55 protein-coding genes and 1 tRNA gene (1 of these 56 running past the window's edge) are annotated in these 57,671 nt (G+C 46.9%); 24 read left to right on the top strand and 32 right to left on the bottom strand.

Annotated features, from left to right (window positions below):
• The 3 genes from glk to pntB all read left to right on the top strand — a co-directional run.
• Positions 1 to 217 carry the 3' end of a glucokinase gene (gene glk / locus ACYQ1O_RS09865; RefSeq protein WP_459991511.1) on the top strand. 755 nt of this gene lie to the left of the window's left edge, so 217 of the gene's 972 nt are visible here — the last part of the coding sequence; the start codon falls outside the window, past its left edge; its stop codon occupies positions 215 to 217.
• Positions 218 to 571: 354 nt separating this feature from the next.
• A complete protein-coding gene (locus ACYQ1O_RS09860; RefSeq protein ID WP_459991510.1) occupies positions 572 to 2,128 on the top strand; it encodes a Re/Si-specific NAD(P)(+) transhydrogenase subunit alpha in 1,557 nt (518 codons plus the stop codon).
• Between the two features lie 11 nt (positions 2,129 to 2,139).
• The gene (gene pntB, locus ACYQ1O_RS09855; protein ID WP_459991509.1) at positions 2,140 to 3,531 is read left to right on the top strand and encodes a Re/Si-specific NAD(P)(+) transhydrogenase subunit beta; all 1,392 of its coding nucleotides are present in this window, start codon (positions 2,140 to 2,142) and stop codon (positions 3,529 to 3,531) included.
• A 970-nt stretch (positions 3,532 to 4,501) separates the two neighbouring features.
• Here pntB and amoB read toward each other — a convergent pair.
• The 3 genes from amoB to amoC all read right to left on the bottom strand — a co-directional run bounded on the left by amoB (position 4,502) and on the right by amoC (position 7,461).
• Positions 4,502 to 5,746: a bacterial ammonia monooxygenase, subunit AmoB gene (gene amoB, locus ACYQ1O_RS09850; protein ID WP_459991508.1), complete on the bottom strand. Its 1,245-nt coding sequence runs from the start codon at positions 5,744 to 5,746 to the stop codon at positions 4,502 to 4,504.
• Between the two features lie 97 nt (positions 5,747 to 5,843).
• Entirely contained in the window at positions 5,844 to 6,587 is a 744-nt protein-coding gene (amoA, locus tag ACYQ1O_RS09845; RefSeq protein WP_459991507.1) for a bacterial ammonia monooxygenase, subunit AmoA, read from the bottom strand.
• A gap of 121 nt (positions 6,588 to 6,708) precedes the next feature.
• Positions 6,709 to 7,461: a bacterial ammonia monooxygenase, subunit AmoC gene (amoC, locus tag ACYQ1O_RS09840; RefSeq protein ID WP_459991506.1), complete on the bottom strand. Its 753-nt coding sequence runs from the start codon at positions 7,459 to 7,461 to the stop codon at positions 6,709 to 6,711.
• Between the two features lie 279 nt (positions 7,462 to 7,740).
• Between amoC and ACYQ1O_RS09835 the strand changes: the two genes are divergently transcribed.
• Positions 7,741 to 8,175, top strand: a complete 435-nt coding sequence (locus ACYQ1O_RS09835) for a hypothetical protein (RefSeq protein ID WP_459991505.1) — start codon at positions 7,741 to 7,743, stop codon at positions 8,173 to 8,175.
• 61 nt (positions 8,176 to 8,236) lie between these two features.
• Here the strand turns inward: ACYQ1O_RS09835 and ACYQ1O_RS09830 are convergent, their stop codons facing one another.
• On the bottom strand, positions 8,237 to 8,863 hold the full coding sequence (locus tag ACYQ1O_RS09830) for a lysophospholipid acyltransferase family protein (protein ID WP_459991504.1): 627 nt from the start codon (positions 8,861 to 8,863) through the stop codon (positions 8,237 to 8,239).
• 94 nt (positions 8,864 to 8,957) lie between these two features.
• Entirely contained in the window at positions 8,958 to 9,749 is a 792-nt protein-coding gene (locus ACYQ1O_RS09825) for a GNAT family N-acetyltransferase (protein WP_459991503.1), read from the bottom strand.
• 323 nt (positions 9,750 to 10,072) lie between these two features.
• Between ACYQ1O_RS09825 and ACYQ1O_RS09820 the strand changes: the two genes are divergently transcribed.
• Positions 10,073 to 10,468, top strand: coding sequence for a glycine zipper family protein (locus ACYQ1O_RS09820; RefSeq protein ID WP_459991502.1), 396 nt, complete (start codon positions 10,073 to 10,075; stop codon positions 10,466 to 10,468).
• A 13-nt stretch (positions 10,469 to 10,481) separates the two neighbouring features.
• On the opposite strand, the gene ACYQ1O_RS09815 is transcribed toward ACYQ1O_RS09820, so the two are convergent.
• The 5 genes from ACYQ1O_RS09815 to trpD all read right to left on the bottom strand — a co-directional run bounded on the left by ACYQ1O_RS09815 (position 10,482) and on the right by trpD (position 18,175).
• On the bottom strand, positions 10,482 to 11,219 hold the full coding sequence (locus tag ACYQ1O_RS09815) for a tRNA1(Val) (adenine(37)-N6)-methyltransferase (protein ID WP_459991501.1): 738 nt from the start codon (positions 11,217 to 11,219) through the stop codon (positions 10,482 to 10,484).
• A gap of 31 nt (positions 11,220 to 11,250) precedes the next feature.
• Complete coding sequence (locus ACYQ1O_RS09810) at positions 11,251 to 15,357, bottom strand: hypothetical protein (protein ID WP_459991500.1); 4,107 nt, start codon at positions 15,355 to 15,357, stop codon at positions 11,251 to 11,253.
• A 64-nt stretch (positions 15,358 to 15,421) separates the two neighbouring features.
• Positions 15,422 to 16,189 carry a DUF2914 domain-containing protein gene (locus ACYQ1O_RS09805; protein ID WP_459991499.1) on the bottom strand — a complete coding sequence of 256 codons (768 nt, stop codon included), beginning with the start codon at positions 16,187 to 16,189 and terminating at the stop codon, positions 15,422 to 15,424.
• Between the two features lie 71 nt (positions 16,190 to 16,260).
• Complete coding sequence (gene trpC, locus ACYQ1O_RS09800; RefSeq protein ID WP_459991498.1) at positions 16,261 to 17,061, bottom strand: indole-3-glycerol phosphate synthase TrpC; 801 nt, start codon at positions 17,059 to 17,061, stop codon at positions 16,261 to 16,263.
• 97 nt (positions 17,062 to 17,158) lie between these two features.
• Positions 17,159 to 18,175, bottom strand: coding sequence for an anthranilate phosphoribosyltransferase (gene trpD / locus ACYQ1O_RS09795; RefSeq protein WP_459991497.1), 1,017 nt, complete (start codon positions 18,173 to 18,175; stop codon positions 17,159 to 17,161).
• A gap of 394 nt (positions 18,176 to 18,569) precedes the next feature.
• Between trpD and ACYQ1O_RS09790 the strand changes: the two genes are divergently transcribed.
• Positions 18,570 to 20,045, top strand: coding sequence for an adenylate/guanylate cyclase domain-containing protein (locus tag ACYQ1O_RS09790; RefSeq protein WP_459991496.1), 1,476 nt, complete (start codon positions 18,570 to 18,572; stop codon positions 20,043 to 20,045).
• Positions 20,045 to 21,232 carry a hypothetical protein gene (locus ACYQ1O_RS09785; protein WP_459991495.1) on the top strand — a complete coding sequence of 396 codons (1,188 nt, stop codon included), beginning with the start codon at positions 20,045 to 20,047 and terminating at the stop codon, positions 21,230 to 21,232. Before ACYQ1O_RS09790 ends, ACYQ1O_RS09785 begins: the two co-directional genes overlap by 1 nt.
• Before the next feature lie 140 nt (positions 21,233 to 21,372).
• On the opposite strand, the gene ACYQ1O_RS09780 is transcribed toward ACYQ1O_RS09785, so the two are convergent.
• The 3 genes from ACYQ1O_RS09780 to ACYQ1O_RS09770 form a co-directional block, all read right to left on the bottom strand.
• On the bottom strand, positions 21,373 to 22,218 hold the full coding sequence (locus tag ACYQ1O_RS09780) for a sulfurtransferase (RefSeq protein WP_459991494.1): 846 nt from the start codon (positions 22,216 to 22,218) through the stop codon (positions 21,373 to 21,375).
• A 4-nt stretch (positions 22,219 to 22,222) separates the two neighbouring features.
• A complete protein-coding gene (locus ACYQ1O_RS09775; protein WP_459991493.1) occupies positions 22,223 to 23,188 on the bottom strand; it encodes an NAD(P)H-quinone oxidoreductase in 966 nt (321 codons plus the stop codon).
• A 103-nt stretch (positions 23,189 to 23,291) separates the two neighbouring features.
• Positions 23,292 to 23,813 carry a hypothetical protein gene (locus ACYQ1O_RS09770; protein WP_459991850.1) on the bottom strand — a complete coding sequence of 174 codons (522 nt, stop codon included), beginning with the start codon at positions 23,811 to 23,813 and terminating at the stop codon, positions 23,292 to 23,294.
• A 269-nt stretch (positions 23,814 to 24,082) separates the two neighbouring features.
• On the opposite strand from ACYQ1O_RS09770, the gene ACYQ1O_RS09765 reads away from it, so the two are divergent.
• On the top strand, positions 24,083 to 24,685 hold the full coding sequence (locus ACYQ1O_RS09765) for a peroxiredoxin (protein ID WP_459991492.1): 603 nt from the start codon (positions 24,083 to 24,085) through the stop codon (positions 24,683 to 24,685).
• A 73-nt stretch (positions 24,686 to 24,758) separates the two neighbouring features.
• On the opposite strand, the gene ACYQ1O_RS09760 is transcribed toward ACYQ1O_RS09765, so the two are convergent.
• Positions 24,759 to 25,046 carry a hypothetical protein gene (locus ACYQ1O_RS09760; protein ID WP_459991491.1) on the bottom strand — a complete coding sequence of 96 codons (288 nt, stop codon included), beginning with the start codon at positions 25,044 to 25,046 and terminating at the stop codon, positions 24,759 to 24,761.
• A gap of 247 nt (positions 25,047 to 25,293) precedes the next feature.
• Here ACYQ1O_RS09760 and ACYQ1O_RS09755 point away from each other — a divergent pair.
• Positions 25,294 to 25,369: transfer RNA gene (locus ACYQ1O_RS09755), tRNA-Thr, on the top strand.
• Positions 25,370 to 25,575: 206 nt separating this feature from the next.
• Complete coding sequence (locus tag ACYQ1O_RS09750; protein ID WP_459991490.1) at positions 25,576 to 26,046, top strand: hypothetical protein; 471 nt, start codon at positions 25,576 to 25,578, stop codon at positions 26,044 to 26,046.
• 50 nt (positions 26,047 to 26,096) lie between these two features.
• Here ACYQ1O_RS09750 and ACYQ1O_RS09745 read toward each other — a convergent pair whose 3' ends face one another.
• Positions 26,097 to 26,639, bottom strand: a complete 543-nt coding sequence (locus ACYQ1O_RS09745; RefSeq protein ID WP_459991489.1) for a hypothetical protein — start codon at positions 26,637 to 26,639, stop codon at positions 26,097 to 26,099.
• 264 nt (positions 26,640 to 26,903) lie between these two features.
• Between ACYQ1O_RS09745 and ACYQ1O_RS09740 the strand changes: the two genes are divergently transcribed.
• Positions 26,904 to 27,134 (top strand): hypothetical protein, encoded by a 231-nt coding sequence (locus ACYQ1O_RS09740; protein WP_459991488.1) that lies wholly within the window; start codon positions 26,904 to 26,906, stop codon positions 27,132 to 27,134.
• Positions 27,135 to 27,275: 141 nt separating this feature from the next.
• Here ACYQ1O_RS09740 and ACYQ1O_RS09735 read toward each other — a convergent pair whose 3' ends face one another.
• The 11 genes from ACYQ1O_RS09735 to ACYQ1O_RS09685 all read right to left on the bottom strand — a co-directional run bounded on the left by ACYQ1O_RS09735 (position 27,276) and on the right by ACYQ1O_RS09685 (position 38,318).
• Positions 27,276 to 27,548, bottom strand: a complete 273-nt coding sequence (locus tag ACYQ1O_RS09735) for a hypothetical protein (protein WP_459991487.1) — start codon at positions 27,546 to 27,548, stop codon at positions 27,276 to 27,278.
• Positions 27,541 to 28,272 carry a hypothetical protein gene (locus ACYQ1O_RS09730; protein WP_459991486.1) on the bottom strand — a complete coding sequence of 244 codons (732 nt, stop codon included), beginning with the start codon at positions 28,270 to 28,272 and terminating at the stop codon, positions 27,541 to 27,543. The genes ACYQ1O_RS09735 and ACYQ1O_RS09730 overlap by 8 nt, the downstream gene beginning before the upstream one ends.
• Before the next feature lie 181 nt (positions 28,273 to 28,453).
• Positions 28,454 to 29,089, bottom strand: a complete 636-nt coding sequence (locus ACYQ1O_RS09725) for a hypothetical protein (protein ID WP_459991485.1) — start codon at positions 29,087 to 29,089, stop codon at positions 28,454 to 28,456.
• Between the two features lie 38 nt (positions 29,090 to 29,127).
• Complete coding sequence (locus tag ACYQ1O_RS09720) at positions 29,128 to 29,601, bottom strand: hypothetical protein (RefSeq protein WP_459991484.1); 474 nt, start codon at positions 29,599 to 29,601, stop codon at positions 29,128 to 29,130.
• 9 nt (positions 29,602 to 29,610) lie between these two features.
• Positions 29,611 to 29,898 carry a hypothetical protein gene (locus ACYQ1O_RS09715; RefSeq protein ID WP_459991483.1) on the bottom strand — a complete coding sequence of 96 codons (288 nt, stop codon included), beginning with the start codon at positions 29,896 to 29,898 and terminating at the stop codon, positions 29,611 to 29,613.
• A complete protein-coding gene (locus tag ACYQ1O_RS09710; protein ID WP_459991482.1) occupies positions 29,891 to 30,376 on the bottom strand; it encodes a hypothetical protein in 486 nt (161 codons plus the stop codon). Before ACYQ1O_RS09710 ends, ACYQ1O_RS09715 begins: the two co-directional genes overlap by 8 nt.
• 836 nt (positions 30,377 to 31,212) lie before the next feature.
• On the bottom strand, positions 31,213 to 33,555 hold the full coding sequence (locus tag ACYQ1O_RS09705) for a VapE domain-containing protein (protein WP_459991481.1): 2,343 nt from the start codon (positions 33,553 to 33,555) through the stop codon (positions 31,213 to 31,215).
• Positions 33,548 to 33,790 (bottom strand): helix-turn-helix transcriptional regulator, encoded by a 243-nt coding sequence (locus tag ACYQ1O_RS09700; RefSeq protein WP_459991480.1) that lies wholly within the window; start codon positions 33,788 to 33,790, stop codon positions 33,548 to 33,550. Before ACYQ1O_RS09700 ends, ACYQ1O_RS09705 begins: the two co-directional genes overlap by 8 nt.
• Before the next feature lie 323 nt (positions 33,791 to 34,113).
• Complete coding sequence (locus ACYQ1O_RS09695) at positions 34,114 to 35,289, bottom strand: site-specific integrase (protein WP_459991479.1); 1,176 nt, start codon at positions 35,287 to 35,289, stop codon at positions 34,114 to 34,116.
• Between the two features lie 838 nt (positions 35,290 to 36,127).
• Positions 36,128 to 37,915, bottom strand: coding sequence for an aspartate--tRNA ligase (gene aspS / locus ACYQ1O_RS09690; protein ID WP_459991478.1), 1,788 nt, complete (start codon positions 37,913 to 37,915; stop codon positions 36,128 to 36,130).
• A 142-nt stretch (positions 37,916 to 38,057) separates the two neighbouring features.
• Positions 38,058 to 38,318 carry an FmdB family zinc ribbon protein gene (locus tag ACYQ1O_RS09685; protein ID WP_459991477.1) on the bottom strand — a complete coding sequence of 87 codons (261 nt, stop codon included), beginning with the start codon at positions 38,316 to 38,318 and terminating at the stop codon, positions 38,058 to 38,060.
• A gap of 288 nt (positions 38,319 to 38,606) precedes the next feature.
• Between ACYQ1O_RS09685 and pyrC the strand changes: the two genes are divergently transcribed.
• Together pyrC and rnt are read left to right on the top strand one after the other, a co-directional pair.
• On the top strand, positions 38,607 to 39,638 hold the full coding sequence (gene pyrC, locus ACYQ1O_RS09680; RefSeq protein ID WP_459991476.1) for a dihydroorotase: 1,032 nt from the start codon (positions 38,607 to 38,609) through the stop codon (positions 39,636 to 39,638).
• Positions 39,639 to 39,743: 105 nt separating this feature from the next.
• A complete protein-coding gene (gene rnt / locus ACYQ1O_RS09675) occupies positions 39,744 to 40,367 on the top strand; it encodes a ribonuclease T (protein ID WP_459991475.1) in 624 nt (207 codons plus the stop codon).
• 70 nt (positions 40,368 to 40,437) lie between these two features.
• Here the strand turns inward: rnt and grxD are convergent, their stop codons facing one another.
• Entirely contained in the window at positions 40,438 to 40,746 is a 309-nt protein-coding gene (grxD, locus tag ACYQ1O_RS09670) for a Grx4 family monothiol glutaredoxin (RefSeq protein WP_459991474.1), read from the bottom strand.
• 179 nt (positions 40,747 to 40,925) lie between these two features.
• Here grxD and ACYQ1O_RS09665 point away from each other — a divergent pair, with 179 nt between their 5' ends.
• The 8 genes from ACYQ1O_RS09665 (at position 40,926) to cpdA (ending at position 50,402) form a co-directional block, all read left to right on the top strand.
• Entirely contained in the window at positions 40,926 to 42,110 is a 1,185-nt protein-coding gene (locus ACYQ1O_RS09665; RefSeq protein WP_459991473.1) for an aspartate aminotransferase family protein, read from the top strand.
• Positions 42,103 to 43,008: an ornithine carbamoyltransferase gene (argF, locus tag ACYQ1O_RS09660; protein WP_459991472.1), complete on the top strand. Its 906-nt coding sequence runs from the start codon at positions 42,103 to 42,105 to the stop codon at positions 43,006 to 43,008. The genes ACYQ1O_RS09665 and argF overlap by 8 nt, the downstream gene beginning before the upstream one ends.
• Before the next feature lie 43 nt (positions 43,009 to 43,051).
• Positions 43,052 to 43,720, top strand: a complete 669-nt coding sequence (locus ACYQ1O_RS09655; protein WP_459991471.1) for a TIGR04211 family SH3 domain-containing protein — start codon at positions 43,052 to 43,054, stop codon at positions 43,718 to 43,720.
• A gap of 263 nt (positions 43,721 to 43,983) precedes the next feature.
• Positions 43,984 to 45,669 carry a dihydroxy-acid dehydratase gene (ilvD, locus tag ACYQ1O_RS09650; RefSeq protein WP_459991470.1) on the top strand — a complete coding sequence of 562 codons (1,686 nt, stop codon included), beginning with the start codon at positions 43,984 to 43,986 and terminating at the stop codon, positions 45,667 to 45,669.
• Between the two features lie 224 nt (positions 45,670 to 45,893).
• Positions 45,894 to 46,970: a Fic family protein gene (locus ACYQ1O_RS09645; protein ID WP_459991469.1), complete on the top strand. Its 1,077-nt coding sequence runs from the start codon at positions 45,894 to 45,896 to the stop codon at positions 46,968 to 46,970.
• Positions 46,971 to 47,368: 398 nt separating this feature from the next.
• Positions 47,369 to 48,196, top strand: a complete 828-nt coding sequence (locus ACYQ1O_RS09640; RefSeq protein WP_459991468.1) for an AlbA family DNA-binding domain-containing protein — start codon at positions 47,369 to 47,371, stop codon at positions 48,194 to 48,196.
• 75 nt (positions 48,197 to 48,271) lie between these two features.
• Entirely contained in the window at positions 48,272 to 49,615 is a 1,344-nt protein-coding gene (gene argA / locus ACYQ1O_RS09635) for an amino-acid N-acetyltransferase (RefSeq protein ID WP_459991467.1), read from the top strand.
• Positions 49,599 to 50,402 carry a 3',5'-cyclic-AMP phosphodiesterase gene (cpdA, locus tag ACYQ1O_RS09630; protein WP_459991466.1) on the top strand — a complete coding sequence of 268 codons (804 nt, stop codon included), beginning with the start codon at positions 49,599 to 49,601 and terminating at the stop codon, positions 50,400 to 50,402. The genes argA and cpdA overlap by 17 nt, the downstream gene beginning before the upstream one ends.
• On the opposite strand, the gene ACYQ1O_RS09625 is transcribed toward cpdA, so the two are convergent.
• Complete coding sequence (locus tag ACYQ1O_RS09625) at positions 50,347 to 50,934, bottom strand: RNA pyrophosphohydrolase (protein WP_459991465.1); 588 nt, start codon at positions 50,932 to 50,934, stop codon at positions 50,347 to 50,349. The genes cpdA and ACYQ1O_RS09625 overlap by 56 nt on opposite strands.
• Positions 50,935 to 51,087: 153 nt before the next feature.
• Here ACYQ1O_RS09625 and ACYQ1O_RS09620 point away from each other — a divergent pair, with 153 nt between their 5' ends.
• Positions 51,088 to 51,762 (top strand): histidinol-phosphatase, encoded by a 675-nt coding sequence (locus ACYQ1O_RS09620; protein WP_459991464.1) that lies wholly within the window; start codon positions 51,088 to 51,090, stop codon positions 51,760 to 51,762.
• Here the strand turns inward: ACYQ1O_RS09620 and ACYQ1O_RS09615 are convergent.
• On the bottom strand, positions 51,757 to 52,848 hold the full coding sequence (locus ACYQ1O_RS09615) for an AI-2E family transporter (RefSeq protein WP_459991463.1): 1,092 nt from the start codon (positions 52,846 to 52,848) through the stop codon (positions 51,757 to 51,759). The genes ACYQ1O_RS09620 and ACYQ1O_RS09615 overlap by 6 nt on opposite strands.
• A gap of 144 nt (positions 52,849 to 52,992) precedes the next feature.
• On the opposite strand from ACYQ1O_RS09615, the gene ACYQ1O_RS09610 reads away from it, so the two are divergent.
• Together ACYQ1O_RS09610 and cysC are read left to right on the top strand one after the other, a co-directional pair.
• Positions 52,993 to 53,949, top strand: coding sequence for a DHH family phosphoesterase (locus tag ACYQ1O_RS09610; RefSeq protein ID WP_459991462.1), 957 nt, complete (start codon positions 52,993 to 52,995; stop codon positions 53,947 to 53,949).
• Positions 53,950 to 53,989: 40 nt separating this feature from the next.
• On the top strand, positions 53,990 to 54,604 hold the full coding sequence (gene cysC / locus ACYQ1O_RS09605; RefSeq protein ID WP_459991461.1) for an adenylyl-sulfate kinase: 615 nt from the start codon (positions 53,990 to 53,992) through the stop codon (positions 54,602 to 54,604).
• A 119-nt stretch (positions 54,605 to 54,723) separates the two neighbouring features.
• On the opposite strand, the gene gltX is transcribed toward cysC, so the two are convergent.
• From gltX to ACYQ1O_RS09590, 3 genes are all read right to left on the bottom strand, one after another.
• On the bottom strand, positions 54,724 to 56,121 hold the full coding sequence (gene gltX / locus ACYQ1O_RS09600; protein ID WP_459991460.1) for a glutamate--tRNA ligase: 1,398 nt from the start codon (positions 56,119 to 56,121) through the stop codon (positions 54,724 to 54,726).
• A gap of 621 nt (positions 56,122 to 56,742) precedes the next feature.
• Positions 56,743 to 57,306, bottom strand: coding sequence for a hypothetical protein (locus tag ACYQ1O_RS09595; protein WP_459991459.1), 564 nt, complete (start codon positions 57,304 to 57,306; stop codon positions 56,743 to 56,745).
• A 147-nt stretch (positions 57,307 to 57,453) separates the two neighbouring features.
• A partial coding sequence (locus tag ACYQ1O_RS09590) for a hypothetical protein (protein ID WP_459991458.1) occupies positions 57,454 to 57,671 on the bottom strand: 218 nt, incomplete at its 5' end.

Below are 57,671 nucleotides of genomic sequence, written 5' to 3'. Positions count from 1 at the left end.
CGAAGCGGGCAATCTTGCCTTAAAAAGCTTGGCAACTGGCGGTGTGTTTATTGGCGGCGGCATTGCCCCGAAAATTTTGCCTAGGCTGCAAGATGGTGAATTTATAGCTGCCTTTAAAGCCAAAGGCCGCTTCTATGGCTTACTGGAAACCCTTTCCGTTAAAGTGGCCACCAACCCCAAAACACCTTTATTGGGTGCCTGCCATTATTTTTCCTAACCTCAAAACTCTCCGTTCATACTAAAAAGTTTCAGTATGAACGGAATAGCTGATCCGAGCTTTTGCTTGTTTAGTACGTCTGTATTAGCGGTCAATTAATTTATCGCCCGCATGGGCTGTGTTTGTTTGTCTTGTCAACAGATAACCTAACTACTTTAAATATTACCCTTAATCACCAACCCACTCAAACCCACCCTTCGCCACAATTGCCAATCTATTTTCTAAAGGTAAATTGATTTGCATTTTCTATTGAAACTCACTATTTAATATTCTATGCTCACAACAAAGGTCTTAAGTAAAATCAAGACCTTTGACAACACACTCCAAGCTATATAACTAATAAAAGGAGATCGTATGAAAATTGGTATACCCAAAGAAGTTCATGAAGGCGAAAAACGTGTTGCCACCACACCGGAAGCAGCGGCGCAGATTATCAAGCTGGGCTTTTCCGTTAGTGTTGAAAGTGGAGCAGGCCAAGCGGCTGATATTTCTGATGATGCTTACCGTGCAGCTGGGGTTGACGTGATTGAGGACACGGCAAGCTTATGGCAACAATCAGATATTGTCATGAAAGTTCGGGCACCCGAGCTGAATCCGCAGCTTGGCATGGATGAATGTGATTTATTGCGAGAAGGCAGTTGTTTAATCAGTTTTATTTGGCCTGCCCAAAATGCCGAATTGATGGACAAACTGGCGGCAAAAAACGCGACGGTACTGGCGATGGACAGCGTACCCCGAATGTCCCGCGCACAAAAATTGGATGCGCTGAGTTCGATGGCAAATATCGCGGGTTACCGAGCGATTGTTGAAGCGGCACAGCATTTTGGTCGTTTCTTTACCGGTCAAATTACCGCTGCCGGTAAAATTCCACCTGCGAAAGTATTGGTGATTGGTGCGGGTGTTGCGGGCTTGGCGGCAATTGGTACGGCAAAAGGCATGGGGGCTATCGTCCGCGCTTTTGATACGCGACCTGAAGTGAAAGAGCAAATTGAAAGCATGGATGCCGAATTTTTAATGCTGGATTTCAAAGAAGAAGGCAGTGGCACGGGCGGTTATGCGAAAACTATGTCACCAGAATTTATCGCTGCCGAAATGGCTTTGTTTGCCCAACAAGCTAAAGAAGTCGACATTATCGTCACTACTGCCCTTATCCCTGGCAAGCCCGCCCCTAAATTGATTACGGCAGAAATGGTGGAGTCGATGAAGGCAGGCAGTGTGATTGTCGATTTAGCAGCCGAACAAGGCGGTAACTGCGCGTTGACGGAAAAAGACCAAGTTGTCTTTAAACATGGCGTGACGATAATTGGCTATACCAATTTGCCTAGCCGTCTCGCCAATCAATCCAGCCAATTGTATTCCACAAACTTGCGCCATTTATTGACAGAGCTTTGCCCCAATAAAGATGGCGAAATTATTGTCAACTTTGATGACGAAGTTTTGCGTGGCGCAACCGTTGTCAAAGAAGGCAAAATCACTTGGCCTCCACCACCGCCAACCTTATCGGCAGCACCTGCTGCCAAATCCGAATCACCCGTCTTAGCTATCGAGGTTAAAAAATCGCTGTTGCCTCCTGCTATTCAACAAGCACTACCTATTATTATTGCCGGTTCTGTTTTGTTTGGTATTGGTGCGGTGGCTCCCGCCTCTTTTATGGCACATTTTACGGTGTTTGTGCTGGCATGTTTTGTGGGTTATCAGGTTATTTGGAATGTGACACCCTCTTTGCACACGCCCTTGATGAGCGTCACCAATGCCATCAGCGGCATTATTGTGATTGGTGCTTTAGTACAAGTTTCCGCCTCCAATCCCTTGATTGGCGGACTCGCTGGACTAGCTATTCTAATTGCCTCCATTAACATCGCTGGCGGCTTTTTAGTCACTCGCCGTATGTTAGAAATGTTCAGAAAATAAGGAGAAAACTGATGTCCCAAAGTCTAGTTACGATGTCTTACATCATCGCCACCATTCTGTTCATTCTTAGCTTAAGCGGTTTGAGTAACCAAGAAACAGCCAGAAAAGGCAATTATTACGGCATGTTAGGTATGGCTATTGCCATTTTGGCAACAGCCCTTAGCGGGGCCGTTACATCTTATCTCATCTTGGTATTGGCACTTCTGATTGGTGGTAGCATCGGCGCACGCGCCGCTACAAAAGTCGAAATGACACAAATGCCTGAACTGGTCGCCATTATGCACAGCTTAGTTGGTATGGCTGCGGTTTTAGTGGGCTTTTCCAATTTTATGGATGACTCTGTCAGCATTACCGGTGTGGAAAAAACGATCCATGAAGTTGAAATTTATGTCGGTATTTTGATCGGTGCCGTTACATTTTCAGGATCAGTTATTGCTTTTTGCAAACTTAGCGAAAAAATCAGTGGTAAACCGTTACTTTTGCCAGGACGGCATTGGCTAAATCTGGGGTTACTAATTTCATCAATTATATTAGGTGGTATATTTTTATCACAAACCGAAACCGGTGGCGGAATTTGGCCTTTAGCGGCTATGACGGTTTTAGCCTTGATTTTCGGTGTCCACATGGTAATGGCTATTGGTGGCGCAGATATGCCAGTGGTTGTTTCCATGCTAAATAGTTATTCCGGTTGGGCAGCCGCCGCAACTGGCTTTATGCTAAGTAATGATTTGCTCATTGTAACTGGCGCATTGGTCGGTAGTAGCGGTGCAATTCTAAGTTATATCATGTGCCGTGCGATGAACCGGCATTTTCTTAGTGTTATCGCCGGTGGCTTTGGAAGCAGCAGCGGAAGTCCCGCAGCAGTTATTGAAGGTGAAGTACAACCAATCAATGCCGAAGAAACCGCCCAAGTCTTGTTGGCTGCGAAACATATCATGATTATTCCAGGTTATGGCATGGCAGTCGCCCAAGCTCAACATACCGTGAATGAGATAACAAAATTGTTGCGGGATAAGGGTAAGAAAGTTGGCTTTGGTATTCATCCAGTAGCGGGTCGAATGCCAGGACACATGAACGTGTTGCTAGCTGAAGCGAAAGTACCTTATGACATCGTTTATGAAATGGATGAAATCAACGATGATTGGGGTAATGTTGATGTCTCTATTGTCATTGGTGCTAATGACATCGTAAACCCTTCTGCCTTAGATGACCCCAACAGTCCAATTGCTGGAATGCCTGTACTTGAATGTTGGAAAGGTGAAACCACCATTGTTATGAAACGTAGCATGGCGTCTGGTTATGCCGGTATCGGCAACCCATTATTTGTTATGGATAACACACGCATGTTATTTGGTGATGCCAATACAATGTTACAAGCTGTTCTTAAAGCATTAAAAGATTAATTTTTATTATCTAAAACAGCTTTCATTATAAAAATAGATTTGTATAACAAATTATCTCTTGAAAATCTTATGCCGCTACTGTGCTTATTTATGTAGCGGTTTTTTTAATCATTGTTTATATTTTTAAAATACTACTTTTATTTGTAAGAAAACATAAGCCGCTGATGATATTTTCGTATCAATCACATCCATTTAAGGGATTTTATTCTTCGTTTAAAACTCCTCCAATATTGTTCTATAACGCCCCACATTTATTCGCCCTATAAACTTTACGCTGTACCAACGGAAATCGTAAATGGATTTGTTATCCAATTTACTGAACACAACGACCATATCATCCAAAGCACTCTATAGTCACTATTGATAATATGACAGTCTATTTTACCTAAATCTATTTCAGATCCTTAAGTTGTCTGCTACTAATCGCAGGCAGAACACGTTTTAAAAGAAAGCCTGTCATACTTTTTTTGCCATTGAATATCTATGCAGTTCAATTCGGGTAATATTGTGCCACTTCAGACGATGCATATTGATCGCTTCCGTCTTGTAGTCTTGCTTTACAGACACTTCCTTTTCCTCCCCCCCTGAAATAAGGGTGATTGTTTCGCTCCCCCTTTCCCGCTATTCGCCCCCCTCTAATTTCTTAACGACAATTTCCAGATGAGGCGGTTTTTCCAAAATGAGTTCAGGAGCTTGATGATCATTTTGTACAGGCCTGTCCATCCAACCGACGTCTACTTTTAGAATATCGTATTACGGTAGATTTATAGCGTCTCATACAGTCGGTTTATATTTTAGAAACGCTTATTGGTAATATACCTCCCTTTTGTTGAAATATTTTGAACCCTGCCTTTACCCTATTATTTTTCTTATTTTAATATCCTGGAAAATAAAAAAACCCCTGATCCATTTCTGAATCAGGGGTTCTATAATTCCTAGTTAAACTTTAAGGTTTAACCATTCATCATTATTAGATGAAAGTAGGAATCAATGGTGCGTCGATAGTGATCAATTGACGGTTGCCAGCTTCATCATAGAAGAACAACAAACCAGCAAAACGGCTATCTGGATCGTAAATCAAGTCAGCTAAACGATATACTTCCCAAGCAGCATCAGATGCAGTAACTTGGATAGTTCTTGTTTGGCCTGGAGCTAATGGGCTGTTATCGCTAACAGTCAAACCTTCTTCAGCCAACAAGTCGTCTGGATAACCAGTTTCGTCTTGAGCAACAGCAGCATCCATGAAACGAACACCAGCAGTGTTGAATTCACCCAAACGGATTGAAGAATCACCATTGTTGGTGATAGTCAATGTCATTTGCATTGCACGACCTGGAACACGGTAAGTAGCATCTTCAACTTTAACCGCTACAGAAGTAGCAGGCATTTCGATTGATTTGATACCACGCAACAAACCAGCTTGCAATGGAGTAGTAACAGGATATTGCTCGTTAGTAGAACCCATAGATACTGCAACGATAGCAACAACAGCTACTGCAAAGCCCATAGCAACTTTTTTGTCAGCGCCAGTGATTAATGAATCAGCTTTACCAGCTTCAACAGCAATCAAACGTGGAACGAAAACAGGTTTACGTACCCAGTAAGCAACCCACAAGACACCCAAACCATACCAGAAGGCATGCCAGAAGTATGTGTTGCTCAGGTTGTAAGATTCCAAATCAACAGTTTCGCCAGTCAAAGTAGTAACTGGGTTTTTGAAATCTGCCATTGAACCAGTAACAGTTACCCATTTACCTGGACCAATGATTGGACCACCGCCTTTTACGTTCAACATTGTGTGAACGTGCCAGTCACCTGGACGACGTGCTTTCAACAATACTTTAAAATCATAAGTTTCGCCCAATTCCAAAGAAACTGAACGTGGTACCAATTGACCACCGATCCAAGATCCAGCACGAATAAATACTGGACCTGGGATACCGATGTTTAAGAAAGAAATTTCTGGTTTGTCAACAGTTTCTGGCCAACCGCTGAAAACAAAGAATTTTCCAGAGATAGTCATTGTGTCGTTAACAGCAACTTCTTCTTTAGACCAGTTCAAATCGAACCAGTGAATTGTACGCATACGCATAAATGCCGCTTGCGATTTTTCACCATGAGCAGAAGCCGCTGGAGTGTAGAACATTGCTGCTGTAATTGTAATCAGCAGTGCTACAAAGGATAACTTTGCAACGTTGTCTTTTATTATTTTCATATATCCTCCTCTATAATAGAGAATCTATAGTTTTTTGAGTATGTCTAACAAGTTTTTATAAACTCGTCAGCCTTATTTATGTTTATCTTGTTAAATCTTATGCAGCGTCTACAAACTTAGTGCTTGCAAACCATCTGCCGAAGAAATGCCACAAGAAGTAAATCAGGATACTCACGAAACCAGAGAAGAACGCTGATACTGGAGCAACGTCTTTACCGAATGTTCTTAAGGTACCTTTTTCAACCATTCTGATGTACTCAGGTGTACCAGTTCTTACGTAGTGGTAACCTTGTAAGTCAGCAATTGTCATCATCATGCCATTGTATTCAACAGGAACGTGCAATGGAGCAATGATTGGCCAGTTGCCTGGGTAGAAAACCAAACCATAAGCCAAACCACCGATAACGGCAGTCAATACCATGCTGTTTGACAACAACAATACAACATCAAGAATGATAGCGCCTGGCATCAAGTTTGATGGGAACACGAAGTTAACAGGGAAGTAAGTCCAGCCCCAGAAGTTCAAGTATCTGTTGATCCACTCACCCAAAAGCAAGCCTAAGATACAAACAACAGCGCCGAATGGCAAACGGTAACGCCACCACAAGCAAGCTTGAACAGCAGCAGGGAAAGTAATAGAAACGATCGGGGCAACAGTTACCCAAAGACGTCTGTCTTTCCAGTCAGTCCAGAAATCCCAGTCACCGCCAGTCAACATATAGTGAATGTGATAACCACCAAGAACAACAAAGAACAATGTAAACAGAATTAGCCAATCGAACGTGCGAGAAACTTTTACTGCTTCAGCGCGTGAACGTACAGCTGATTGAGATGCGCTCATTAGCTTACCTCCTAAAGGATTTTAGATTATTTTTATTTAATACCATCTACTCTATGCTGTTTCGACATCTTAAACACCAAAACAGCTAGGAGATAGTTATTTACAACTGAAGCTTAACAAATTAAGCCAAGTCTTTTTTCAAAAGTTTCGCGATTGCGCCAACTTCTGTATTTACCACACCCAATAGACCTAAAGCAGCCCATCCGAAGAATACGAAGCCGTAGTGCAAAGGAGCAACAAACAATTCTTCCATGAACCAGAAAGTGTGACCCCACTCGTTCAAACCAACGTTTGGCAAAATCATGAATGGACCAACGGTCGCAACCATATATTGCAAATGCAAACCTTGTTGGTAGGTTGGCAATCTTGTTTTTGCATACAAGAAGCAAGCACCACCAGTGATGATGTAGATTGGGTAGCTCAAGTAGAATTCGATGATGTGACTTGGAGTGAAGTCAGTATCACGAACGATAGTTTGATGCCAAGTACCGTCTTGCTCAGTGAAGTAGCTAGCACCGTAATAGATTGCCCAGCCGTACATTACCAACCAAGTCCAGTGTGTCATGTGTCTTCTCAACTCTTCACGTGGAGTGATTGACATCACTTTACGGTCACGAGTTTTCCACAACCAACCCCACAGGATACCTGCAGTAGAAACTTCTAAAACGAATTCGATGTACAGGAAGTTCATCCAGTATGTTTCGAACTCTGGTGCGAATGAGTCAAGACCTGCTGACCATCCATAAACGCCTTCGTACCAACGAACCCAACCGTAAAATACGATATAAACTAAAGATCCGAGTACCAGATTTTTAATATTTAACAGCGGTGCTTCCGCGGCATCAGCTTTCACTGATTCAGTTGTAGCTGCCATTTCTATCTCCTAAAAATTATTAAATTCTTGGAACAACTCATTCCAAGAGTCGATAGTAACAAATCCATTTTCCAATCTTGACTTATTAAATCACGATTACACCAAATCAATTTGGTGAGCGTTCAGTCTACCAGTTCGGACATCCTTGTCAAGCCTAAAACAAACGCTCTGATGAGAGTTTCATTTATTGCTTGTCTTTCGAAAAAATAACGCTAAGATCAGTTTAATGTTTATGATTATTGCCAATCCGTTTCCATTAAATATAACAATCTAATTTTTATGAAAAAATACAATTTATTGATCTTAATTGCCGGTGTTTCGGTTCTTCTCCTTTCCCAATACAAGATTGTCATGCCTTTTGTTTACAAAGTCGTTTCGTCTGATCTTTTTTTGGTGGACAGCAAGGACAAAGCCAGCCAATTACCTATTAACAACAATTTAACGGCAATGGCCTTTACCCAATGCAACGCCAGCATCAAAAAAAAGCTACCTTCTGATGCAAATGCCGCTTTCCCATCAAAACCCATAAACGCCTGGAGCATGGGAAACTACCAATACATCATCAATGGCGAAACGACCCTAAATAGCGGTTCTTCCGATTCCAAAATCAAAAAGTACGCATGCAGAATATCTTACAAAAACGGTGAAAATGAAGAAGGTATTGAAAACCCAGACAATTGGTCTATTGAAGGCTTATCGGGATTAGACAACTAGGAAAAAAAAAGCCGCTTGCCTTCCAGCAAACGGCTTCAAATTTATAAATTAAAATCAAATACTACGCGGACACTACCTGCTCTAAAATCATTGTCCGCGCTTGCTCGCAAATAACATTGCGCCCCAACTTAACATCCAGTTGTGTTAAAAACCTTAGCTCAACATTGATCTGATCCATTTTTAGCATTCTTAGCAAATGCATAACGAAAGTGTCGTCCCCGACAAAAGGAGCAAGACTCCTTGAGCCGCCCACATATCTTATTGACACTGGCTGAACCATTACTTGACTTTGTATGGCAGGCTGAAACAGTGAAGAGTGAAAACCCAAAACATCATCGCCTTCAGTTGTCGTCCCTTCAGGAAAGGCAATAATGCTCCCTCCCTGGTTTAACGTTGACAGCATTTTCTCAGCCGTTATCAAGATATTTTTTTTATCGCCACGGCGGATAAAAATCGTACCCGCCTGATCGGCAAGATAACCAATGACAGGCCAGCCTAAAATATCGCTTTTTGCTACAAAATAAGCCGGAAGAAGCTGCCCTATCGCAACAATGTCTATCCAAGAAATATGATTGCTGACGATCATACCTGTCTCTTTAGGCACATTCCCTATACACACCACCTTAAGCTGTAGAATTTGACTAAAACACTTCAACCAATACATCTTAATTAGGTCTTTAATTTCCATTGCCTTTGCCTGTGAACACACAAAGGTAACGGAAGGAAATACCGCCCCAGCAAGAACAAGCCCAACAACAAACAACAGAACAAGCAGAAATAACTTACAAGGCAGTAGTATTTTGGACTTCATTTGCAACCAAATAATCTCTCATATAATGTTTGCTGTAACGGTCTTGTAACTGATCCAATGGCAGCAATACAAACAAATCCATACAATTAAAGTCTTTATCCCAGCAAGGTTCTCCGCAGACCAAAGCACCAAAACGCAAATAGGCTTTCAATAATGGCGGAATCCCTGACTCATCGCGATTGCATCGCAAGAAATTTGGCACGGGAGTGCGTGGCGCAACTGCCAAATGGGCAGGAGCAATATTTTTCTCATCTATACTCTTATAAACCGCATCAACCGCAAAACCGCTAGGCCCAGGCGTTACGCTGGCACAACCCAACAAATAATTATATTGGCCTTCAATGGCGTACTGAACCAAAGCAGACCATAACGTTGTCAGAACCGCACCTCCGCGATAATCAGGGTCAACACAAGTACGGCCTATTTCCAAAAATCTGCCCGGCAAGTTAAGCACCCTATCAAGATTAAATTCACTTTCAGAATAAAATCTTCCTAACTTCGAAGCTTGTGACTGGTTCAGCAAACGGGTATAACCGACAATTTTATTGTTCACATTATCGAAAACTACTAAATGGTCACAATAACTATCCACCTCGTCATAATCCAAGCCTTCAGATTCCGTCTTTAATTTTGCGCCCATTTCTTTAGCAAAAACACGAAACCGTAATTTTTGAGCCTCCCTTATCAATTCTTCTGAGTCAGCGATAAAACACTCCAAACGCTTCATAGGCTTGGCTGAGGCTTCTGCAACTGTTCTTTTCATAAGTTTCCAAATAATTCAATAGGATATATGACAAGTATAATTTAAATTAGTGTCATTTTTGTGACGAAAACATGAAAATAGGATGACAGCAAAATTAACCTGCCGTTGTATATATCCTTAATTTTACAACCAATTAAGTTGTAAATAACGACGATTTTGACCAAACATTTGGATCAGTACAAACAAAAAAACTAAACGAACTTTATCCACAAAAGGCTTTGGAATTTTCCTTTACTATTGCCATCTGACAGCTGACCCGTTCACAATCTGTTCACTCTAAATAAATTAAGGTAAACACGAAAACAATCCAAAAGGAGAAAACCATGAACAAAATTATATCAAACAGCCTAATTATCAGCAGCTTATTGCTTTCTGCCTGTGCCAGCCAAACCGGCTGGACGCCGACTGTTGACAGCTATAACGATCCCAACGCCTACCGCATCAGCCAAGACATGGCGGAATGCAAAGAACTAGCCTCGCACGCATCGGGCGGTACGGCTTCTGAAACAGCGATTGGCGCAGCAACAGGCGGCTTAATCGGCGCAGCAGGCGGCGCGGCTTTAGGTGCGATTATTGGCAATCCAGGCACTGGCGCTGCATTAGGCGCAGCTGCGGGTGGTATTGGCGGCGGCGCAACCCAAGGTTTAAGCTCCGAAGCCAAATATAAAAGCGCTTATAACAACTGCATGAGCGGTCGCGGTCATCGCGTCATCCGTTAATTTGCGTTGACCTTTATTTTCGGCACACGGATGTGCCGTCCTCACTGGACATTGCAAACCTCAATAAAAATGGCGACAAAACTTTTGCCGCCTCCGCGCTGTAAATACACGCCGACTGATAAGCCAGCATTTTGCTAAGCAAAAAGTTACCCGCATTGCGTTTAAACAGCAACGCGGAAACCTTGGCTTGATGGCTCGGCAAACCCTGAAAATCTATTTGCCGACATAAATGCAAGCCAACCTTCTTTGCCTGCTGCACAAAACCATCGCCCGCATGCGCAGGAATCAACACGTAAAACAAGCCATCCTCGGACAAAAGTCGATCCACACAAACCAATAATTCAGTGTAACTGAGCGTTTCATTATGCCTCGCCAAACTTCTTAGAGGCTCTTGGGAGCGCAGATGTTGGGCAAAAAACGGAGGGTTACAGACAACCAATCCATATCGCTCAGCGGTAACAAACAGCCGAACATCAGCATGCACCGCCTGTAATTTTGTACCCCAAGGGCTGGTAGCAAAATTGTCTACTGCCTCACGATACGCCTCGACAGTCAATTCCACTGCCGTTACCCTAGCCGCGCCCAATTGCGCCGCCATTAGCGACAACAAACCACAACCTGCGCCAATATCCAATACCTTATCGCCTGGCTTAATCGGCATCATCGCACCAAACAGCAAGCTATCGGTGCAGATTTTCATTGCCGACTGCTGTTGGCATACCGAAAACTGTTGGAAACGAAAAGCCGACATTAACGGCTACCCGCCACAAATCCACATAAAACTAGCCCGCATCTTTGTTTTCAGGCACTGGGGGAATATTTTCCTTTTTGTCCTTGATGGCTTTCTTTTGCCACAAGCCACCGGCGGAAAAACACTGCCAACCCCATTTCAACCAATTAAGCAAGGTCACCGCCAACCACAACGACCAAGCCAACATCAACAAACGATACGCCAGCAAAGGCACTGAAACAACTGAAGCCGTCGGCAATTCGGCGGCAGTCCTATCCTGATACCAATTTAAGTTAAATGCCGACGATTGGTTGCCGGTTACGCGCATATCCGGCGCAAACAGCAAACCTTGGGCAACGGCATAAAACAACACCGCCAAAGCCAATAACGTGACACCCACCAACAAAACTTGTTTGGCATTGAAATAGCCGATTGCCACCGTTTGCTGCGCGCGCCAACCTAACAAAACCAACCAAACAACGACTATAGCGGCAAGCGCCAGATCGACTTGGCTCAAACCTGCCAATAACAAAAACCAATGCCGCGTTTTTAATGGCGTCAACGGAATTTTTGCCAACCCCACTGACAGCAACAAAACCACCACCAACACGCCCCAAAACAACACCGCCGGCCCCAATAACGGTCCGGCGACAAACAACAACCAGCGGTCTGCACCCAAATTCACGTCAATATGGGCGTTGACACTTGCAACGCCCAAATCGACTTTCGGTGTGGTGGTCAAAAAACCGATCGGCATAGGTTCTTGCCAACTGACCGAAAACTCTTGCTTGCCAGGGTTAATCGGCAAGACCAGCTTATTATCCTGCAAACGGATGGGCTGGCTTTGCCTATTGACCAACACCGACTGCAAACTGGCCTGTTCGGGTAAGCGGATGGTGTGCTGTCCGCCTTGCGAACTCCTTAAGCTAAAGCTTAACTCGACATTGCGGATCCGTTGCCCAGGATTAACTGTTAACTGGCTGTTATCGATAGTGAGCGTTTGACCAGCAACCGCTTCAGGGCGGGAGATGTTTAGATTGACCGTTTCACCGGGCCAAGGCCGCCATTCCGGCAACCATTGCACTTCATCAGTAAAGTCAAGATGGATCATGGCAATGCCCGATGCCTCCAAATGCCAAATAGGGCTGATATCGGCCTGCCAAACCTCAATCCATTGGTCGGTTTGCGGAGCCGTCAAGACGATTTGGTCGGATTTTTCCAAAGTTGACTGCCATTCCACAGCACCGCCTTGCTCGCCAGATGGAAAATTGACTTCGACCTTACCGTCTTTAACGTGCATACCTGCGGTCGTCACTGCCTCACCAGGCAACAAAGGCACAGACAACACCGCTGATGTATCAGCAGGCGACAAGCGGGTAACCGTTGTTGTTACCCGCCAATCCAATCCTAAAGTCAAAACGCGCCGAACCTGGAAAAATGCCGGCAATGCGCCTTGTTGTAAGGCAGGCAAGGCTTTATTGGATGCCGTATTGGTGCGGGTAAACTGCAATTGCTCATCAGCCAAGCCGTTCTCTTGAATGCCCAGAATTTCCCAACCCGATGCCTGCACACTGACATGCTTGGGCTTTAACGGTAATGGCAAACTGAATTTACCCAGCGGCGGCGTGACCCCCCTTAGCTGTAAATGATGCGAACCTGCCGCCACATTTAGCCATAATTGGTTGTTTTCGCGATATAAACCACTCGCCAGCTTGCCATTATCCAGCACTTGGTTGGGAAACCACTGGCTGTAATCGCCCGGCACCGGCAAGGCCACGGAGACTTGGGCATTGATATCCAAGCCTATCTCCAGCAGCTTGTCGTCGATGTCCAGCGACATATCGGCAATATCAGCGCAAGCCGGCAAGCAATCTGGTTTATCAACCGCTTTCAAGCGATTTTGCAATTGCGTCAACAGCTCGTCGCTGGGGTAATCGGCATAAACATCTTTCGGCAACCCAGCGTACATCAACAACCCCAGCAGGCACACCGGCAAGATTGATTTTAGCCGCATTCTGGGTGGCAGCAGTTTATCGGCCTGCCCGAACATCAGCAAAGCCAACACGGCAATGCCAAGCACACGGACACTATTCAGCAGCTGATTAACAGCGGGCGACAAATACAACAGCCGCAATGTCTGGCTGGCATCAACCGGCCCGTTCCAAGACAACAACACTTTATGCCAATGCCATTGCGGCAAACCAGGGCCCGTTTGCACTTTGGCTTTAGGGTCAATACGGCCTTCTGAGCGGTCGAATTCCCGTTTGTATTCGTACGCCTGGCTTCTCATTGGAGATTTCTTAAACATTGGCTGCATCTTAGCCTGCATATCAAGAACTCTTTGCTCATCAATACCACCAAGGGAATTGAGGGCTTGTTCCTGCAAAGCCACCGGCGCACTCGCCGGATATTGCTGCGACATCTCCGGGCGGTAAGGCTTTTCCAATTGCGGATAAATGCCCATGCGGACCTGGTCGACCATAAAGGGCAACGCTAAAAACAACAAAACCAACCAACAGCCATAGCGAAAATAATTGACGGCTTTCATGACTTTGCCGGCTGGCAACACGGAAACCAAAGCCGTTGCCGCTAAAATTGCCAACCAGATCAAATGCGGCGCATCGGGTTCGTGCCAGATCAACACCAAAACCACTAAGGCAAAGCCGCCCCAATAGGCATTCCAAAGCTTTCCGGTAGCCAGTGCTGCACACAGCACCAAAAACAAATCCAATAAGGTCCAACGGGCAACCCAACTATCCGGTACGTTATCAACTCCCGATGCCGCCAACAAACGCCAACCGGGCGGCAAGTTGAGTTCAGCACGCACGTCGCGGAAGCTTTGTTCCCAGCCGACCGCACTCATCTGGCTAATGGGGCCGACGATCAGGCTATCCGCTTTTAAAATCAGCCACCCTTGGCGGACTTCGACACCTTGTTTACCGTCACTGACTTGTTGTGTCACCAGCTGGTTGGTGCCATCCAATTCCACTTTGCCGACACGGGTTGCTGCCAAAGCGTTCAGCCGCCAGTCACGGCTCATTTGTCCGCTGATGGTATCGTTGGCTGTGTAGCCAGTGCCATCGAAATCCAGCCAAAGCGTGCGCTTAATCGTCAAATCGTTGGCATTCGGTTCAGGATCGCCACGACGGATCAGCTTAAAAGCCATCGTTTGCCCATTGGCAATTCGGTAGGCAGGGAAATGCCGCCACTCAGGCGGAACATTGGTTTGGCTGGTATCAACGGCATCCAATTGGGCAACTTCCACCACACGCAAATCGGGGCGGGCATCGAACAACCAAATTTCCGTATCAGGCCAATCTTTGGCGGGTGAACCTAAGGGCAATTGGCTGATGTCGCCAGTACTTCTTGACAGAATGTCGATTTGCCAATGGCCCGGACGCACTTGCACCAACAATTGGCCATCGGCTTCCAATTTAGCAGGCAGTTCACTAGTTAGGCTTAAGGCGACAAAACCGTCCAGTAAGGGCTTGCCCAGCTTGATTTCCCGCCGCTCGCCGGACACGTCCAACACCAAACGGGTTTGCACCTGCAAAGGAATATCGTCACTGATGAGGCGGAACACTTGCAGTGCCAAACTATCCTCGGCGCTATCCGCCTTTTGCCCGCCGGTCTCGCTGGCTTTTAACCAGAGCTGACCGTCTTGGATATTGGGCATGGCGATGTCAGTGCCGTTGACATTAAGGCTGACCAAGCCGGTATCGGGTGGAATGGTGAGGTTGTCGGGAATGGCTGACCACGACCAATCACCGCTGATGTCATAGCTGCCAACAGGCAGCTTAATGGAAGGAACGCCCGACCTATCCAACACCAAGGTGGACTGTTTGTTGACGGTAACATGCTGGGGCCAAAGGTTGGTGTAACCCGGCAGGCTGACCCAACTTTCCTCATAAACTTGCCAACTGCCTGAAAATTGGCCTTGTTTGGGGGTCAATGCCAAATTAAGCGAGGTAGGCCAAACGCAACGCTTGCTATCAAAGCTATTGTAAGAAAACGGACAAGCCAGTTCGGGGATGTCTTCGCTGACCCAAGCAATCCAAGGCTTAAGCGGTTCAGGAACCGCCTCTTTAGCCAGTGGCTTGGCAATAATTGAGGTGGAAAACAAACAGCACAACAACAACCAAACCAACCGATTCATCATTCACTCCTGCAAAGTTAAGCGCGGCACTCAAAACAGCGACTGTCAGCCCTTGGCAAAAAACGGGCTAACGGCTATTCACTTTAAACGTCTGCTGGTTCAACAAACGCTGGCTATCATCCAATAAGCGGACCATCCAAACGCCCTTGCCTTTTTTGGCGGTAATCGACATGCGGCTAAACGTGCGCCACGGATCGCCCGCTACATCGAGCTTATAACGGGTGACTACTTTTCCGTCCAACAGCCATTCGTGGTAAATGTCATGACCCGCCAAACCTTCCACTTCGGTGAAATAATGGACCAGTACCGGCTTGTGCTTACCTACTGAAATGATCCTTGGGATTTCAGTCATCGGCTCACGCTTTTTGATGGTGTGTGTCAACAGCGCCCGGCTGACATTGCCGACCGGCATCCCTGTAGCGGCTGGAGAAACAACCGGCGTTTCAGCTTGCGTAAGCGGTTGGCTATTGGCGGGGCCGGGCAGACTTTCAGGCGCAGCAACCGGCTTGGCAACAGGAACGGGCGTACTGACTGCAGTCGCCGTTTGTGTGGCGGGCAGTTGCTGAACAACCGGCTGTGCCGGCACGTCGCTTGGTGCGGGAGCCACGGGTTCAGAAACAGCCGCAACACTTGGCACACTAGCCTGCACAGCCTCGTCACTTGACGACAACATTTTCACCAAGCCCACACCCAACACTGCCAATACCACAGCAGCAGCGGCAAGACGCGGAATATTCCATTCCGTAATGGTTTGCGCAGCCGGCACATAATCCGCCGATTGTTTCGCACCCGCCGGATATTTCACTTTTATCACGAGATTTTTCTTGTCTGCCATCGCCTTAACCTCTCTACCGCCTATTCCAAAACCGCTTAATGTGGACGTGCCTATTGCTGCTTCCGCATCACTTACAAGGCAAACAATTCACGCATTTTTTGCCCAGGGCTAGGTGCGCGCATAAATGCCTCACCCACCAAAAAGCTATAAATTTCATTGTCTAGCATCAGTTTTACAGCATCTGACGTATGAATGCCACTTTCCGTAATCACCATACGCCCAGCCGGAATGCCCGCTTTTAAATCCAAGGTGGTTTGCAGTGACGTTTCAAAAGTACGCAAATTGCGGTTGTTAATACCGATCAAAAGCGTGTCCAATTGCAAGGCGCGCTCCAATTCGTCAGCGTCATGCACTTCAACCAACACATCCATGCCCAAGGCCGTGGCGGTATCGGACAATTCCCGCATCAAACCATCGTCAAGCGCGGCGACAATCAACAAAATACAGTCTGCACCTAAAGCACGCGCTTCGTGGATTTGGTAAGCATCAACCATAAAATCTTTGCGTAACACCGGCAGCGGGCAACGCTCGCGCACCATTTGCAAATACGCTTCCGATCCTTGGAAATATTGTTTATCAGTCAACACCGACAAACACGCCGCACCGTTCATGGCGTAATCTTGAGCAATGGCAACCGGGTTGAAGTCTTCGCGGATCACGCCTTGGCTAGGTGAAGCTTTTTTAATTTCCGCAATAATGGCTGGCTTTTTCGCCAATACCCGGCTTTGCAGGGCATTGTAAAAACCACGCGGCCTTTCCACGCCGCTGGCAATTTCTTGCAGACTGGCGATAGGCATAGCCAGTTTTCGGCGCGCCACTTCTTCGGCTTTGGTGGCTAAGATTTTTTTTAGGATGTCGGGGGTGTTGGTCATGAGAAGGTCGTTTTGTAAATTTAAAATAGAGGTCAAAATTTTAATCGGCGAAAATGCGAGTTCGCCGCCATAACAGGCATAAGAAAAGCCAACGTTATCAAGCTTTATTCGAATAAGCCACCAGCGCTTCAAGCTTGGTTTTAGCCGCTCCGCTGGCAATCACTTGCCTTGCCGTGGCAATGCCCGCTGACAAAGATTCGGCAAGACCCGCCGCATAAATCGCAGCACCGGCGTTTAGCAACACAACATCCAAGGCTGGTCCGGATTGGTTGTCCAACACCGACTTGATAATCTCCAAGCTGTGTTCCGCGCTTTCAACTGCCAAGTCTGCAAGATTGGCACGTGCCAGGCCAAATTGTTCGGGCGTGATGGTGTAAGTGCTGACCACGCAGTCTTTTAATTCGGCAACTGAGGTGGCGGAAGCGATGCTGATTTCATCCAAACCATCATCCGCATTGACCACCAACACGTGCTGGCTGCCCAATTGCTTAAGGGCTTGCGCCATCGGTTCCAGCCATTGTTTGGCAAACACACCGATCAGCTGGTTGGGTGCGCCCGCCGGATTGGCTAACGGCCCCAACAGATTGAAGAGCGTCCGCACACCCATGTCTTTGCGGACTTTAATGGTGTGTTTCATAGCACCATGATGCTTAGGCGCAAACAAAAAACCCACGCCAATGTCTTGGACGCATTGTGCGACTTGTTCGGCAGTCAAATCCAAATTGACACCCGCCACCTCCAGCACATCGGCACTGCCGCAGCGGCTGGATACTGAGCGGTTGCCATGCTTGGCGACTTGCCCTCCGGCAGCGGCGACCACAAAGGCGCAGGTGGTGGAAATATTGAAGGTATTGGCGCCATCACCACCCGTACCACAGGTGTCGATGACATGCGCGCCGCTGACCGGCACGTGGGTTGCCAATTCGCGCATCACTTCAGCGGCAGCGGTAATTTCGTCGATGGTTTCACCTTTGCAGCGCAGGGCAATCAGGAATCCTCCAATTTGGGCATCCGTCGCCGAACCGCTCATGATATAGCGCATGACATCGCGCATGGCCTCGCGGCCTAGGTCTTGTTTATCCAGCAAGGTTTGTAAAGCCTGTTGTATGTGCATAGCCGTTTTTTAATAAATGAAGGGTGGTCGCCAACAAGCCTGACTGCGACATGTTGTCTCAGACCAGAATGTTTGTGGAAATTATCACAACAAGCCTAAGGCGAAGCAATTACAATCTATTATAAAGTGTTTGCCAGCTGTTTAAGCAAAAGGAACTTACCGGCGTTGCCCAGACTCAGTAAAGCGACCAAAGTATTTGCACTTGGAATGATTCTTGAATGCTAAAGACTAAACATCCAGCCAAAGCGCTATGCAGAACGCTTTTCACCCCGCTTGCAACAGAACATTTGCCCCATAATACGATATGTTGATGATTATCCTGCCGCTTGGGTCTTGCTTGGCAATGCTAAAACCAACACAAACCACTGAAAGGAGTGCAGACTAAATGGTTGTTATGGGAATATGGACTTTTTTTGGACGATTCACGCGTATTTTTACGCCCAAACGTTTTCCTATTGCCCAAAAATTGGCGCTGGTATTCACTCTGCTTATCAGTACCGGTATGGTCAGCTTGGGATTAGTGATCGCCGACGACCAAACCGATTTGCTGGAACGGCAAATGATGGATTCCAGTGATATGGCTGTCAAACAGCTAGCACAAATTGCCAAAGAACCGGTTTTGGCTGATGACCGCCTGACTTTGCAGACCCTCATCAATAATTTGCAGAAACAACACGGTGTTCTGGCTGCAGCGGTCTATTCGGAAGAATCCCTGCCTATTGTGCAATCAGGCCAATTGCCTGATGCTGACTTGGTGGAACAACACACCCAGCAAGAAAATCTGTTCGTCTACACCAAACCCGGCAAAAATCAAGCCGAGCCATTGGTCGTCGTCGCCTCCCTAAGCCCTATGAAGGTTGATGGCCTCACCATCGGCTACGCGCTGATCGGCTTTGACCGCTCCATTGTCGAATCGGCAAAACAGCAAACTTTTAAAACCGTGGGTCTGATTACCTTATTCTTCGTGCTGATTGGCTCGGTCACCTCGATTGGCTTGGGCAAACGCCTGACCCGCCCCATTAACCAAATCATCAAAATCAGCAGCGCCATTTCGCATGGAGACTACCAATACCGCTTCCGCAGCCAACGCAACGACGAACTGGGCGAATTGATGGAAGCCATGAATGAAATGACCGAAGGGCTTTCACAAAAAGAACATGTGGAAAAAACTTTTTCGCGTTATGTAGCGCCTATCATTGCCCAAGAAGTGTTGAAAACGACACCCACAGCTGCTGACGCCCACCACATCACCGCCAGCGTGTTATTTGCCGACATTGTCGGCTTTACCACCCTGTCGGAAAGCATTCCTGCAGACCAGCTGAATACCTTGCTAAACGAATATTTCAGCTACATAGCTGACATTGTTGACACTTGTACCGGTTATATCGACAAGTACATTGGCGATTGTGTAATGGCTATTTTTGGTGTGCCGGAATTCGAGCCGCAACACGCCCAACATGCGGTCGAATGTGCGGCATTGATCCAATATTTGGTGCGTATCCTCAACAAACAGCGGCGAAAAAAAGGTTTGCTGACTTTAGAATTTCACATTGGTGTCAACAGCGGTACATTGTTGGCAGGTAATATTGGTGCGGCAGACCGGATGAACTACACCGTCATGGGCAAAGAGGTCAATACGGCGTCCCGTTTATCGGGTGCCGCCAAATCCGGCGAAACGTTGCTAAGCGAGGCCACATACCAAGCCGTTAAGCATTTGCCGCACCTGCTGTACCAAAATCACGGAGAAATCACTTTGCGCGGCACATCGCAGGCCATCAACACTTACGCCGCCAAACTGGATGGCAAAAAAAACCCTGCTTTTGTCAAAGCCAAGCTCGACCAATTACTTAGCCCACAGGAACCGGCCTAATGAAGAAGTATTCACGTTTTTGCGCAGTTGTACTCGCCAGTCAACTTGGCGCCTGCGCCAGTTTGGTCGCCCCCGCGGGTGACACGCATCAACAACTGTCCTACTGGCTAGAAAGGCAGGACTTCGCCCAAGCAGCAGCATTAGTGTCCGCATCGCCTACAGAAGACAACATCCTGCAAAAAACGCTAGCGGAACAAATCAATGGCTATGAACAAAAAACCATCAATAGCGCCGAAACGGCAGCCGCCGAAAACCATTGGCCGCAAGCCTTGGCCTTGTATCAGCAAGCCCTTGAAAAGCTGCCCGCCAGCCAAGCACTGCAACAAGCCAGCCAAGCGCTGAACAATCGCTATGCCGAAAAGCGTGAAAAAGCCGAACAAGAGCGTTTAATCGCCAAAAGCACCTGGCTAATCCAAGAATTGGCGATCAGCGAATTGACCGCCCCATCGGCATCCAGCGACTGGTTGGCTACCGACAACCTCAGCCAACAGCGTACTGAAGCTGCGCAATTAACCGAGCAACTCTGCCATTTAGGTGAACATGCCCTGGCTGAAAAAAACTTAGCTTTAGCTGCTCGAGTTTTACCGCTGGCGGAGCAATTGTCGCCCAACGCACGCAGCCAAGCTTTACAAGTGCAATGGCAATCCTTGGTCAAGGAACAAGAAAGCCAAACCACCAAACAAGCACCCGTTATTGAACCCAAACCAGAACCACCTAAAGCCCAGCCGTCCCCTGCTGTAGAAACAGCAGCCATACCAAAACCAACAAAAACAACCGAGCCGCCCTCACCTCCTACGCCATCAAGCAAATCAGCAATACCTGATACAGAAATGGCTCAAGAGCAGAAAAAAAACAAACGGATGTTGGCAGATTTTAAAAAAGCGCTGAACCGCATGGATTTTGCCGAAGCCAGACAATTAATGGAAACCCTTGCCAAACAAGGTGTTGATAGCGCAGCCTTTGCCAAATTGAGCAAACAACTGGATGAACAAGTAGCAGGCCAAGTCAAACACCTGACCGAAGTGGGTGTCAACTACTACAGCCTGCAACAGTACGACGAGGCCATGAAGGTTTGGAAACAAGCCCAAACGTTGGACCCCAATAATGAGAAGTTGGGCGCACATATCGAACGCGTCACCAAAGTATTGGAAAAACTTCAAGATTTACGAAACAAACGTCGCGGCTAAACGCCAAACAGCCGCATTAAATTCACAGGCAGAGGTCGCCCACTAAAAGCCTTTGGCTTCGGCTACGCTCAGCCAACGGTTTAAACACTTTCAGCTAACCCCTGCACAGCCATTACCAATTCACCAAACGGCAGTAAACACTAAGCCTTCGCCACCGGGCGGTTTTTATTGCGAATCCATTCGCTCCAAGACCCGGCATAGAGCTTGGAGCCGTTTAATCCGGCATGTTCCATCGCCAATAAATTATGGCAAGCCGTTACCCCTGAACCACATTGATGCACCACTTGTTCGGGCGCATAACGGCCTATCAATGCCGCAAACTGCTGTTTTAAGGTTGCCGAAGGCAAAAATAAGCCTTGGCTATCAACGTTTAATGTCATCGCGCGGTTAAGCGCGTAAGGGATGTGTCCGGCAACTGGGTCAATCGGCTCTTGATCGCCACGGAAGCGTTCAGGGCTGCGCGCATCGATCAGGCAAATGGCTTTGCTTGCCAACAGGTCTTGGACTTTGTTCGCGCTTAACCATTGTTTTTCATCCAAATAAACCCTGAACACTTGCCGTTTAGGTTTGGGCAAAACCGTCGTCAAGGCCAAGCCTTGGCGCTGCCAAGCTTTGATGCCGCCATCCAAAACCGCGACTGACTCATGCCCCATGCAGCGCAACAACCACCATAAACGCCCTGCAAACGCGCCACCGGCATCATCATAAACCACCACTTGGTGATAATTGCTGACACCCCACTCGCCCAGTTTTTTCGCCAACACCCTAAAATCCGGCAAAGGATGGCGTCCGGTGTAACTTTTCACTGACGCGGACAAATCTTGGTTTAAATCGGCATAACAAGCACCAGGCAAATGGCCTTGCCGATATTGCCGACCACCCAAACCCGCATCCGCCAGCGAAAACCGGCAATCAATCACCACCCAACGCGGGTCATTGATGTGTTGCTGTAATTCGGTTGCTGAAATTAACGTTTTGTAATGCATGGATTTATACCTGTAAAACAATTTTGCCAATATGCTGGCTGCTCGCCATCAGTTCGTGGGCTGCCGCGGCCTGCTCTAAGGGAAAGGTTGCGTGAATAATCGGTTTGATCTGACCGCTTGCCAGCAAAGGCCAAACTTCCCGCCTGAGCGACCTGGCAATATCGGCCTTAACCGCATCGGATCTTGATCTTAACGTAGATCCCGTCAAGGTGACGCGCTTCAATAGCAACGGCAATAAATTAATTTCGGCTTTAACGCCATTCTGCACAGCTATTTGCAGCAACCGCCCTTCAACAGCCAAACACTTTAAATTGCGCGGAAAATAATCGCCGCCAATCATATCCAAAATCACATCAACGCCTTTGTTTTCCGTTAGCAGGCTAATTTCTTCAACAAAGTCATACTGATGGTAATTGATCGCCGCATCAGCCCCCAGCTGCAAACAGAATGCGCACTTGTCATCGCTACCAGCCGTGACAAAAACCTTTGCGCCAAACGCTTTAGCAAGCTGGATAGCCGCTGTGCCAATACCGCTAGTGCCGCCATGCACCAGCAGGGTTTCACCGGCAACCAACTTGGCGCGGTCAAAAAGATTACTCCACACCGTAAAAAAAGTTTCGGGCAACGCTGCCGCCTGCACTAACGACAAACCTTCCGGTATCGGCAAGCACAGACAAGCTGACGCCAAACAATAGTCCGCATAGCCGCCGCCAGTCACTAACGCGCAAACACTATCCCCAACCTGCAAATCCACAACACCGTCACCAAGAGCCTGCACAGTTCCGGCAATCTCCAAACCGAGAATATCAGAAGCGCCCGCCGGCGGAGGATACAAACCATGGCGCTGCATAAGGTCAGGACGATTGACACCCACCGCCGCAACCTTAAGCAATACCTGACCTGCATTAGGTACAGGTAAGGGGCGTTCTGCGACTTTTAAAGCATCGCCTGCAACTTCTATTACGCGCATATGGACAAGGGAACCCGCCTTAGAAGAACACAAACAAAGGTACACTTGGATGATAAGCAATCATCCAAGCATAAACCTAACAAAACGAAGGTTTAACAACCCACTAAGCGACAAAATAGACGGGGTTTAAACTTTCATCTTCGTAAAGCCGAGCTTTTTTCCAGCCATCAAACTTGTCATCGTAAAACTCGATGTCATTGTCGATAGCAAACTCGTAGCAACTTCTGAACAATCTGGCGGTTCTAAAAGCATGCAGCTCATCATCGGCACTGACTTTTTCCACATTGCCAACTTGGAAGGTCTTATTTTTTGATTTGCCATCACAAACCCAAAACACCGTATAGCAAAGATAACTTTTATCTTTCCGGTGATCGTATTTGATGGTTCTGGAAACACCGGTGACACCGGTAGTGGACTTGTTTTTTGGGGGTTTAAGGAAGCGCGTTTTGCTACCTTTAAGAACGACTAACATTTGATCGCGCCAAGTAATGGCGGCTTGAAGAGATTTTCCTTTGTTGCCCCATAATTTATGGGAAAAATACCGGCTGCTTTCCTTGCCGCGGCGAACGATCCTAACTTGAAAACCGAAAACATCAGGCTCGGTGATATGCTTGTTTTTTGCCATAAGTTTACTCCCTCCCGCCAGGACTTTTTGGCTTGGTACAAAAGTCCTGTAAATCAATCTTTATAGATCAAGGTTATTATTTTTATTTTGTAATGTCTTTTTAACCAAGTTGTAACAAATTATCCCTTATAAAGGCCAAAAGCAAGCAAAAAATAACATCACTAGAGAATACCCGACAAAACTGGTGTAGAATACGTGCCAACCCACTGTCACAGTGGCTAAAAACAATACACAACCCTTTGTTATATAAATGTTTTTGGAGACATTCAATGAGCGTATTAGTCGGTAAACAAGCACCTGATTTCACCGTTCCTGCCGTTTTGGGCGATGGTCAAATCGTTGACTCTTTCAGCTTCTCTGAAGCCACTAGCGGCAAATATGCCGTTATCTTCTTCTACCCGCTAGACTTTACTTTTGTCTGCCCAAGCGAACTTATCGCTTTAGACCACCGCATGGCAGAATTCAAAAGCCGCAACGTAGAAGTCATTGCTGTATCTATCGACTCACATTTCACGCATAACGCATGGCGCAACACCCCAATCAACCAAGGCGGCATTGGCCCTGTCAGCTACATCATGGCGGCTGACTTAACCCACTCAATCTGCAAAGACTACGATGTAGAAGCAGATTTTGGCGTTGCTTTCCGCGGCACATTCCTGATCGACAAATCCGGCATCGTGCGCCACCAAGTTGTTAACGACCTACCATTAGGCCGTAACATGGACGAACTGTTACGCATGGTTGACGCCCTGCAATTCCACGAAGAACATGGCGAAGTCTGCCCAGCAGGCTGGACAAAAGGCGATGCCGGCATGAACGCAAGCCCAGCAGGTGTTGCAGAATATTTGGACAAAAACGCTGACAAACTATAAGTAAAGTCCGCTAAAAAACAAAAGGCGCGTTGCTAACAACAACGCGCCTTTTTTATGCCGGAAAGATTGCCGCTTAGCTTTTTTGCAAATCCGCCAACAATTTCTTTCTGATGAAATAGGCTGCCGCAATTGCCACGAAAGCCGGAATCTGCGTCAACAAAAACACACCGGTCGCATTCTTGCCAGCCAACCCCACTAATGGCGTCAAAAAAGTCAGTTTAACCGCCCACCACGCCAACCAAAAGCCAATCAAACCAATAACGGCCCATTGCACGGGCGGTTGACTATGGTTTTTTGCAGTCAAATAAAACCACACAATCACAGCAAAACTGGCTGCTTTTGCCAATAATAACAACATCATAAATAATCCCCTTCTGTGTTTTTATAAATAATTATGCGAATCGCGCCCTAAGAAAATAAGCGGCCATGATATTCGATAACAAAACTTCTTTACACCCTTTCATCATCCCGCAAGGCCATTCACCACACAAAATAAAGCACAGGTATTTGCAGCAGCTTTCTTTCCAAAATCCTCCTAACTATATTCTTAAAAAAGATTAAAAAAATACTCGCAATGCAAAATAAATTATGTATAATAAGCGCTCTTTGCTGGTGTAGCTCAGTTGGTAGAGCAGCTGATTTGTAATCAGCCGGTCGCGGGTTCGAGTCCCATCTCCAGCTCCAAAGAACGTGAAGTAAAACAAAGGCTTAGACGATTTCGTCTAGGCCTTTTTTATTGCCTGACGTTTTCCTAAACACGGTTTAAACACAAAACAAGAATAAATGAAAAATAATTGAGAAGTGTGCTAATCTTGAAAGCATCCTGTAGGGGTAGTGATTGATTGTTAAAAATGTCTTTCGACACTAACCTAAATTACAGGACAGATACCATGAACACTACTACTTTTTCTATCGCTCAACTTCAACAGCTTTCAAAAGAAGGCTATTTAGGCACTTGGCGATTCGAACGCTGGCTCAACGTAATATCGGCAGTCGAGGGATTTTTACCTAAGCTGCATAATGGTTGCAATTTTAACGACCGGGACAAAGCCCAAGAATTCAACACATACTGTGACCTACATAACCTAATCTTTGAGGCTTGTGACACTGGCAATATCTGGGAAGGCTTGAAAGACGCTTATGGATGTGAGGCCAAGGCCGACCTAACGAATCACTGGTGGGTCGAATTGCTAGTTGTTTCTATACTAAATAGCGAAGTCAAAGGGCTAATAGAAGGCCTAATCGAAGATGCTATTGACGAATCAGCGCATTTTGGTTGGGGAAATTTTGAAGCCAGGGTCTCTGAAATTGTTGAGGAGTATTATGACGGCGAAGACTGTATAGAAGCAGAAGCGGCTTAACTCTTAATGGCAAAGTGGCTATATCGCTATATAGCCACTTTGTTTATACCTCACTCAGTCGGTTTTATTGGCTTCGCACGTTCAGGCACTTTCACCCCGGCCTTTCTCAACTTATTTGCATACCATGAAACGCATCCAATTGTGGTGTTGCATTCAATTTCTGCTTTCACCATCTCCACTATGACCTTGTACGGATAACCAGCCGGGTTCAGTATCAACTTTTCTGCAACGCTCTTTATAGTAGGGCCTTTTAGTTTGGGTTCGGCCAGTGGTTTGCTTTCTTTGGCCTTCTTAACGGCTTTTTTAGGTGTTTCAGGTGCTGCCAGCTCGTCCTCGACAACCTCAATGCGTTGTTCTATATGCTCTTCCGTTGCCTCGGTTAGCTTACTCGGTAAAAAGATAGCGCCCTCATCCATATTGACACTTATTGGGTTAGCGGCTTTTATCTGTTCAATGCGGGCAATGAGTTTAACCTTGGTCGCAAACGTCTTTATGGTAGCGGGCTTGTCAGGGCTCAGTTTGTTGTGGAGCTCTAACAACTCTTTCATGCTCCATTCAACTAACGGCCTACCGGGTTTGTATTCTTCGCTCATTTTTCACCTCCAATGTCGTCTAAGCGGAATTGCTCGGACAGTGGGGTTATAATGCCTTGATTTTGTGGGAATTAGAGCCTGTCAAGGGTAAAAAATTTTTGGTGTTTTTGCGCCTAACCTAGAATTTTTAATACTTTATAATTCTAGTTTTATGTAAAATATCACATGTATAATTAATTAAATCAATAGCTTTTAATTAATTATGCCTATACTAGAATCTATGCTATTATTCCAGCTCCTTTAACACAGCTAAGCGAGAATGAAATGACTGATAATGCCCAAGACCCTACCATTGGTAGCTTACTTCAACAAATTGGAGATATTTTTGAGTCGAACCAAAACAGGTTCAACCGTGCCATATTTGAAGCTCAACCACCGACTCAACAGGCTCAATCCCTTCAAAACATGTACAACAACAACATGAAAGTTGAGCAAATATCTAAAATGACAGGTGTTCCAAAAAGTACCGTTTATACAAAAATCAAAACTAAATAGCACCAGCCCGTATTCTGCAAGAATTGAAGCAGAATAGCCGCTCTCTGATATAAAGTTAGTAGGTCTGTGCACATAAGTGCATAATAAAAAAGGGCTTATCCATTACAGATAAGCCCTTTAAACACAGACTAAACACAAAGATTAATGGTTTCTAGCGTATTTCATGTGGGCAAATGGCTGTTTTTCCCACTCTTCCCATTCATCAGGCCCTACATAAAGGTCTAATGGCCTTGAGTATTTAAAGCCCAATATCTCGCCAGCTTCATCAAAGGTGTCAGAACCAAAGGCAACATCGGCCAAGTTTGCGGAACGTTCAAGCTGGTGGAACAAGTCAACTTCCTCACAGGCGCCTGCTTTACTTGCTAAGGCAAGCGCCATCAGGGCAATTATTAAGGCTTGGTTATTATTAGGCATTTTGAGCCTCGAATTCGGCTAAAATGCCGTCGTCAATTCGGTTCATTCTCAGTGCTAGCCCCACCGTATCCAATGGGTTAGATTTGCCCATAGTCCACGTTCTATAAGCCAGGACAATTCCTTGTATCCGCGCCTCACCCACGGCAATATAGCCTTGAACTTTTTTGTAGTCCTCGGGATTCATAGCCACGGCAAATTCCGCAGGGCCGAACGGTTTATCTTTATTGGGGATTCGCTCAAGCAAGGACAAGACAACAGCGCCTAGTGTTTCGTCCTTAGTGCTGACGGCAAATTGCCCCATGTGGGCTAATTCGAAGGGGCCTGCATATTCGAGTTGTTCAAGGTATCGCGAGCGCTCAACGCTACCTAAGCCAATTCTTGATAGCACTTTAACTGGGCTATCATAAAAAGGTTTCTGTGATATGAGGTTGTTATACGCCGGACCAGCTTCTTTAAACAGCTTGTCAAGTTCGTCCTTAGAAGTTTGGCGAATTTTCAATATAGCCGCGCTGGTCTCATTGCTGGCGTATCTTGCGGCGTCGGCAGGTGTCATAAACTCGTTGGCCTTCCAACGACTAGAAATTTCAAGCTTTTTCGCGGCAACGTCTTTATTTAGCCGTTCAATGACTTTGAGGAAACCAGTGTGCTGTGCATCCAATACCATTGATGCTTCATGGATTTGCTGGGGGGTTAAAAACGGGATGTTGAGTAATTCGACTTTCATGGTGATATACCCTCTAGTGGATAAATTTAAGGTTTATCCGGGGCCTTATAGCGGGGTCTTATCTATCGCCGATAGATGGGGTCAGCGCCAATGCTAACCCGGATGTGGCTATATTGGCGTGGTTTGGCATATGATAACGCCAGCGTTTGGTGCTGTAATCGGCCAGGTTTATGACGATTGCTTAATGGTGAGTGGAGCCTACTAGGGCTTTAGCTACGGTCGTTACCACATCATCGGGTATGTCACTTCTCATCTGATTAAAGGCCACACACACTACCCGCACATTGTCTAAGTTGTAGCCCACATTGTTGTCTATTCGGTCAACTGATGGGGCAAGCCATCTGTACTTGTCGCTTTCAGCTCTATCATCCCAGCTAAGAGCTAGACCAGTAACGCTACATATCATGGGCTCTAATAATTGTTCTATGTCCTCAATGGTTAGGGTACATTCATGGCCTCTTTTCTTGGCGTTGGCTCTACAGGCGTTTAACAATTTTCTTGCTGGGTTCTCAGCTTTCCAGCGTTTAGTGGTTTCTTTATAGGCCTCTGGATTCTTAGCATAACTCCGTTTACTGGCTTCTCTATGGGCTTCGGGGTTCTCAGCTCTCCAGCGTTTATTGGCTTCTCTATTTCGTACTCTTTCTTCCTCCTGCCAATTAGACCCATGCCGCCTAAAAAGTTTTCGATAAGTGTGTACAGAGTTTCTGCTTGGCACGTCGCCAAGGTCTTGACCAATCAGCCGTATCAATTCCTCGGTGTCTGTAATCCCATTAACCATGTGCCGGGTAGCACAAGCTGCCATTGATTCTTTAGCCATTGTTATAAGTCCTGTCTAGTAGTTATGTTAAGTGGATATTATGCCGTGGTTTTGCCTTCTGGGTAATGTCTATATCCCCCACTGTTTTTAGGTGCTTTTATCCCAAGGGCTTTTCTCGAGCGACAAACCAGGTTGCAAAACCCAGTGAAAGTAGTTTCTAGTCTGTCGCCAAAGTGTGCACTGGCCTGGCTCCATAGCTCTTGCGTGGTCAATTCGGGTTCGTCCTCAAGCACGTCTTTTATAAAGGCTATATATCCAAATGGCCCCTGCTTTTGCCCTGGTGGGTTGTAAGCTCTGCCGCCAGCGCCTCCACATTCAAAACATACCCGACACTTGCCAACGTCATCGCTAAAGTGTGGTCTTTGGCAGTTCATGCAAAGCAACCAACCCACGCGCCGAACCATTTTAGGCGGGTTAAAATTTGGGTCCATAACCTTTTCACGGCGCGTTAAATCCCCTGTGAACGACCAGGGTTCGGGCTCGTAGATGGGTTTGCCTATTAATGGAATCATTGGGAGCTCCTACACGTAATGGGCTGGGTCAGGTTGACCAGGGTTAATTGCTAGGCCCTGATTGCCCGTAAATTTTGCTTGCTGAGTCCTTGCCATTTTTGCCCATATTGCTTCATCGACTTTAGGCACAGGTGCCAAATTAAGGCTATTTATACTCAGCTGCTTACTCACCTTTTCAGCACCGCCTAACTCAGCTATGATGCCTGGTGCAGTGTTTTCGAGTGCTTCTAGGCTAAGGTCAATCAGTGTGCAAACTTGCAAAGCCTGGAACACGGTCAATTTGTTGGTGTTAAGCATTTTCATCCCCTTGGTACTTGCTCAATAGACTGGTTAAACTCGCCCTTTCAGTAGGCGACATATTTTGCAACCCTTCCACACTTAACCCGGTACTTTCTACCTTAACTTTTAAACGGTCAGACATTTGGTCTCCATAACGGAACTTCAACAACACTTCCAGCAAGCGGTCGCTTTTCTTGGGAATGGTCAGAATGCCCCCGTTTTCATCTTTCATTATTTGGCCGTTGAAAACTATCGGCTCATTACTGCCTTTAGTGGCGCGGGCATAGGCTTCATCAAGTAAGCTATCAAGCGCTATCTCAATTGCCTTGTCCCAATTAGCGGCAAACTCCGCATCCGCTTTCCTGATGTCATAAGCATAGTTCCTAGAAATGCCAATGGCTTTTGCGGCTTCACCCGGTGAGCAGGTTTCTTCTAGGGCCTGCAAAAAAATGGCTTTAGCCTTTGCTGTTACTTTACTGGTTCTTGGTTTTGTCATTGTCATGTCCTCAAAATGTGTTAGGTAAAGTTATTATGCCGTGATTAGACTACGTTGGCGTTTATTATTCCCCTTCATAATCAATAGGATGATAACTTTAACGGGCTGATTAGCAATCAGAGGGCTTAGTTTTTAAGGGTGGATTCGGCCAGGGTTTTGGTGACGTTTGCATAGGGTCTTAAACGCAATACGAATGCAATACAACTAGGCCTTGCAATGCGTTTGTATGCCCGAAGCCGGGGACGCAATACAAATGCAATACGCACACACCCGCGTGATAGCAAGCTAATGCAAGATTGAGGGATTTTTTGATGCGAAGATGAAGGGGATTTTTAGCCGTGAAGGTTGAACAGTAAAGATTGAGCAGATTGCGAGGATTAACTAACTTCTAGGCTTCGTGGTCACACGTTTCGAGTCTGACAAGCTGAATGTATGTATAAGGCCTAACACTCGCTTAACGAGCCTTAAACCTCACACACCTTTTTGACTGGCTCAACTAATATGGCCAAGATGGGACAATATCGGCCAGGGGCTAACGGGTAAGTCTAAGGAGGTGTTACGTAACACCCCTTTGTAACCCTAAAAAAAATCGTAAGCCATTGATAAAAAAGGATTGTAACGCTTGTAACGTTTGTATCACTATTTTTCCTTATAGCTAAACGGTAAATCATGTAAATCATATAGCTGTCATCGGTAATGCTATGTGCTTATAGTCTTATTTTAGTTTATATAAATTAAGTGTTACAAGTGTTACAAACGTTACAAGCCTTATGCACCAAGGCTTCGGGCTGTAACGCTTGTGCTTAAAGGATGCGCTACAAGCGTTACAAATGGCTTTAGCCCCTGATATACCCCTTTGTTACCCTGGTTCCGATTCTCAGACTAAGCTTATACTCCCAGCCCAGGTCTTTGGTCATGACGATTTTGAGCTTTTGCGCATCTGCATGACTTTGTTTTGCAGGTGGAATACCTAGCACCTGTGTCAACAACGTAGTGGAGTGAACCCGGTCAATTGGCTCGGCAGGTGTTACGCCTGTTGAAGGCTCCGCATCCACATAATCCCTTATGATGTCAGCCCAAGGGTCTTCTGCTACGCGTTCTTCCTGTTCTTTTGCGGCATCTGCCCAAAGCTCTGGGGGCAATATAATGGATTCACCCTTGCTTTCCCTAAGTGACGCCTCAGCCCAAACCTGGCCGATATTGGCCTTAAGCCCTTCCAAGTCCACTACGCCGGTTCTAACAGGCCAAAAGCGTCTGTTGCCAGTTACGTCCTTTAAGTAGGTGTCTTGGTTGGTTGAACCGATAAAAATGCACTGGCGGGGAATATGCTCAACAACGCGCCCATAGGGGCGGCGAAGTTTATCAGTACCCGTCGAAACGAATACTTTTAAGGCCTCAACACCCGACTTGGAAAGCACCGACATTTCACCTAGTTCAATTATCCAATGCCCTTCCAAGCCTAAGGCAGCGTCTTTCGATTCGGCATTACCAATTGGCGCATCTGAAAACCAATCTGGGTTAGGGCATAAAGCCTGCACAAATGAGCTTTTCCCCACACCTTGAAAACCTTCAAGGATAATCACGTTGTCAAACTTGCACCCGGGTTGACGTACCCGCCTAACAGCCGCAATAAGTGCCTTGGCACCAATCGCCCTTATATAGGGATTATCATCAGCACCCACATAATCCACCAATAAGGTGTCTAACCGGGCAACACCGTCCCAAGTCAACCCGTCCAAATAATCCCTCACTGGATGGGTCATGTTTTCTAAAGCTACCGTGCTGACGGCTTCAAAAATATTGTCCGCACTCCAATCAACCTTTGTTAACTCAACCATGTACCGACGAATTAGGCGCAAAACATTGTCAGTTAACTTATGCCCTACTTTTTCAGTCCACGGCAACATAGGCGATGCTAGGTGAACCTCACCGCCAAACTCATCATGAACAAGCCCAAGGTCTTTGTTGATGTGCCGTATGAGCTTTAAGCAATTGGGGTATGAAGTTTCTGGCTGGTCCTTTTTGTTAAGCTTCAAAGGCGGCAAAAGTGCCTCCAAGCAAGCCGCAGGTTCAGCCCTTAGCTTGTCATCGTCAACATCCTGGCCGATTGTGCTTGGCCGTTCCCATACCTCAAAATCGTCTTCCGGCTCCGCCACTTCAACTGAGCCACCAGCGGCTTGCACCCATTTATGTAAAAGCTTTGTGGTGATGGGTCTGGCGCCTGTAGAAGTTGAAGAATGCAAACTGTCCCATCTGCGCCCAATAATCCAGCCGTCATCCGCATAGTCAGCATCTTGGGTTGACCAGTCTATAAATTCCTGTCTTCCATCCCCGCCTGTCGCATAGTGGCAAGCCATCATTAAATCGCGCCACTTGTCATGCTCTTTAAAGTCTTCAGCGTCTAAATGCTCAAGCGTCTTTGCCAACATTTCAGGCGTCAAGTCGCCTTCACTTAAGGCCTCACCATGCGCCAGTATGGGCCTACGGATTAACGCCAGCATGTTATCTGGGATAGGTGGCAAACCCGCAGGGTCATGAGGAAAAGGCGCTAAGTCGTCCCATTCATACAGTTTGCCGTTGGGGTGTTTGCTGCCTGCTGAAACAACCTGCCGTCCGAATGACTTAAATTCTATGCCCTGATAGGCCTCGATGCTGTCAAGCACGGATACATCAGCCGGCTTTGTAAAATAGTAGTGGTCTCCACCTGAACCTGTCTTAACATGGGGGCAAGCCGTTAAGTCAAGTTGCAAATCAGCGACAAACTCATCTAGGCTATTTCGGCCATCGGGGTAGTTTCTTGGGTCAACGTCCAATACCAATAGTGAAGCGGTCAACCGTATCCCGATATTGGCACCAGTCCTTAACGCCTGTTCCAATACTTGAACGCTGTCATAGTCCTTGGCTTGCCATGCCTTTTCCCTAGGCGCTTTGCCTGTTGGCTTGCCCTTGGGGTTTTTCGCGTCCCAGCGGTTAAGCGGTATTAATTGAAACCCCGCTTTAATATAAGGCTCAATGTCAACAGCGCGGGCAAATGCTGGTGTTGCTAACCGTCCAACTGGGCTATGATTTACCTCAACATGTTTGTTGGCATGTTGTTGTAAGTCCTGTGGATGATTGAAGGTATTGCCCGCATCAAGCTCTCCTTGATGTGGGCATTTTTTTGCCTGTTGATTAGTCATGACTAACCACCTCAGCTTTTACATTCCCACGCAAATCGCCAACGCGATACCGGATAGTGCTACCAATTTTGACAAATCTAGGTCCACCGCCTTGGCATCTGTACCAATTCAGGGTTTGTCTTTTTAGGTTGAGAAAAGCGGCGGCTTCTGCTGGTGTCAGCAAGGCCTCATCAGGAAGGGTATAGAGAGCTGCTACTTCTTCGGGTGATAGGTCGGGATATTTAGGATAAGCCATGGCAGTGATTCCAATAAAGGTTCCAAGCACAGCAAAACGCTGTTGCTTGGACTGTTCCGCCAGTCTAAGGCGGAATAGGCTTTATTGGTCCCACTCAGTCGGTGTGGGTAAGGCGGCATTGATTTGCACTAAATGCTAGCTGTTTTCTTTACCGAGTCAACTCGGTTATTGGCTCAAATTATACCAAATAGCTTAAGGGGTTAACACCAACGTTTAGCCAATATGCCCAAGTCGCCAAAGGGCTTGCGAACGGTGTTAGGCAGGTACTTTATAGCCTTATATGTGCCTTAAGCCGTCAGCGTTACCTAAACAACGCACAACGGCTATTCTTTCAACGTCAGCGGCCAGGTTCCGGTATATTCCAATCCCAAAGTATCCAAAATCTTCGCTGATGCTTTCTCTTGCAGGCTTCTTAAGTAATCCAGTGACGGGTTCAAATAGCCCATAGTGACGTTATTGGTGGCATGGTTTAACAGGAATTTCAATTCGGCCAGTGGTACACCTGATTCTTGTGCCAATGTTGCATAAGTATGGCGTAAAGCATGACCGGTCAAATCCCCCAACTCCCATTGTTGAACTTCTGCCACATGACCGCTTTTGCTTTCCGACGGAAACAACCACGGGGTTTTTCTGAAATAGATGGCGTTTTGTTCAATCCGATGGTTGATAAGCGCTTGCAAAGGTTCTGATAAGGGTAGGTCAAAAGCCCGGGCACTTCCGCCTTTTGGCTTGGGTACATGCAACGCACCGGGTAAAACCTGGTCGATTCTGGCTTCTATGGCGCTTGTCCTTCTCATGCCGGTTAGGATGATGAATAAGTGCATATCGCGGCGGATAGGGTTCAGCTTTAACACTGCCTCGCCCCACGCCTTCAATTTTTCGCTGTTGGCATCAACTTTGCGCCTTTTCAATCCGTGATAATCCACGTTGTTTGTAGGGTTGCTTGGTAGGGCGGGGTGTTCCCTCAACCCTCTATTGTAAAGCGCCCTCAAAACACGGTAGCAACTATCGGCTGTTGTAGCCCCATGCTGTTTGGTGATTTTTCCGTGTCTCAACCTAACGCCTGTGCGGTCAGCCCCTATCTCGGCCAAGGGTTTATCTAACCAATCTGGCAGGTACTGTTCCATATTGTAGGTGTAATTGTGCTTGGTCTTCGCAGATAGCGATTTGGCCGAAAGGTGCAGGTTTAACGCTTCCCGCAATGTTATGCCTTTGGCCTTGGCTTTCCGCCGTTCTTCATTGGGGTTGGTGCCATCGCGCATCTCCACTAATATCTGTCTGGCTTTGGCCCTTGCGTCCTTCGCATTCATTGCGGGTGCGTCCCCGAATTTTGCGCGGACTTGCTTTCCGTTAACTAATGACTGAACATAAAAAGAACGCTTGGTGGGAGTGATGATAAGATAGAACCCGCGCAATTCGGTATCGGCAAATTGGATGGTTTGGCCCTTATCAGGCGATGGGGTTTTGTCTAATAGGGCTTGTGATATTTTGGTTTGCATGGTTAGGCTCCTTAGTGGTTAAGGGGTTGAATCGGAACACAACCTAAACACGGAAATTTCGCCCTTAAGCAGGCTAGGTTTTGTGTGTTTTTTAGTGTTTTCCCCTCAAGAAGTCCTATTATGTCGTTGTTTTTCTTGTCTGTAAGCGATCAATACCATATAATTTCAAATCATGGCACATCTAATGCTTACCGATTTGTAATCAGCCGGTCGCGGGTTCGAGTCCCATCTCCAGCTCCAAAGAATATAAGGCCTTAGGTGCAAACCTAAGGCCTTTTTTGTTGCCTGACGTTTTCCTAAACACGGATTAAACACAAAACAAATGAATAATAATTGCTAAAAAAGGCAATTGTTTATGGAAAAATTGAAAGCGCGCTATAGCATTGGTATCGAGAGATCAAAAAGTCCTCTCAACATAAAACCAAGTTACAGGACTGATACGATACTGTAATGGCTCAATAATTTTAGACCGCAATAAGAACTCCTTTTATACACCTGACCGAATCAAAAAAAGGAACTCCACGAAAATTGACTAACAAATGCTTGTTGTGATGAGAACAGGCCTATGGATTAAGGTTGTTGTAAAGCTGGTGGACTTGTCTTGGTCGCCAATGCTTTAGCTTTTATGGGCAAGCTCTAGCCGCCCATCAGCAAAAGTAATCGTTATTATCCAGTGCCAGCAGTTCAATAAACAGCCGCAGCACTGACTGATAGCAATGTTTTAAGTAATGCTCAAGAAGCAAGTCATGTTATTTGCATACGCGCGGCATTAGTTGACCCATTACCTATGGCTAGATTGAAAAACTGCACGGGCAAACAGATTGCCCGCGCTTTAAATCTAAGCCTTCTCTTTTCCAGCTGGCTTAATCAATTTAATCCCTAATTCCTTCAATTGCTCATCAGTGACCACGGCTGGCGCGCTCACTAACGGACATGCCGCTGATTGGGTTTTTGGGAAGGCAATCACGTCGCGGATGGACGACGATCCGGTCATCAGCATTACCAAACGATCCAAACCGAACGCCAAACCGCCATGCGGAGGCGCACCGTATTTCAAAGCATCTAACAAGAAGCCAAATTTCTCTTGGGCTTCTTCTGCGCCAATCCCCAAAATGCCAAACACGGTTTGCTGCATGGCTGGGCGGTTGATACGGATAGAGCCGCCGCCGACTTCCGTGCCGTTCAACACCAAATCGTAAGCGCGTGACAAGGCCGCACCTGGATTTGCCACCAAGTCTTCAACCGAGCAGCTAGGTGCGGTGAACGGATGGTGGATAGCGTTGTAGCGGCCTGATTTTTCATCCCAATCAAACATGGGGAAATCAACAACCCAAACCGGTTTCCAATCGCCTTCAATCAAGCCTAAATCATGGCCTAATTTGACGCGCAATGCGCCCATGGCTTCGTTGACGATGCTGGCTTTGTCGGCACCGAAGAACAACAAATCGCCATTTTGTGCGCCAGTTTTCGCCATAATACTCGCCCACGCTTCAGCAGGGGCAAATTTGACGATAGGCGATTGTAAGCCTTCTAAGCCCGCCGCCAAATCGTTGACTTTGATGTACGCCAAGCCTTTTGCGCCGTAAATACCGACGTATTTGGTTAATTCGTCAATGTCTTTGCGGCTGAGTTTTTCGCCAGCACCCGGTACGCGCATGGCGACCACACGGCCTTTTGGATCGTTAGCTGGGCCTGAGAAGACTTTAAAATCAACATCTTTCAAATCGTCAGCAACATCCACCAATTCCATCGGAATCCGCAAATCAGGTCGGTCGATACCGAAGCGTGACATGGCTTCTTGGTAAGTCATGCGCGGGAATTGTTCAGGCAAGGCCACGTTGATGACTTTGGCGAACAGTTGGCGGATCATTTCTTCCATGATGTTCATGATTTCGTCTTCGGTCATGAACGAGGTTTCAATATCCAACTGGGTAAATTCGGGTTGGCGGTCAGCGCGTAAGTCTTCGTCGCGGAAACAACGCACCACTTGGTAATAGCGATCCATGCCTGCGACCATCAAAATCTGTTTGTACAGCTGTGGCGATTGCGGCAAGGCGAAAAACGCATTTTCGTGGGTACGGCTAGGCACGATGTAATCGCGCGCGCCTTCGGGTGTGGCTTTTGTAAGATACGGCGTTTCGATTTCGAAAAATTCGTTGTCATCCAAGAAATTACGCAAGATACGGGTGACATCGCGGCGCACTTTCATTTTTTCCTGCATGGCGACGCGGCGTAAGTCGATGTAACGGTAACGTAAACGTAATTCTTCGTTGACTTCGATTTCGCTTTCGATAGGGAATGGCGGAGTTTCGGATTCGTTCAGCACTTCGATTTCTTTGGCTAAAATCTCAATCGCGCCAGAACGCATATTGGCGTTAATCGTGCCGCCTGGACGGCCTCTGACTAAGCCTGTAATTTTCAATACATATTCGCTACGCACATGCTCGGCGGCGGCGAATGCTTCTTCTGTGTCAGGGTCGATAACCACTTGCACCAGACCTGCGCGGTCGCGCAAATCAATAAAAATAACGCCGCCGTGATCACGTCGTCTATGTACCCAGCCGCAGATGGTTACGGTTTCGCCTAACTGTTGTGTGTCTAATTCCCCGCACTTGTGGGTACGCATGATACTGTCCTGTTGTTCTTATGGTTTTGGTGATAATGAAGTTGGTAGGATGGGCTGACGTAAGGAAGCCCATCAAAATAGGCTGTCATCAATCATGATGGGCTTCCTAGCGTCAGCCCATCCTACGAATAGTTGGAAATTTTTAGCTGCTTTTACTGCCACTTGTTACGCTAGCGGCTGGTGAGGAGGGTGCTGTATCTCCGGCGACATTCTTTTTCGCGCCGCTTTTAAAATCGGTTTCATACCAACCGCCGCCTTTCAGACGGAAACCCGCAGCGGATATTTTTTTTATCAGCTCAGGCTGGCTGCAAGCAGGGCAAATTTTAAGTGGCTCAGCGCTGAGTTTTTGCAACGCTTCATGTTCGTGACCACAAGCTTGGCACTGGTATTCGTAAATTGGCATTAACTACTCTCCTAACGAGTAAAGTTTTGTGTATCTATGAGTACAGTTCGGACTTTATTTCTATAGTCGTCTGAACAACTTTTTTTATTGGTTGGCTTGATAGGCGTAAAACCTAACTTAAATCTTTCTTGAGCCAAAATACATGGTGAAATTTCAGTTTTTGTGTTTGGAAAATAACGCGCCACTATTATTTCTCCTACTTAGATATTCACTAAATTAGGGCGTAACCTTAGTTTTTCAAGGCAGTTACTATAGAATACCGAGCATTTTACAGACTCGAAGCCCACAATGAAAACATTAACCCTCACCCGTCCTGATGATTGGCATATTCATGTCCGCAATGGCGACGTTTTAAAAACCGTATTACCCTACACCGCACGGCAATTTGCCCGTGCGATTATCATGCCTAACCTAAAGCCGCCCGTGACCACGGTTGCCCAAGCTTCGGTCTATCGCGACGAAATTTTACAAGCGATCCCTGAAGGTATGGACTTTACGCCGCTGATGACCTTGTATCTGACTGCCGCAACCAGCGAAGCGGAAATCAAGCTGGCGGCAGAATCCGAATTTGTCCACGCCTTTAAATTGTATCCGGCAGGCGCAACCACCAATTCTGATGCCGGAGTCGGCAATATCCAGCAGATTTACCCGTTGCTGGCAGCTATGCAACGCTACGACATCCCTTTGCTGGTGCATGGCGAAGTCACCGACGACGATTGCGATATTTTCGACCGAGAGCGGGTGTTTATCGAACGCCATTTGCAGGCTGTGGTAAAAGAATTTCCTGATTTGCGCTTAGTGCTGGAACACGTCACCACTGCCGAAGCGGTGCAATTTGTCGAAGCCGCCCGCGCGAAGGTCGCCGCGACCATCACGCCACAGCATTTACTGCTCAACCGCAACGCCATTCTAGCAGGCGGTATAAGGCCGCATCATTATTGTTTACCCGTGTTAAAGCGCGAACAGCATCGCCTCGCTTTGCTGAAAGCCGCCACCAGCGGCAATCCCAAGTTTTTCCTAGGCACAGACAGCGCACCACATATGACGCATTTAAAAGAAACATCTTGTGGTTGCGCGGGTTGTTTTAGCGCACCTGCGGCCTTGGAATTGTATGCCGAAGCCTTTGAACAAGCGGACGCGCTGGACAAGCTGGAAGGTTTCGCTAGTTTTTTTGGTGCGGATTTTTACCGTTTGCCGCGCAATAGCGGGCAAGTCATCTTGGAAAGGCAAACCTGGCAAGTGCCTGATGTCTGCAGCGATGGCGTTGTCTCCATTACGCCTTTGCACGCCGGAAATCAATTGGCTTGGAAAATGCGTTAAGCAGTGGACATTCCGGCTAGGCAGGTTTAGCCTGTCCGGTAAAACTAAAGGGCTAGGCTCCTTGCGGTGTCTTAATGATTTTAACGCTGTTGGATAAGTGAGTAGATGGACAAATCTTTTATGCCGATGGAGAAACGCTTTCGCGGCTATCTCCCGGTGATTGTTGACATTGAAACCGCTGGTTTTAATGCCAAAAAAAATGCCTTGTTGGAAATTGCCGCTGTTATTGTCGAGCTTAACGAAGCGGGCGAACTGGCGATAACCGAGCGCTATACCACCCATGTCGTGCCGTTTAAAAACGCCGAACTGGATGAAGCGGCATTGAAGTTCAATGGCATTGACCCTTACCATCCGTTCCGTATGGCGCTGGAAGAAAAAGACGCGCTGGATTTGCTGTTTAAGCCGATTAAAGAGGCTGTCAAACGCAACAACTGTACGCGTGCCATTTTGGTGGGTCACAATCCGGCTTTTGATATTGCCTTTTTAAATGCCGCCATTCACCGCACGCAAATTAAACGCAGTCCATTCCATCCGTTCAGCTCGTTTGACACAGCGACGCTGGGTGGCTTGGCCTATCAGCATACGGTATTGGCAAAAGTGGCGGAAGCCGCCGGCTTGGCTTGGGATAACGAAAAAGCCCATTCGGCTTTATACGATGCAGAAATGACCGCTGAAGTGTTTTGCAAAATTTTCAACCGCTGGAAATATTTTCAAGAAAGTTTGCTTTGACGTAAAAGCGGACGAAAAAAAAAGGGGTACAGTCTTGTACCCCTTCTTCATCAACAAATGGGATTGAAGCTTAGGCTGTCGCCAGCATTTTTGCCAAATCACCTTTTTTGTACAAATCAATCATGATGTCACAACCGCCGACCAGCTCGCCTTTAATGTAAAGCTGCGGATAGGTGGGCCAGTTTGAGTATTCTTTTAGCGCGTCGCGCAACTCGGGGTCTTCAAAAATATTCACCGCTGCATATTGCGCTTGGCAGGCAGCCAAAACCTGTACGGCTTGATTAGAAAAACCACATTGCGGGAAATCAGGTGTACCCTTCATGTACAAAACCACAGGGTTGTTTTCAAGTTGGTCTTTGATTCTTGCTATTACGTCCATCGTTGTTCCACTCAGTAATGAAAAAGTTTAGGAATTTTAGCAACTTTAGCCCACTTAAAAAAGCAAATCTTGTTATCTTGGCTTGCTAGCTTGGGGTTTGAATCTTATAATCGACGCTTTTTTTTATTGTCCGCCGATCACTTGGCGGTGCTTTGTTTTGCTTTAATCGGGCGGGATTGATGACTAGCCATGTTATGCCAACTTACAAACGTTTGCCGGTGACTTTCAGCCACGGTGAAGGGGCTTGGTTGTGGGATGAAGACGGTAACCGGTACTTGGATGCCCTCTCCGGTATTGCCGTGACCAGCCTAGGCCACGCGCACCCTGCAGTGCATAAAGCTTTGTGCGAACAAAGCCAAAAGCTGCTGCACACGTCCAATATCTACCGCATTGCCGTCCAAGAACAATTGGCAGACCAGCTGATTGCACGCAGCGGCATGGATAATGTTTTCTTCTCCAATTCCGGCGCCGAAGCGAACGAAGCCGCCATCAAAATTGCCCGCAAATACGGTAACGGATTAGGCATAGCCACACCGACCATCATCGTCATGGAGCGCAGCTTTCACGGTCGTACCATGGCTACTTTAAGCGCCACGGGCAACAGCAAAATCAAAGAAGGTTTTGCGCCCTTGGTCGAAGGCTTTGTGCAAGTGCCGTACAACGACATTGCCGCGATTGAAAACGTGCTGGCAAACAACGCCAACATCGTCGCCATTTTGGTGGAAGCCGTTCAAGGCGAAGGCGGTGTCAACGTACCGGCGGCGGACTATCTTAACCGCATCCGTGCGTTGTGCGACCAGCACAACTTGCTGATGATGATGGATGAAATCCAAACCGGCATCGGCCGTACAGGTCAATTTTTGGCTTACCAACACAATGGCCTACTGCCCGATGTTTGCACCTTGGCAAAAGCCTTGGGCAACGGCGTGCCCATCGGCGCGTGTTTGGCGCGCGGCAAAGCGGCAGGCGTGTTGACGGCGGGCAATCATGGCTCCACGTTTGGCGGCAATCCGTTGGCTTGTAGTGCAGCTTTGGCAGTGTTGGCGACGCTGGATGCCGATCATTTGACCGATGCCGCCGCCAGTAAAGGCAAAGCCATTTTTGACGGCTTTGTTGCGCGCCTGCAAGGCAATCCCCATGTCGTTGATATTCGTTATAAAGGCCTGATGATCGGCATCGAGCTGGATGCGCCTTGTGCCGAACTGGTCACGCAAGCCTTAGATAAATTTTTATTGATTAACGTCACCAATGACAAAACCATCCGTTTGTTGCCGCCACTGATTATCGACGACCAACAAATTGCACAACTTGTAGACAGCTTATCAGGGCTTATCCAAGCCCACACGGGGCAGCACCATGAATAAACTGAGACATTTCGTCAGCTTACTGGATTTAAGCAGCAGCGAACTGCGTGGCCTGATTGCCCGCGCCATCGAATTAAAAAACCACCGCGACCCAAACTACCAGCCTTTAAAAGGCCAGCTCTTGGCGATGGTTTTTGAAAAATCATCCACCCGAACGCGCATTTCCTTTGAAGCCGGTATGGCGCATTTTGGCGGCAGCGCCTTGTTCTTGTCGCCGCGCGATACCCAATTGGGTCGAGGCGAACCTTTGCGCGACAGCGCCAAAGTCATCTCCAGCATGGTCGATTGCATCATGTTGCGAACCGACAAACACGAAACCGTGACCACTTTCGCCGAACACTCCAGCGTGCCAGTCATTAACGGCCTGACTGACCAAGAACACCCTTGCCAGCTGTTAGCTGATATGCAGACCTATTTCGAACTGCGCGGCGACATCCAAGGCAAAACTGTGGCGTGGATTGGCGACGGCAATAACATGTGTCATTCGTATATCCATGCCGCCAGCCTGTTGGATTTTACTTTGCATATCGCCAGCCCCGCAGGTTACGAACCGCAAGCGGCTTATGTCGACGCTGCCGGTGCGCGTATTAAATGCTTTGCCAAACCCCTAGATGCCGCACAAGGCGCGGATTTGGTAGTGACTGATGTTTGGGCCAGCATGGGTCAAGAAGAAGAGCAGGCGCAACGCGTCGCCGCATTTAAAGATTACCAAGTTGACCGCCAAGTCATGCAAGCGGCGAAAGCCGATGCCTTGTTCATGCACTGTTTGCCTGCACATCGCGGCGAAGAAGTCAGCGCCGAGGTGATCGACGGCCCGCAAAGCGTAGTCTTTCCTGAGGCCAAAAACCGCCTGCATGCACAAAAAGCCTTGCTGGAGTTTCTTCTCTGCCAAAAATAACGGTAAAATCAAGGCCATCCCATTACTGACTAGCGGAAATCCTGTGAAAAAATTGCTCAGCACGATAGTTGTTTTGGCGGCCTGTTGTTCTATCGCCCATGCCAAAACGGTTTATGTCACCGATAACCTCAACTTGTCGTTACGTAGCCAAGAAGACAATGAATCTAAAGTCGTCAAACTGCTGCCGACCGGCACGCCGCTGACGGTTATCAGCGAAAATGCCAAGACCGGATTTTCGCGCGTTCGCCTCAGCACAGGCCAAGAAGGCTACATCCTCACCCGCAACACCATTAAAGAACCGCCCGCCCGTGACCAAATTGGCGAAACCAACCGCAGCTTACGGGCGTTAGAAGCCGAAAACGCGCGTCTGAAAGGCGAGTTGATCGTCTTGCGCGAGAAAATCACCCCTGGCACGTCACTGGAACAAGCCTTGTCTGACGAGCGCGACCAACTCAGCCGCGAATTGAGCGAGCTAAAAAAAACCGCCACCAATGCCCTGCAAATCAAAAACGAACGTGACGAACTGCAAGAGCGGGTCGTTAATGTTGAGCGGGATTTGGAACAATTCAAGCTGGAAAACCAAGCCCTTAAAGATACCGCCAACCAAGACTGGTTTTTGTACGGCGGCTTTCTGTCGCTGGCGGGCGTGATCTTAGGCTTCATCCTGCCGAAGTTGGGCTGGCGGCGTAAAAACACTTGGGGTTCGTTTTAAGCTTGTAGGGTACGCTGTGCGTACCTTTTTATTGATTTTAATGCTGATTTAAACGTGTCCGCACAACGTACCCTCACAAAAAACCGCTTCAAGTCTGCGCTTATGCAAGCGTATTTTGTAGGTGCGGATTTATCCGCACATTGCGAATGAATTCGCACCTACTTTTGCTCAACAGATTTCGTGCCCATGCCTTACAAGGCAGCAAACCACCCAATACTTATATCCCCATTCCAACCACTAACAACTAAAAGGAATCCTTAAACATGGCAAACTCAAAAGACACCCGCCCTTTTTCATCCCAAGTTGTCGACGGTATGGAACGCGCACCTAGCCGCGCCATGCTTTATGCCGTCGGCTTTAAAAACGAAGACTTCAAAAAACCACAAGTCGGCATTGCTTCCACTTGGAGCATGGTCACGCCTTGCAATATGCACATCAACAAACTGGCTGATGATGCCGCAATTGGCGTCAACAACGCCGCAGGCAAAGCCGTCATCTTCAACACCATCACCATTTCTGATGGCATTTCGATGGGTACAGAAGGCATGAAATACTCGTTGGTATCGCGCGAAGTCATCGCCGATTCCATCGAAACCGTGGTCGGTTGCCAAGGTTTTGACGGCGTAGTCGCCATCGGCGGTTGCGACAAAAACATGCCAGGCTGCATGATTGCCATCTCGCGCCTGAACCGTCCGGCGATTTTCGTTTACGGCGGCACCATCATGCCGGGTTGCCACAAAGACAAAAAACTCGATGTGGTATCCGTGTTTGAAGCCGTCGGCGCACGCGCCAACAACAAAATCGACGATGCCGAACTGACCGCCATCGAAACCAAAGCCATTCCAGGCGCAGGTTCATGCGGCGGCATGTACACAGCCAACACCATGGCTTCGGCGATTGAAGCACTCGGCATGAGCTTGCCAAACAGCTCCGCACAAGCCGCGATTTCCAACGATAAAAAACTGGACTGCGAACGCGCAGGTGCAGCAGTGATGAACCTGATTGAAAAAGGCATCAAACCCAGCGACATCATGACCAAAGAAGCCTTTGAAAACGCCATCACCGTGGTTATCGCGCTAGGCGGATCAACCAACGCTGTACTGCACATGCTGGCGATGGCGAATGCCGCGAAAGTGGATTTAAGTTTGGACGATTTCACCCGCATCGGCAAACGCGTACCGATGTTGGCGGATTTGAAACCCAGCGGTAAATACCAAATGGCGGAATTGGTCGAAATCGGCGGCATCCAACCATTGATGAAAATCTTGTTGGACGCAGGTTTGTTACACGGCGATTGCTTGACGGTAACAGGCAAAACCTTGGCAGAAAACCTCGCCGACGTTGTTCCATACCCAGACGGTCAAGACATGATCCGCGACCTCAGCAACCCGATCAAAAAAGACAGCCATTTAGTCATTCTCTACGGCAACCTCGCGCCAGAAGGCGGCGTGGCAAAAATCACTGGCAAAGAAGGCTTGTGTTTCACTGGTGCGGCGAAAGTCTTTGATGCGGAAGAGCAAGCCCTGCAAAGCATCCTCAACGGCGACATCGTCAAAGGCGATGTCATCGTCATCCGCTACGAAGGCCCGAAAGGCGGCCCTGGAATGCGCGAAATGCTCTCGCCAACCTCCGCGATCATGGGTAAAGGCTTAGGTAAAGAAGTGGCGTTAATCACCGACGGACGCTTCTCCGGCGGTACGCATGGTTTTGTAGTAGGCCACATCACCCCAGAAGCCTACGTCGGCGGCCCTTTAGCCATCGTCGAAAACGGCGACACCATAACGATTGACGCCGAAAACAACGCCTTAACCTTGCACATCAACGAACATGAAATAGCACGGCGTATGGAAAAATGGCAACAACCAGCACCGAAATACACCCGTGGCGTGTTGGCGAAATATGCCAAGTTGGTGAGTTCGGCTTCTACGGGAGCGGTTACGGATAACTAGGATTAATATTTAGCTCAGAATTAGGATAAAAATAACTTCCCTAAACCATTTTTGAAAACTCAGACCTGATAGTTTTCAGAAATCATTCAAGTTTTAATGTTGCGGGAAGTTATTCATAACCAAATACTTAGAATAAGGCACCCTGACGTTTAAAACGGAAATTTTTGGGGATGCAAAAGATATAAGTTCTGATGGTAATACTTGGAAACAGCGAAATATTAAACATGAGTCAAATTCTACTTTTGCCACTTACTCAGGATATCGAAACCAAAGTTGTTTTAAAAAAACTAGCCAAGGCTCATCAAGCCTTGGCAGAACTCAAAGGCATAGCAGCAACCATTCCTAATGAAGGCATCCTGATTAGCACCTTATCTTTACAAGAAGCCAAAGACAGCTCTGCTATTGAAAACATCATAACTACGCACGATGATCTTTATCAAAGCGACAGCCAAGCTAAATACTATGTTAATTTGGCGGCAAAGGAGGTTCATAATTACGCGACTTCTTTACAAAACGGTTTTGCCCAAGTCAAGAGGACTGGCCTTCTTACCAATAACGACATCTTGGAAATACAGGCCTGTATCGAAGAAAATCGTGCTGGCTACCGTAAATTACCAGGCACAAGTTTGAAAAATGATGCCACTGGCGAAGTTATTTATACCCCACCCCAACATCCTGATGACATCGTTTTATTAATGAATAACCTAGAACAATTTATTAACGACGATACGCTATGTGACTGGGATACGCTCACAAAAATGGCGGTGATTCATCATCAATTTGAGAGCATTCATCCTTTCTATGACGGCAATGGCAGAACTGGACGAATCATCAATATCCTGTACTTGGTTAAGCAAGACTTACTAAAAATTCCTGTGCTGTATCTAAGCAGATATATCAACCAAAACAAAGCCGACTATTATCATCAATTACAACACACCAGAGACACAGGCGATTGGGAGCCGTGGCTGCTATTTATGCTGGAAGGTGTTGAGCAGACATCTAAAGACACTGTCGTACTTATCGAGCGTATTAAGAGCACAATGCTGAATTTCAAGAATAAAATGCGTAGCGATTTACCTAAAATATACAGCCAAGATTTGCTCAACAACCTGTTTCGCCATCCCTATACTAAAATTGAATTTATCGTGTCAGAACTTGGCGTAACTCGCATAACCGCTACAAGCTATCTAAACAAACTCATTGATATAGGTTTACTGCAAAAAGTTAAAAAAGGGCGTGATAACTACTATATCAATACCGCATTGTTCGATCTGCTCGGCAATGCGTATCAAAAATGAAATTAATTTTGCACATCCCTAATGATATATATAGAAAATAGCTTGTATCTATACTTATAACTGTGAATCTGTATAGAAAGTTAGCTCTAGCTTTACATATAGCTCCTGATACGAGAAGAAACTATATTATGCTGCCTTTGCAGAAGCCCAGAACTACCGCCGTGCTTATGTGCCTGGGGCTTCGTAGTTTTTCACCATCAATCTTGCCGAACGCCACAATAATCCATTATTGGTTGAACACATCAAGCAACTTCGCGCCGCTTTCCATTTTGTTTGCGTTTGTCACAACCTAAAACCGCTGTTTTTAAACGCCCGCCTTCCCATCCGCCATGTAATGCTATCAATCCTCTCCGTCCTTATCTAAGATACGCGTATTTTGGATAGCTTATAACCACGCAATGAAAAGACTGATTCTACTCATCATTACAATTTGGCAGCAGCAGTTAAAAATTTATGCGTCGGCGGCGATTATCGGGGCGGCGATTGGTATTTTTATTTTGGCGCCCAGTTACGATTACATTAATTCGCGCGAGCAAAACGCCGATCCGCTGTCGTCGATGGAGTATGCCATTTATCAGGTGCAGGAGATTTTGACCGGCAAAATCACGCAAAACAATCTGGTGCTGTTTTACGCCGAGATTGGCGCGATGCTGGGTTTGTTGTCGCTGGGCATTTATAAAACGTTGCATAAACGTTTGGTGCGCTTGGATTCTTTGCAATCGGAACTCGGCAAGGATTTGCCGTCCATTGTCCGCCAAGGCGAGGGTACGTTGTTGGAGTTTAAGTCGTCGTTGCGTTGGGATTATCAAGAACAACGCATCAACCGCGCGCTGGAAGGTGTGGTGCTAAAAACCTTGGCGGGTTTTTTCAATAGCCATTTGGGTGGTACTTTGTTGATTGGTGTTGCCGATGACGGTGATATTATCGGTCTGGAAAAAGATTACCAAACGTTGAAAAAGCCCGGTCAAGATGGCTTTGAGCAAAGCCTGATGACCGCTATTTCCGCGAATTTAGGCGCCGACCTTTGCCATTTTGTCCATGTGCTGTTCCATGTGGTGGATGGCAAGGATGTCTGCCGGATTATTGTTTCACCTGCCAACCGTCCGGTATTTTTAAACCAAGGCAATGCGCCCAAGTTTTATGTCCGTACTGGCGGCGGTACGCGTGACCTGAATATTCAAGAGGCTTTGGATTTTGTGCAAGGCCGCTTTCGCCATGGCAAATAATGTCATGATGGTCGGGTAGAATCCTCCCTCCTTTTTTATTTCTGACCTGCATCATCTTGCAGATAAACGGTTACTATGATTTTACAAAACGAATTCGTTAATTGGTTTAGGGCTTCTTCGCCTTATATTCATGCCCACCGCAATAAAACGTTTGTGATTTGTTTTGGTGGCGAGGCGGTGTTGGCGGAAGATTTCCACCATCACGTCCATGATTTTGCCTTGTTGAACAGTTTGGGCATCCGTTTGGTGTTGGTGCACGGTATCCGTCCGCAAATTGACCAACGGCTTGCCAAACTAGGGATAGAAAGCGAATTCCATCGCCATTTGCGCGTCACAGACGCCACCGCCTTGCAGTGCGTAAAAGAAGCTGCCGGTTTGGTGCGCGTGGAAATTGAGGCGTTGTTATCGATGGGATTGTCTAATTCACCCATGGCGGGTGCTAAAATTAAGGTGGCATCGGGCAATTTTGTGACCGCCAAGCCTTTGGGTGTGATCGATGGCATCGATTATTGCCACACGGGTGAGGTGCGCCGGATTGATAGCGCGGCTATCCATCAGCTGCTCGATCAGGATAGCGTGGTGTTGATGTCGCCGGTGGGTTATTCGCCCAGTGGTGAGGTGTTCAATTTATCGGCGGAACAAGTCGCTACGGCAGTGGCGATTGCCTTAAAAGCCGAAAAGCTGGTGTTTTTGACGGAAGACGAGTGCTCCAATCCCGATACCGGCGAAGCTATCGCGCAAATGACCAGCGAAGAGGCCGATGTGTTTTTGCTGCAGCATAATGATATTGCCGATGCCATCGGTTTTCCGTTGCGTGCGGCGGTGCAAGCTTGCCAAGCGGGTGTATTGAGGGCGCATTTGGTGACGCGCCAGCGCTATGGGGCGTTGCTGCTGGAATTGTTTACCCGCGATGGCGTCGGCACACTGGTCAGTTCCACACCGTTTGAGGAATTAAGGGCGGCGACCCTGAATGACATCGGCGGCATTTTGGAATTGATTAAACCTTTAGAGCAACAAGGCATTCTGGCTAAACGTTCGCGTGAAAAAATTGAAACGGAAATTGCCGATTATATTATTATCGAACGCGATGGCTTAATCATCGCTTGTATGGCTTTGCATACTAACCGGCAATGTCGGGTTGGGGTGATTGCCTGTCTGGCGGTGCATTTGGGTTATCGTGGCGCTGCGCGGGGCGACCGCTTGCTGAACTTTGCTTACCGCAGAGCATGGCAAATGGATTTGCAGGCTCTGTATGTGCTGTCTACGCAAACGGTGCATTGGTTTGTTGAGCGCGGCTTTGTGTCGGCTGAGATAGATAGCCTGCCCGATGCGTTAAAAGCGTTGTATAACCCTGCGCGCAATTCCAAGTTACTGACTAAAGATATTGATTTGAGCCGACATCATGACAAAGACATCTAGCTGTTTGTCCATCCTGCAGATTTCTGATTTGCATATTCTTGCCAAGCCAGAAGAAAGCTTGCAAGGCGTCAATACAGCTTATTATTTCCAAGCAGTTCTAAGACAAGCGTTTGCTGAGCTGCGCGATGTGGATTTGCTGCTGCTGACGGGCGACCTGACCCAATACGGCAGTTTGACGGGCTATCAGTTTATTTTGGAGGTTTTAGAGGCTTATCAGATACCGGCGCTTTGCTTGCCTGGCAATCATGATTATGCCGATTTTATGGGGCAGGTATTTTCTGGCGGGTTGGTCAGCTGCGAAAAACAGCGTTTGTTCGGCGATTGGCAGCTGATTTGTTTAAACAGCCAAATTCCAGGTGAGGATTGCGGAATAATCGAGGCCGAAGAGCTACAGTTTTTGGAGGCTTGTTTGCAGGCTTACCCTGAACATCATGCTTTAATTGCCGTGCATCATCCTTGCTTTAAAACGCAAAGTGCGTGGCTGGATACGATGATTATCAAAAATAGCCAAGAGATGTTGGCGGTGGTGGGCAAGTACCCGCAGGTGAAGGCGGTTACTTGCGGGCATATCCATCAGGAAATGGATATGCCGCTCAATGGCATCCGTTTGTTGGGAACGCCATCGACCTGCTTCCAGTTCAAACCCGAAAGCATGACATTTGCGTTGGATGATGCCATGCCCGGTTATCGGCACTTACAGCTGTTTGCTGATGGACGTATCGAAACCAGCGTTAGTCGCTTGCCTGGCAAGCTGACGGGATTATCGCCGGATATTTACGACCATTAAGCTTGGCCTTGGGCTTTTTTTCTTGTTTCAGATAACCGGTAGGGTTTACTGGGATGCCGTTGTCGGGCAGGATTGCACCCAATTCGCGCATGGCCTTTTGGTAAACTTTGCGCTTAAAGTACACCACATCGTTAAGCGGTTCCCAGTAATCCACCCAGCGCCAGCTATCAAACTCCGGTTTTGGACAGTGGTCAAACCGCACATTGGTGTCGGGTGTTATCAAACGCAACATAAACCAAATTTGTTTTTGGCCTATGCATAAGGGGAGCGAATTCTTACGGATATACCGCTCAGGCAATTGGTATCTTAACCAATAGCGGGTGCGCCCTAATATTTGTACATGTTGTTGCTGTAGTCCGGTCTCTTCCCACAATTCTCGGTACATCGCTGTTTCTGGGTCTTCATCGTCATTAATGCCGCCTTGCGGAAATTGCCAAGCGTTTACGCCCATCCGTTTTGCCCAAAACACACGACCCTCGTCATTGCAAAGGATGATCCCGACGTTAGGCCGGTATCCTTTCGAGTCTATCATGTTAAAACCTGTTATTTTTTTCCTGCCCCGTATCTTATTCTTAGCTATGGTAAACTTGCCGGAACAGGCGATTTATGATGCCGACATTGTTCCACAAAACCCCAGCAGATGCCATAGGGCATCTGCTTTTAAATTTACCCAGACAGGTTAGCCGTGAGTTTAGCGATTTTTGATTTAGACAATACCCTCATTGCTGATGACAGCGATTATTTATGGGGGCAATTCCTTGTCGATCAGGGAGTTGTCGATAAAGGCCACTACGAGGCCGCGAATGCCAAGTTTTATGAACAATACAAACAAGGTTGTTTGGATATTGCCGAGTTCTTAAGCTTTTCCTTGCGCCCGCTGGCAGAGAACGAGACTGAAAAATTATGGCAATGGCGGGCGCAATTCATGCAAGACATCATCACGCCCATTTTGCTCGAACCCGCCCAGCAACTGATCGACCAGCATAAACAGCGAGGCGACACGGTGATGGTGATTACCGCCACCAACCGTTTTGTTACCGAACCCATTGTTAAGCTTTATGGTATAGATATTTTGCTGGCGACGGCACCGGAGTTTATCGAAGGCCGTTATACCGGCAAATTTGTGGGGGTGCCGTGTTTTCAAGACGGTAAGGTGAAACAGTTGCAAGACTGGTTGCAACAATCGGGTGAAACCTTGGCGGGCAGCTATTTCTATAGTGACTCACATAATGACTTGCCGTTACTTAAGCTGGTTGAGCAGCCTGTGGCGGTTGATCCTGACGACAAGTTACGGCACTATGCCGAGCAATCAGGCTGGCCAGTAGTCAGCTTAAGAAACGGTATTTGCCCTAAGTTATAACGCGTTATCGGTGATGGTTTCACCCATGCGCGGCCACGCCGTTAAAACGGCTTTAACGGCTGTTGCCAAGGGAATGGCAAAAAACACCCCCCAAAAGCCCCATAGGCCTCCAAAAAACAGAATGGCGATAATAATGGCTGCCGGGTGTAAGTTAACCGCCTCGGAAAACAAAAACGGAATTAGGAACACGGCATCCAGTGCTTGAATGATTGAATAGGCAATCAGCAGCAGGGTGAAATCGTCGCCTTCAAACCCCCATTGCAAATAACCGACAATCAACACTGGAAAGGTTACCAAGGTTGCGCCGATATAAGGGATGATGACAGAGATTCCCATTAATACCGCAAGCAGCATGGCGTAATTTAAGTTAATCGCGGTAAAAGTGATGTAGCTAATGACCCAAAGAATAAACACTTCGGCGAACTTACCGCGCACGTAATTGCCAATCTGGATGTCCACTTCTTGCCAAACCCGTTCTGCCAAGTTGCGTTCGCGGGGCATGAACTGCATGAACCAAACCAGAAATATTTGCTTGTCTTTTAAGAAGAAAAACACCATCATCGGCACCAAGAACAAATAAATCAAGGCACTGACTATCCCTACGACTGATGCGGCAGACATGGAAACAATGCTTTGCCCGTAGCTAAGCAACTCATTCTGCATTGCTGACATGATTTGGCTTATTTTTTGCTGGGAAATCAGTTTAGGATACATTTGCGGCAAGCGTAAAATACCCGCTTGGATGCGTCCAACAATGCCGGGTAGGTTTTGAGCCAATTCCACTGCTTGCTGGGAAATCATTGGCAATAAAAACAGCAATAAAAAACATAAGCACGCCAAGAATACTGAAAACACGATAAGCACAGCAAGGGTGCGCGCCACCTTTAGTTTTTCTAGTTTGACAACCAACCCTTCCAGTAAATAGGCAAAAACAATGGAGACAAACACAGGCATCAGCAAATCGCTTAAGCCATAGATCAGTAAAAAGCAAACCACCAAAAAAATGCCGAGCGAAATGGCTTGCTCGTTGGGAAGAAAGCGTTTAAACGCATTTTTGAAAAGGTTGGTTGATTGTGAATTTAGCATTTTTTTGCGGAATTAATTTTTATCATCGACTATATTCTACTATAGCCTATAAGCTCATTGAGTATAGGTGCATTTTTGAAAGGGCTTCTTTCATCCTTTACAATACCAGCCCTGCTATCTACCTTTTTTATTCAGGATAAAATCATGCAAATTGATGTATTTAATGGCGACGCAGACGGCATTTGTGCGTTAGTGCAGCTTCGCTTGGCTCGACCTGCACAAACGCAGCTGGTAACGGGAATCAAAAGGGATATCCAGTTGTTGGAAAAAATATCCGCGCAGCCGGGTGATGAAGTGACCGTTCTGGATATTTCTTTAGAAAAAAACCGTCTGGCTTTGGATAAGGTCTTGGCGGCTGGGGCAAGTGTTTTTTATGTTGACCACCACCAGCCCGGTGAAATACCCAACCATCCTAACCTGACTACCCTGATAGATACCGATGCCAATATCTGCACCAGCCTGCTGGTTAACCAGCACTTGCAAGGCAAGTATTTGGCATGGGCGGTGACAGCCGCATTTGGTGACAATTTGCTTGCCGTTGCCGAACAGGCTGCCCTGCCTTTGGGGTTGGGCGAAACACAGCTTAACCAACTCAAAGACTTAGGCACTTGCATTAATTACAACGGCTATGGCAATAGTATTTCAGACTTGCATTTCCCCCCAGAGTCACTGTATCGTGAACTCGCCCCTTTTGCATCGCCATTCGACTTTATCCATGATAATGCCGCCATCCATCAAAAACTGATTAATGGTTATCAAGAGGACATGAATCTGGCTATGCAAATAAAACCAGAGTATGTCACTGATAAAGTTGGACTGTTTATATTGCCGGATGAGGCTTGGGCTAGGCGTATCAGCGGTGTTTACGGCAACGAATTGGCGAATCTGACACCCAGTCGCGCCCATGCGGTTTTTAGCTTTACAGAAAAAGGAGATTATCAAATTAGCGTTCGCGCACCTTTAACCAACAAAACGGGAGCCGACGAATTGTGTTCCGCATTCCCCACTGGGGGTGGGCGCAAAGGTGCAGCAGGCATCAATCATTTACCATTTGATCAATTGCCAGCCTTCATAGCGGCATTTGAAAAAACCTACGCATAATCTCTCCCTTCCCACTCTTTACTAACTTCCAAAATTCGATATGACAACAAAAAGTTCCAACACCGTCTGGCATCATGCCACTGTTACCCGAACAGATAGAGAAAAACTTCATGAACATAAAAGCGTCATCCTATGGTTTACAGGATTGTCTGGTTCTGGAAAATCGACTTTAGCGCATGCTGTGGAAGATTATTTGCATAAATGCGGCACCTCGACATTTGTACTGGATGGGGACAATGTCCGTCACGGCTTATGCAGTGATTTGGGATTTAGCGATGATGACCGTATTGAAAATATCAGACGTATTGGTGAGCTGGCTAAGCTGATGGTTGAGGCAGGTGTTATCACCTTAACCGCTTTTATTTCGCCGTTTAAATCTGATCGTAATGCCGCCAGAAGCTTGGTGCCGCATGGGGATTTTTTAGAAATTTACTGCCAATGCCCGATTGAAACTTGCGAACAGCGCGACGTAAAAGGCCTGTATAAAAAGGCGCGTGCAGGAGATATTCCATTTTTTACCGGTATCGGTTCGCCTTACGAAGCGCCTGAACATCCTGAGTTGTCGGTTAACACCCACGATCAGTCTTTGGATGAGAGTGTCAAAAAAGTCATTAACTTGCTGGTTGAGCGCGGCATTATCAAAAAGCAAAGCTAATTTTTACTGATTTTGATACTTTGATGAAACCTATAACATTCCGGCATGTTTTACCGGAATGTTATAGGAAATGGTGATAAAAGCGCAATGCAGGGTCACCTTATAGGAATTAGGGGTACTTAGTTTTTTAGGTAGGCAACAGCCCGCAAAATCCTCGCCAAAGTTTTTTCCCTGCCCAATAAAGCAATGGTGGCGTCAATGGCTGGCGATACGCCAGAACCGCACACGGCAACCCGCAATGGTTGTGCCACTTTGCCCAAGCCCAATCCTAAGCTTTCTGCCAGATTGATAATGACTTGGTGCAGAGCTTCACTTTCCCAATCACTTAAAGCAGCGAATTGATCGTGCAATTGCGCTAAGACTTCATCAGAACCCGCAGTAAAGTTTTTCTTAGCCGCTTTTTCGTCATAGCTGTCGAATTCTTGGTAAAAATATGTACTGGCGGCAGCCATTTCAACCAAGGTTTTACTGCGCTCACGCAACAGTTTGACCACCTCAACCAACGCCGGACCATTAGCTTCTTCCAAGCCTAATTGGGCGATATGCCAGCTTAAATGATGAGCGACCAAGGCCGGATCGCTGTTCATGATGTAGTGGTGGTTCAGCCACAACAACTTATCCATATTGAACGCCGAAGCCGAGCCGTTGACGTTATCCAGCTCAAAATGCTGCACCATTTCTTCAATCGAAAAAATCTCCTGATCGCCATGTGACCAACCCAAGCGCACCAAATAATTCAGCAAGGCTTGCGGCAAGTAGCCATCATCACGGAATTGCATAACGCTGACCGCACCGTGGCGTTTAGATAATCTTGCGCCATCCGCGCCCAAAATCATCGGCAAATGCGCGTATTGCGGAATGCTTGCACCCAAGGCGGCGAGGATGTTCATTTGCCGTGGCGTGTTATTGATGTGGTCGTCGCCACGGATGACATGGCTGACGTGCATGTCCATATCGTCAACCACCACGGTCAGGTTGTACGTCGGCGTACCATCGCCACGGGCAATGACCAAGTCGTCAAGTTCTTTATTGGCGACGACAATTTCGCCTTTCACCAAATCGTCAATCGCCACCACACCGTCTTGCGGATTTTTAAAACGCACCACCGCTTCTTGCTCCGGTTTGACATTGCCAGTGTGGCGGCATTTGCCGTTGTAACGCGGCTTTTCTTTATTCGCCATTTGTTCGGCGCGCAATTGTTCCAGCTCGTCTTTCGTACAAGTACAGTAGTAGGCGTGGCCTTGATCCAACAACTGCTGGATGATGGCTTTGTAACGGTCAAAACGCTGGGTTTGGTAGTACGGGCCTTCGTTGTAATCCAAACCCAACCAATCCATGCCTTCCAAAATGGCATCAACTGAGGCTTGCGTGGAGCGCTCCAGATCGGTGTCTTCAATGCGTAAAATAAATGTGCCGCCGTGTTTGCGTGCGTAAAGCCATGAAAACAACGCGGTACGGGCGCCGCCGACGTGCAAGTAGCCAGTGGGGCTGGGAGCGAAACGTGTGGTGATAGTCATGATAATTATTGGCTCAATAAAAATTTTGGGTGGAGGTAAAAATTAAAGTGATATAGATAGGTTGTATTTTTGGATAATAAAGATAATCGGTCTAAGCCAGATTTTGTTTGGCCCATAAAAAGCTAATGTTTTGCAGGTTGCCCCATCGTTCGAAATAACTGGGTTTATGCATTGTCTTTGCCAGAGCCAGCTCCTCCAAAATTATCGTAGTTACGGGTTACCCTTGGGGTTTAGGATCGCCACGCCAAACCGATTAGATGCTTTCTCTGCAGGTCGCCGATGATGGATGATAGAAAATCTGCGGAGGATGGGCCAGGATGCAATTAAGGTATCGTTCTGTTCTGGGTTAAAAAGACTTTTGGGTTATTCACCATCGTTGTATTTTCCGGTAAATGTCCCACATACCTTGACATTCAGAGTTGTGTTGAATAATGCACTTTTCAGCCTCGCGGTGCTGGTTTATTTGGCACTAAATACCTCTAAGTCCAAAATGTATTGTTGCTTTCTAATGACGAAAAGGCTGTTTTTTATCCGGCTAGCGTTTCCGAACGCACTTCGGCAATAGACGGTTGTGTCTTTTACTATTGGAAGAATTATCCATCATCATTATAAATTTAACCACTATAAGGTTTTTTTGAATGCAGGTTTATCAAGGTGTGCGGCGAGATATTCTTCAATTTGCAACAGCCTCATCACTGGACATTGAAGCGCCGCTGTTTCTTTCCGAGCAAAATCTCGCATTTCTTGGAAGTAAGCCTTAAAAACCTCATTCACAACGCATTCAAGATCAACCCCATAACCCATTTTTATATTCGCTTTAATTTCTTCAAGGTGTGCAAGTTGGTTGTTTGATACCTTGCCCAGGCTATTCTTAACAATCGGACTCCAAAGCATAAAGTGGTGACTGTAATCTGACAGGTATTTGTTGGCGTAATCGATGTTTTTTGAGAATTTATCGGTGAGTTTAGGAACGTTAACCAGCTGTCCATTTTTGTTGTATTGCAGGCCTGTGGTTAGGTGAATAGCCACTTCGCAAATGTAAACTTGCTTATCTTTAAGGTTGATACCAACGACATCAATCTCCCCCTGCACATCAACCGTATAAAGATTAGTTTGGATAAAGTCGCAATGGCGAATATATCGTAGATACGACGCTACAAGCTGCTCACCAACATTGAACACCATATCCCCCTTATTTGATGGCGAACAAGCCGCGATTTGTAAAAAACGTAAGGCAACAAAAAAGGCCTTGGAACACCTAAGGCCTTATATTCATTAGTGCTGAAGATGGTACTAGAACTTGCGACCAGCTTTCTTACAAAGAAGAAAGCATCAGATCTGCCATGATTTTAAATTATATTGCAAAAATAAAATATAGAAAAGAAAAACAAAGACATAACAGGCTTTAGAGAAAAAAGTTATCCCCTGATATTGGTAAAAATAAAAGTAATGTTGCCACATTTGCTTTACCATTACAGCATCCCTGCGGGGGCTTGGTAGGCGATCAGCCAAAAAAAAGCCCCGATGTCCAATGGACATCGGGGCTTTGT

Source organism: Methylosoma difficile (assembly GCF_054657615.1).
Note: the sequence above shows the minus strand (reverse complement) of the source record. Positions and strands in the feature narration are given on the sequence as shown.

Coding starts and splice junctions, on each gene's coding strand:
- ACYQ1O_RS09860 (WP_459991510.1), top strand. CDS start 572: ATGAAAATTGGTATACCCAAAGAAGTTCATGAAGGCGAAAAACGTGTT.
- pntB (WP_459991509.1), top strand. CDS start 2,140: ATGTCCCAAAGTCTAGTTACGATGTCTTACATCATCGCCACCATTCTG.
- amoB (WP_459991508.1), bottom strand. CDS start 5,746: ATGAAAATAATAAAAGACAACGTTGCAAAGTTATCCTTTGTAGCACTG.
- amoA (WP_459991507.1), bottom strand. CDS start 6,587: ATGAGCGCATCTCAATCAGCTGTACGTTCACGCGCTGAAGCAGTAAAA.
- amoC (WP_459991506.1), bottom strand. CDS start 7,461: ATGGCAGCTACAACTGAATCAGTGAAAGCTGATGCCGCGGAAGCACCG.
- ACYQ1O_RS09835 (WP_459991505.1), top strand. CDS start 7,741: ATGAAAAAATACAATTTATTGATCTTAATTGCCGGTGTTTCGGTTCTT.
- ACYQ1O_RS09830 (WP_459991504.1), bottom strand. CDS start 8,863: ATGGAAATTAAAGACCTAATTAAGATGTATTGGTTGAAGTGTTTTAGT.
- ACYQ1O_RS09825 (WP_459991503.1), bottom strand. CDS start 9,749: ATGAAAAGAACAGTTGCAGAAGCCTCAGCCAAGCCTATGAAGCGTTTG.
- ACYQ1O_RS09820 (WP_459991502.1), top strand. CDS start 10,073: ATGAACAAAATTATATCAAACAGCCTAATTATCAGCAGCTTATTGCTT.
- ACYQ1O_RS09815 (WP_459991501.1), bottom strand. CDS start 11,219: ATGTCGGCTTTTCGTTTCCAACAGTTTTCGGTATGCCAACAGCAGTCG.
- ACYQ1O_RS09810 (WP_459991500.1), bottom strand. CDS start 15,357: ATGATGAATCGGTTGGTTTGGTTGTTGTTGTGCTGTTTGTTTTCCACC.
- ACYQ1O_RS09805 (WP_459991499.1), bottom strand. CDS start 16,189: ATGGCAGACAAGAAAAATCTCGTGATAAAAGTGAAATATCCGGCGGGT.
- trpC (WP_459991498.1), bottom strand. CDS start 17,061: ATGACCAACACCCCCGACATCCTAAAAAAAATCTTAGCCACCAAAGCC.
- trpD (WP_459991497.1), bottom strand. CDS start 18,175: ATGCACATACAACAGGCTTTACAAACCTTGCTGGATAAACAAGACCTA.
- ACYQ1O_RS09790 (WP_459991496.1), top strand. CDS start 18,570: ATGGGAATATGGACTTTTTTTGGACGATTCACGCGTATTTTTACGCCC.
- ACYQ1O_RS09785 (WP_459991495.1), top strand. CDS start 20,045: ATGAAGAAGTATTCACGTTTTTGCGCAGTTGTACTCGCCAGTCAACTT.
- ACYQ1O_RS09780 (WP_459991494.1), bottom strand. CDS start 22,218: ATGCATTACAAAACGTTAATTTCAGCAACCGAATTACAGCAACACATC.
- ACYQ1O_RS09775 (WP_459991493.1), bottom strand. CDS start 23,188: ATGCGCGTAATAGAAGTTGCAGGCGATGCTTTAAAAGTCGCAGAACGC.
- ACYQ1O_RS09770 (WP_459991850.1), bottom strand. CDS start 23,813: ATGGCAAAAAACAAGCATATCACCGAGCCTGATGTTTTCGGTTTTCAA.
- ACYQ1O_RS09765 (WP_459991492.1), top strand. CDS start 24,083: ATGAGCGTATTAGTCGGTAAACAAGCACCTGATTTCACCGTTCCTGCC.
- ACYQ1O_RS09760 (WP_459991491.1), bottom strand. CDS start 25,046: ATGATGTTGTTATTATTGGCAAAAGCAGCCAGTTTTGCTGTGATTGTG.
- ACYQ1O_RS09750 (WP_459991490.1), top strand. CDS start 25,576: ATGAACACTACTACTTTTTCTATCGCTCAACTTCAACAGCTTTCAAAA.
- ACYQ1O_RS09745 (WP_459991489.1), bottom strand. CDS start 26,639: ATGAGCGAAGAATACAAACCCGGTAGGCCGTTAGTTGAATGGAGCATG.
- ACYQ1O_RS09740 (WP_459991488.1), top strand. CDS start 26,904: ATGACTGATAATGCCCAAGACCCTACCATTGGTAGCTTACTTCAACAA.
- ACYQ1O_RS09735 (WP_459991487.1), bottom strand. CDS start 27,548: ATGCCTAATAATAACCAAGCCTTAATAATTGCCCTGATGGCGCTTGCC.
- ACYQ1O_RS09730 (WP_459991486.1), bottom strand. CDS start 28,272: ATGAAAGTCGAATTACTCAACATCCCGTTTTTAACCCCCCAGCAAATC.
- ACYQ1O_RS09725 (WP_459991485.1), bottom strand. CDS start 29,089: ATGGCTAAAGAATCAATGGCAGCTTGTGCTACCCGGCACATGGTTAAT.
- ACYQ1O_RS09720 (WP_459991484.1), bottom strand. CDS start 29,601: ATGATTCCATTAATAGGCAAACCCATCTACGAGCCCGAACCCTGGTCG.
- ACYQ1O_RS09715 (WP_459991483.1), bottom strand. CDS start 29,898: ATGCTTAACACCAACAAATTGACCGTGTTCCAGGCTTTGCAAGTTTGC.
- ACYQ1O_RS09710 (WP_459991482.1), bottom strand. CDS start 30,376: ATGACAAAACCAAGAACCAGTAAAGTAACAGCAAAGGCTAAAGCCATT.
- ACYQ1O_RS09705 (WP_459991481.1), bottom strand. CDS start 33,555: ATGACTAATCAACAGGCAAAAAAATGCCCACATCAAGGAGAGCTTGAT.
- ACYQ1O_RS09700 (WP_459991480.1), bottom strand. CDS start 33,790: ATGGCTTATCCTAAATATCCCGACCTATCACCCGAAGAAGTAGCAGCT.
- ACYQ1O_RS09695 (WP_459991479.1), bottom strand. CDS start 35,289: ATGCAAACCAAAATATCACAAGCCCTATTAGACAAAACCCCATCGCCT.
- aspS (WP_459991478.1), bottom strand. CDS start 37,915: ATGCGTACCCACAAGTGCGGGGAATTAGACACACAACAGTTAGGCGAA.
- ACYQ1O_RS09685 (WP_459991477.1), bottom strand. CDS start 38,318: ATGCCAATTTACGAATACCAGTGCCAAGCTTGTGGTCACGAACATGAA.
- pyrC (WP_459991476.1), top strand. CDS start 38,607: ATGAAAACATTAACCCTCACCCGTCCTGATGATTGGCATATTCATGTC.
- rnt (WP_459991475.1), top strand. CDS start 39,744: ATGGACAAATCTTTTATGCCGATGGAGAAACGCTTTCGCGGCTATCTC.
- grxD (WP_459991474.1), bottom strand. CDS start 40,746: ATGGACGTAATAGCAAGAATCAAAGACCAACTTGAAAACAACCCTGTG.
- ACYQ1O_RS09665 (WP_459991473.1), top strand. CDS start 40,926: ATGACTAGCCATGTTATGCCAACTTACAAACGTTTGCCGGTGACTTTC.
- argF (WP_459991472.1), top strand. CDS start 42,103: ATGAATAAACTGAGACATTTCGTCAGCTTACTGGATTTAAGCAGCAGC.
- ilvD (WP_459991470.1), top strand. CDS start 43,984: ATGGCAAACTCAAAAGACACCCGCCCTTTTTCATCCCAAGTTGTCGAC.
- ACYQ1O_RS09645 (WP_459991469.1), top strand. CDS start 45,894: ATGAGTCAAATTCTACTTTTGCCACTTACTCAGGATATCGAAACCAAA.
- ACYQ1O_RS09640 (WP_459991468.1), top strand. CDS start 47,369: ATGAAAAGACTGATTCTACTCATCATTACAATTTGGCAGCAGCAGTTA.
- argA (WP_459991467.1), top strand. CDS start 48,272: ATGATTTTACAAAACGAATTCGTTAATTGGTTTAGGGCTTCTTCGCCT.
- cpdA (WP_459991466.1), top strand. CDS start 49,599: ATGACAAAGACATCTAGCTGTTTGTCCATCCTGCAGATTTCTGATTTG.
- ACYQ1O_RS09625 (WP_459991465.1), bottom strand. CDS start 50,934: ATGATAGACTCGAAAGGATACCGGCCTAACGTCGGGATCATCCTTTGC.
- ACYQ1O_RS09615 (WP_459991463.1), bottom strand. CDS start 52,848: ATGCTAAATTCACAATCAACCAACCTTTTCAAAAATGCGTTTAAACGC.
- ACYQ1O_RS09610 (WP_459991462.1), top strand. CDS start 52,993: ATGCAAATTGATGTATTTAATGGCGACGCAGACGGCATTTGTGCGTTA.
- cysC (WP_459991461.1), top strand. CDS start 53,990: ATGACAACAAAAAGTTCCAACACCGTCTGGCATCATGCCACTGTTACC.
- gltX (WP_459991460.1), bottom strand. CDS start 56,121: ATGACTATCACCACACGTTTCGCTCCCAGCCCCACTGGCTACTTGCAC.
- ACYQ1O_RS09595 (WP_459991459.1), bottom strand. CDS start 57,306: ATGGTGTTCAATGTTGGTGAGCAGCTTGTAGCGTCGTATCTACGATAT.